Source organism: Bacteroides mediterraneensis, from assembly GCF_016900355.1.
Lineage (GTDB): Bacteria > Bacteroidota > Bacteroidia > Bacteroidales > Bacteroidaceae > Phocaeicola.
Genome location: NZ_JACJKA010000023.1, coordinates 1 through 57671 on the forward strand (window position 1 = coordinate 1; position 57671 = coordinate 57671).

The window sequence follows — 57671 nt, forward strand, 5'->3', positions numbered from 1 at the left end:
AAAACCCACTTGCGTGACCTGTTCGACAAGACTAATTTCAATGATGTCAAAGATCTAAATGATCCCCTGATTCCGGGGCTTTTTGATTAATTGTTTAACTCGTCCCATTTTAACGGGACACTAATGTCCTTCAATAATTATTTTTTTCAAAAATAAGCAATTAAATGCAAAACAAAATTCCCATAAATAATCTATCTCACTTTCCTATTTATCGGAATCCTCTTTTACAAGGCTTCAAGGCCACCGCATCAGTCTTTTCCAGGTATATAGCGAACCTTCTTTTCTATACAAAAGAAGAACTTTTAACAAGAACGCACAACACCGAAAACCGTGATTTCTTCAGTGGAAAACGTCCTTTTCTCCTTAATTTTCTTACGAATAAAGCTTAGGGAACCAATCTCAGCACGAACCAAGCATAATCAATCTGAAAACAACCAATTAACAAATAACAAAATTTTACTCTTACCTACTATTAATCATATCTGTTCTCAAAATATCAATGCAAATGAAAAAGTATTCTACTATAGAAAATCATAATCGACGAGAATAACCATCATCTTCTACTTCCCAGAAATGTCCTTCTTCATCTTGCCACTCTCCCGTAGTCGGATTACGTGACAAAAAAGTAGGACGCCCACTATTATCATAGATCACTCTATCCCCTCCTTCTGTCTCTTGCGATATTCCTGAGGCAGGAACTTGAGATAAATTCTGCGAAACTTTACGTGCAGAAGCATGATCTCCTCCATTTGCTACCGCACCTATTAATAATAATATCAAGAATCCTCCAATCAGAAGCCCAGCAGATTCCCAAACCATAGCTAGAAAACCACCACATGTCAATGAGAGTAACAAAGTTGGACGAAGTGCTTCCACGATTCCAAGTCGATTTTTCATTGCCACAATCAACCACAAAAGACCGATTCCTCCCAGAACAATAAACCATAATTTAAGACTCAGCATCAATGAAGCAATAGATAATCCCAGCACAAGCATCAATGGATACCCTAACAAACTCCACAAACATCCGGAAAACACTTCAGACATAAGCCCACGAAAAGCTGCGAATTGAAATCCTAATACACCTATCAGTAAAGCAAAGCCTAATATAGCATAAAGCCAGCCAACTTCACCAGGATCTCCAAACCAAACCATAGAAGAGTGACCAGGAGCCATACACCCCGCCACAAACAACAATTCAGAAACTCCCATCAACACTAACAACACACCACTTAATGGAGTACGAGCCAGCAGCAGCAACAATATACCTAATCCCAAAATTACGAAAGGCATTTTTTTATACAAAAACAGATACACCTGAGAATCAAACAAGTTATCATTGATACCTGGAATTATACACTCACCCGAAGGAGTACAGGCTACAAGATAACGAGCACTAACATATCCTTTCTGGCCATCATATTTTATTTCAGCCCAACCGTCCACACATGATTGTACCTCTAACAAGTCTCCTTTCTTTACTGAGCCTATTTTTGGGGCCTGAGATGACGGAGCTTCACGTACGACTAAACTCGTATTTACATCCACTTTATATAATCCAGTATCAATTTCTTGAGAATATGACAACGAAAACAAGCACAATGCTATTATCATCACACATATTTTTGCAAAAGATGAAGAATATATAATCGATTTCATACCCTTTATATTAAAATTTATTATACCAATATTGCCTCTATAACTGTGTACAATTCTAACAATATGATTATTCTATAATTTCAACTATTAGTTTCACAATATTAATTCACAGAAAATTCTTCAAAATTCATCAACTACGGAATAATTCTTACCTTCCATAATAAACATTCCAGGATCTTTCTGGTAATAAATTACATAAGGATCTATTTTTGACATCTCCTCCACGTTCAACTCCATAATATATCCAGATTGGAAATAAGTAAATATTAATGCATTTCCTTCCTTTCTTCCTAAATAATTTTCAACTAAAGCAGGTAAGAAGCTACCGTCTTTTAACGGACGCATAGTCGTCTTAAGCATCATCACTTGATTGCCTTTTTTACTAAATTCAATAGAAACCGGTCCATTAGAATAGCTTTTGGACAACGCATCTTCTGGTATATCATTCTCTTTAAGATAAAAACCATATTCCGGAGAAATATACCCTACACGCCTGTCTAATTCAGAGAGCTCCACTTTAAACCAGCCTTGTTCTTTTCCTAAAAACTTGAAACTCTGACCACGATCAGCTTTTAACAACGGAGTACCTGACACTGGAACAGCACGCACATTGACCTTGTCACCTCCCCTGATACATACAAAACCAAACTTATCCTGATGATTAAATACAAGTGGTGCAAAACCTGAAATCTTTAAAGAAATCTTTTTAGAAATAGGGTCACACTCCAACAAAGCCTTACTTTTCCCATTATAAGTTTCAACTATGACATTCGCCACATTATTTTGTATAGAAATGACATCCACAACAGGAAACTCCTCCGAAGTATCTCCACAGAAATCACTATACATTCCATAATTTCCACTTACAGGAATGTCATACAAACTTAACTCCAACTCATAATAACAATCCCCCTTCCAATATCCCCATTTACCAACAAAAGGCTTCACACTATCCCCACTGATAGAAGCATGCACATTCACAAAACTAATCCACAAAATAAATAAAAGAAACAATCTATTCATAAGCATTCTTATTATAAATAAACATAAATACGGCTAACAAATTTCCCTCTTATTATATCACACAATACAAAAAGCTATTCCATACAGCTACATCTCTACACAGTTTGAATTACTATCATTAAACTCAAAATGAAAGAACTCTACACACGATTCTATTGCTCCCCTTCAATAGCGCTTATATGAATTATTTTTATCAAAGATAATTAATTAAATACAATAAAATACTCCTAAAAATAGCCTATCTTCTATCCTTATTTATAAGAATGTACTTAAAAGAAGTATGGCGCAAAACAATTAAAGCATAATATTTTATCGATTTTAATTAGAAATCCAACAATAAAATTCTTATAAACAATCCATTATATCAAAGTAGGTAAATATGACAAATTTTTATTTTTTATAAAAGACAATCTATTTTCTAAATAGCAGATAGTAAGAAAAATATTTTTGCAAACTTTCTTTTCTACCTACATATTCTCTCAAACTTCCTCATAAATTCTCTGTTTCACACTGTGGGATACAAAAACCACAGTGTGGGATATATATTTCACAGTGTGGGATACAAATTCCAAAGTGTGAAACAGAGAAAATATCGGTAGAAAAGAAAGAATATGCCAGTAGAAATGAAAGAATACTCCCTGCCTCCTATACTTATCACGCTGAAGGCCATAAAAAAAGGTCTATGGACATCATGACAGTCCATAGACCTTTTATATGCTGAATATTAATTCTCAGAATTTACGGCTTACCATACGTTCACACGTTTCTCCGGAGCTACATACAACGGATCAGACGGTGTGATGTGGAAGGCATCGTACCAAGCCTGGATGTGCGGCAGCGCACCGTTCACACGCCATTTGCCCAAAGAGTGAGGGTCTGACTTGGTATATACACGAATCTGCTCGTCGCGGATGTTACCAGCCCACAAAGTAGCATAAGCCAAGAAGAAGCGCTGTTCCGGAGTGAAACCGTCCACTACACCAAGCGGTGCATCTTTCGTGGCATTTTGGAAAGCCAGGAAAGCTACGTTCAAACCTCCGTGGTCGGCCAGGTTCTCACCCAGTGTCAGTTCACCGTTTCCATGCAAGCCCGGCAATACTTCGATATTGTTGAAGAAGTCTACCATTACCTGTGCACGTTCTTTGAAGCGGTCAGCATCACCCGGAGCCCACCAGTCGGTCAGGTTACCGTTCTTGTCGAACTGGCGACCCTGGTCGTCGAATCCGTGTGTCATTTCATGACCGATTACCACACCGATGGCACCGTAGTTGGCAGCATCGTCAGCTTCCATGTTGAAGAACGGCGGCTGAAGAATGGCTGCCGGGAAGCAAATTTCATTGGTAGACGGGTTGTAGTATGCGTTCACTGTCTGCGGAGTCATCAACCATTCGTCCTTGTCGACCGGTTTGCCCAGACGGCTGTACATATCGTTGAAGTTCCATTCTGAAGCACGGCATACGTTAGCCCAGTAAGAGTCTTTCTTGATGTCCAGTTTGGAATAGTCTTTCCATTTGTCAGGATAACCTACTTTTACATGGAAAGCATCCAATTTTTCATGTGCTTTCACCTTAGTACTGTCGCTCATCCAGTCCTGTGCATCGATACGCTGGCCCAGTGCTACCTGCAGGTTCTTCACCAGTTTCACCATACGTTCCTTGGCTGCAGCCGGGAAGTATTTTTCCACGTACATTTCGCCTACCAGTTCACCCAACATACCGTCTACAGAACTTACGGCACGTTTCCAGCGCGGCTGGTTTACCTGACGACCAGACAATACCTTGCCATAGAAATCGAAGCGGGCAGCCACGAAATCATCGCTCAGACAAGAAGCGGCTGCATCGATCAAGTTGTATTCCAGGTAAGACACGTGTTTTGACAGCGGCAAAGTATTCATCAAACGAGCCACTTCCTGAATCGGTTCTACCTGTTCTACGTTCAGTTCAGCAGGAGCCTGAATGCCCAATCCCTTTACATACGCATCCCAGTCGATACCAGAGATGGTCTTCTTCAGTTCGTCGAACGACATCTTGTGGTAGTTGGCTTCCGGGTCACGAAGCTCTGTCGCACTGCGTGAAGCCTTGGCGATGGCGGTTTCGATTTCCATCACATCGGCTACCTTCTGTTGAGCTTCCGCTTCTGTGAAACCTGCCAGCTTGAACAGCTTGCCGATATACACCTTATATTGTTCACGGATATTCTGCGTAATGCTGTCGTTGTCCAGGTAATATTCCTTTTCACCCAGGTTGATGCCACCCTGTCCCATCTGGAAGATGTTGAGCGAACTGTTCTTCGGGTCAGCATATACATAGCTGCGGAAATAAGTACCCACACCGATATGTGCCATTTCGGTCATCATCGGAATAATTTCGCTCTTGTCTTTCAAAGCTGCAATCTTGCTAAGCATTGCTTTCACAGGTTCTGCTCCCTGCTTGTTCAAGGTCACGCTGTCCATGGCCATGTTGTACAAATCCCCGATCTTCTGTGCGGCTGAACCTGCCGGGTTGTTCTTCTGGGCAGCCAGTCCTTCAATCAGTTCACGCAACTGCTTCTGGCTGTTTTCGAACAACAGGTCGAATGTGCCATAACGAGAATATTCGGCAGTCAACGGATGTGCGTCGTTCCAACCGCCACATGCATAACGGAAAAAGTCGGTTCCGGCAGCCACAGTCGTATCCATGTTTGCCAGATCGATACCAGAAGTGCTTTTAGCCTCCTTCTGTCCGGCGCAGCTGGTCAGCATAGCAAATGCCAATGCAGCTACGGCTACATAATTCTTTTTGTTCATAAATGGTTGTTATTTTAATTAAGTCTCAAATTATTCTTTTTTCATGTCTTCCAGTTCCGACAAGAAGGCAGCCCACTCGTCTTCCGCGTCTGAAATCTGTTTCTTCAACTGCTGGTGCTGCTCATACAGTTTCATGTCGGAAGCTCCTTCCGGCGTAGCCATCTGCTGCTCCAGTTCCCCTACCTGGCCTTCCAGTTTTTCAATCTTTGCCTCACAGTCGGCCACCTGCTTTTCCAACTTACGGATTTTCTTGTTCAGCTCTTTCTGGGCCTCATACGAAAGTTTGTTGTCACTGTCCGGCGTTTCTTCTTTCTTTTCTGGAGTCACCTGCGGCGACTGTGACAGCTGAAGTTCGTTCAGGCTCTCCATCTTCTTCTTTTGCAGAAAATCGTAAATGCCACCGATATGTTCTTTCACCAGACCGCCGCCAAATTCATACACCTTGGTCACCAGTCCGTCGAGGAACTCACGGTCGTGTGATACGACGATGACGGTCCCGTCAAACTCCTTTATCGCTTCCTTTAGCACGTCTTTCGAACGCATGTCCAAGTGATTGGTCGGCTCATCCAGAATCAGGAAGTTCACCGGCTCCAACAGCAGTTTAATCATGGCCAGACGGCTGCGTTCCCCTCCCGACAACACTTTCACCTTCTTTTCGGAGGCTTCTCCTCCAAACATGAAGGCACCCAAGATATCGCGTATCTTCAAACGGATATCTCCTTTCGCCACCCGGTCGATGGTATCGAACACCGTCAGGTTCTCGTCGAGCAGCTGGGCCTGGTTCTGGGCAAAATACCCAATCTGCACATTGTGTCCGATGGTCAGCTTGCCCTCGAAAGGAATCTCATCCATGATACACTTTACTAAAGTAGACTTACCTTCGCCATTCTTTCCCACAAACGCCACCTTTTCCCCGCGGTGGATGGTCAGGTTCACATCGTGGAACACCACATGGTCGCCGTATGCTTTCTTCACATTCTCGCAAATCACCGGATAATTACCGGAACGGATGGAAGGAGGGAACTTCAAGCGAAGGGTGGAATTGTCTTCTTCGTCAATCTCAATGGGCACGATTTTTTCCAACTGCTTGATGCGGCTCTGTACCTGTACGGCCTTGGTAGCCTTGTAACGGAAGCGTTCAATGAAATCTTCCGTATCTTTTATTTCTTTCTGCTGGTTTTCGTACGCACGCAACTGCTGTTCGCGGCGTTCCTTACGCAGCACGACAAATTCATCGTAGGGTACTTTGTAATCGTATATCCGTCCGCAGGAAATTTCAATCGTACGGTTCGTCACGTTGTTAATGAAGGCACGGTCATGGCTCACCAGCACTACGGCTCCCGAACTTGCTTTCAAAAAATTCTCCAGCCACTGGATACTCTCGATGTCCAGGTGGTTGGTCGGCTCGTCGAGCAAGAGCACATCCGGACGGCGCAACAAAAGTTTCGCCAGCTCGATACGCATACGCCATCCCCCACTGAACTCAGATGTCGGCCGGTCAAAATCGCTCCGGTTGAATCCCAATCCCGTCAGCGTACGCTCAATCTCTGCATGGTAGTTGGTACCTCCCATCATCAGGAAACGTTCGTTCTCGTGGGTAAAGCGCTCTATCAGTTCGTGATAACTCTCCGAATCATAATCCGTACGGTCGGCCAGCTCCTGGTTCATCTTTTCCAGCTTCTCCTGCATCTCGAAAATATGCTCAAAAGCCATCTCGGCTTCCGCCATCACCGTACGTGTATCGCTTAAAATCATCACCTGCGGCAAATACCCGATGGTAATGCCTCGCTGCACGGCCACCACCCCTTCCGTAGGCTGCTGCAATCCCGCCAGGATTTTCAGCATGGTGGATTTTCCGGCACCGTTTTTCCCGACCAGCGCGATGCGGTCTTTCTTATTTATAACAAACGATACATCTTCAAACAAGGGAGTCGTTCCAAACTCCACCTTCAATCCTTCTATTGAAATCATGCGAATCTATTCTTCTACATTACAAAGTGACGGCAAAGTTACAACTTTCCGCGCACAGCAATGACAGACTTGCTGTTAATTTTTCAAAGCGTCGGACGTTCCTTCTGCTTTCCGCTGTAGATACAACTGGTAGGAATTGACCACATTGTGCCATACACTGTAGAATCCGGCAGCTACTGCCGTCACCGGAGTGAAGAAAGTATAACCCATCCAGATGGCAAATACGGTGTTTTTCTGCCCCAAAGCCTGTCCGGAGCTGATGGAGTCGCCATACTGACGCCCGGCCTTCTTTCCAAAATAGAATTGCGCCGCACAGCATACCAGTGAAATGACGCCCAATCCGGCCTGATACCAGAAAGACACGTCGCTGTGTACTATACTCTTCACCGTCACGCCGATGGCCAGGGTCAGGGCTACGGCCCACAAGTAGAAAGACAGTTCATGATACTGCGCCACCTTGGCATGTACCTTCGGCAGAAGTACCCGCAACAGAATAGCCGCCAAAAACGGACAAAGCAACAACGGGAAGACCTTTCCTAAAATCAGGGTAAACGAACTACCAAAATTCAGTTCCGGATGCGGATGAACCAGCGGAAGCATCAACGGTACCAAAATGGCGGTCAGAATATTGATCAGAATGGTATAGGTGGTCAGATGGGCCGCATCTCCTCCCAATTTACGGGTGACTACCGCGGCCGCCGTAGCCGTAGGACAAATCAGACAAATCATCGCTCCTTCCACTAAAATGCGGGCCGGGAAATCTGGGAATATCACCAGCAGCAAGCCCAAAACCACAAAACTGATTCCCTGAATCAGCAGCAAACGCAAATGCCAGGCACACAGCTTCAAATCATGCAGACTGATTTTACAGAACGTGAGAAACAGCATCAGAAAAATCAATACCGGCTGCACAATGTCGATGGCACGGCTCACAAACGGTTTGGTCGGCACCAGAAAAGGGATATTGACATACACAAAATACAGAATGACTCCCATGACCATCGCAATGGGAAGCGTCCAGTTCTTACAAAAACGCAGAAAATTCATTTTTAATCCACTATGATGAAACAAATCGGGGGAAATAGAATAAAAAAGGATTTGCAAATCCGGCCATCGACAGGCTACGGTTTGCAAATCCTTTGTATGGTCTCATGCTCCTCCCTACGGGAAAAGCATATCTAAAGTCTCAATTATTTACAGTTACCAGTGCAACGAGGTTTGATCTGTTTGAAGAAATCGTTACCCTTGTTATCCACCAAGATAAATGCAGGGAAGTCTTCTACTTCAATCTTCCAGATAGCTTCCATACCCAGTTCCGGATATTCTACACATTCAATGCTCTTGATGTTGTTCTGAGCCAGAATAGCAGCCGGACCACCGATAGAACCCAGGTAAAAACCACCGTGCTTCTTGCAGGCATCTGTCACAGCCTGGCTACGGTTACCTTTAGCCAACATAATCATAGAACCACCATGACTCTGGAACAGGTCTACATACGGGTCCATACGTCCGGCAGTTGTCGGTCCCATAGAACCGCAAGCCATACCCTTAGGAGTCTTGGCCGGACCAGCGTAATAAATCGGATGATCCTTGATATACTGAGGCAAGTCTTCACCACGGTCCAGACGTTCTTTCAGTTTGGCATGAGCGATGTCACGACCTACGATGATGGTACCAGTCAATGACAGACGAGTAGCTACCGGATATTTGTCAAGGTCAGCCAAGATTTCTTTCATCGGACGGTTCAGGTCAATCTTCACTACATTGCCTTCACCAGCCTGACGCAATTCTTCCGGAATCAGTTCGCCCGGATTTGAATCCAGCTTTTCAATCCAGATACCGTCCTTGTTGATTTTACATTTGATGTTACGGTCAGCAGAACAAGATACGCCCAAACCTACCGGACAAGAAGCACCGTGACGCGGCAGACGGATGACGCGGATGTCGTGTGCATAGTATTTACCACCGAACTGTGCACCCAAACCAATGTTGTGAGCAGCTTCCAGCAGTTTCTGTTCCAAATCCAAATCGCGGAATGCACGACCGTATTCATTACCTGTAGTAGGCAGATTATCGTAATAATGAGTAGAAGCCAGTTTCACGGTCAACAGGTTCTTTTCAGCAGAAGTACCTCCAATCACAAATGCTACATGATAAGGAGGACAAGCAGCTGTACCCAGTGTCTTCATCTTTTCAACCAGGAACGGAACCAGTGTATCCGGGTTCAGGATGGCTTTTGTTTCCTGATACAAATAAGTCTTATTGGCAGAACCACCACCTTTTGTGACGCAAAGGAATTCATATTCCATTCCCTGAGTAGCTTCGATATCAATCTGTGCAGGCAGGTTGCAACGAGTGTTCACTTCGTCGTACATGGTCAACGGTGCATTCTGAGAATAACGCAGGTTGTTTTCTGTATAAGTTTTGTACACACCCAGAGACAAGGCCTCTTCATCGCAGTAGCCTGTCCATACCTGCTGTCCTTTTTCACCGTGGATAATGGCAGTACCCGTATCCTGGCAGAAAGGCAGTACGCCTTTGGCAGCCACTTCGGCATTGCGCAGGAAAGTAAGTGCTACAAACTTGTCGTTCTCGCTGGCTTCCGGATCGTGCAGAATCTTAGCCACCTTTTCGTTGTGTGAACGGCGCAGCATGAAAGAGACATCGTGGAAAGCCGCATTCGCCATTGCTGTAAGACCTTCCTTTTCAACCTTCAAGATAGGTTTTCCTTCAAACTCGCTTACTGACACATAGTCTTTTGTAAGCAAATAGTATTCAGTCGTATCTTTACCTTTCTCAAACATCGGCTGATACTTGAATTCTGGTGTTGCCATAATAATTGTATTTATTGTTAGTTATTGTGCAGCAAAGTTACAAAGTATTATTGAAATTTTTCCTTAATTCATCCAAAAAGTTATCGGCAATCCTTTTCACTCTTCCACAGCCCGAAGCAAATCTTCCTGCAATACATCTACGCCCGGAAAACCTACATAGCGCGCCTGTAATTTTCCGTCATGACTGATAATCAAATAGGCAGGAATGCCGGTCACCCCATACGAACTGCAAAGGTACTTCCATTGTGCGTCCGTCAGCCGATAATGTACACCGGTCATCTTAGAAAGTGCAGCCTTCCAGATACTTTCCGGAGAAGAAGGCCCCGTAAGGTAAATATAGACAATATCCTTGGAGGCCAGTGTTTTTTTCAGGGGAAGCATGACCTGCATGCTTTTCCGGCACGGACCGCACCAAGTCGCCCAAAAGTCTATCAAAATAGCTCTTCCTTTATGTGGCGCAATAATCCGGGGAAGAATATCGGCACCTGCCACCTGGGTATCCAGCGAAGCCACCACCGCCTCTTTGGTAGAGACCACTCGCGCAGCATTCAACTGGAGAGCCTGCGCCACCGTTTCTACATAAGTACGTATTTCTGGAAATTCCAATGTTCTCAAGATTTTCACGTCATCCGAAGTCAAAGAAGAAGCAGCCAGCAAACGTTCACACACCGGTTTCACTTTTTCACTATCAGCTTTCAATTTTCCGGCAATTTCCGGACGTTCCATCAAGTCTTTTTCCACAGCTTGATAAGCTTCCAAGGCTGATTTGTTCCCCACAGACAGCTCTCTGTTGATTGTTTCAGCCGCTCCATCAAACCAAGCTTTTTCTTTTTTCTCATAATGTCTGCCCAACAGATGCGAGCACGACATGCTCAAACGTGGCAAATGAATATAAACCGTAAGTTCTTCATCCGGCACTAGAAAAAGAGACAAAGTGGCCTCACCTAACTTCAAGGAGGTCAACACAGGCTGATACAATTCTGTTTCCAAATGGAAAGAACCATCCTGACGTATCTTTACGGGCAGCGTCCAAGGCTGAGGAAAAAACCCGTCCTCATATACCAGTTCGCCCAACAAGGCCATTTTCGAATCATATCCTAAAATATATCCATTCACGACCGCCTTTCCTTCCGACAATCCCGGCTCCGGCAGCTCATTCGAATCCATCGAAGTATCTGAAGTCAGAAAATTCGGCACATATATATAAGGTTCCTTCCGGCTCAACTGAATGCCAAAGATGTTCCAGCTCATTTCCGGTTCCACGAAATCCACCTCATGCACGTCGGACTGCAACGGGGCAAAAGAAAGGGTCACCTCCAATCTTCCGTCCTCACCAATTACCTCCGGTTCTGTCACTCCGTCAATAGATATTTTATCGGCCTCGCGCAAACGGGCCACTGCCCCATTCGCTCCTTTCAACATGGCCTGGGAGGAGATGACGAGCGGAGTGCCGGGCTTACCATACATCACGGCATCCACCTGCGTCTGTTCCTCGGTCAGAATCATCCGCTTAAACTCTATTTCAGAAGTGTTGGCCCATACGAATCCCGGATATTCCAGCACTTTTTTCCTTCCGGCCTGTGCCTGCAGAGACAGAAAACACAAGCACAGCAAACAAATCCATCCGCATATATTCTTCATACACAGACCCTCCTGTATTTTTACAACAAATCTTTCAGACGTTCTATCAATTCGTTCCCAAGGGCGGTTTTCACTTTAATGTGTTCAAGCACGGCCGTCACGAATGGATTGCTCTCAAACACGCCCCGCACTTCTTCAAAATCACGCACTTTTTCCTCACTACTTCCATCGGCTCCGAATCCGGTCATGGAAGTCAGTGAAAATTCTTTCTTGGCATCTTCGTATACCATCTTGTCGAGTCCAACCACTGCTTCCTGCCACTGGCGCACGATAGACACAATATCTGCTGCCGTCACTTTGTCGGCCTGCAAACCATAAAACTCCATCATTTTTTCATAAGCCCACGTCCACTCATAGGTGTAATAATGGGAGTGCATATCCGCAAAACGATTGTGTATCTCATCTACGGAAGTCAACCGTCCGCACTCTACATCCTCCATCAACCGTTCAATCTCGCTCTTCGGCGCAATCAATCCGGAGATATCTACCCACTCTCCTGTACCGACCGAAGTATCCGGCAACAACCGTTTCCGAATTTCTTCATCAGAAGTAAAATGGATATTTTCCAAGCGCTTAATCACGGAATTGCCTAAAAACTTGTGAATAGCTGTTTCGTAGAATTTGATTCCCTTATTCAAGGAAGAATTCTTGATTTTCGCGCTCTGGTAGGAATAGATTTCCGAAGTCTCTCCCGATACCCGTGCCAGCTCCTTCAGAATCCGGCGTCCGACCATCATCTTCTGAATGGTGTACGGACTCAGCAAGTTATAATTAATCTGGTCCAACCGGTTCGGGTCTTTCCGCTTGTCACGGCGAGGCCATTTCTGCGCATCGCGGATGGTTCCCACACTTCGCAGATTGACACCCGGCACCAGATACGTCGTATTTTTCTCTTCAATCAAATAAGAAAAAGGTAGATTGGAAGTGTCCGGATGCGTTACATGACGCCCCATCACCAATGAAAAGGCACCGATACGGGCCGGCCACAACACATAAGAATCAGAGGTGGTCTTGGCCCCCCGTTCCAGCGTTCCCTGATGAATCGGCCCCAGCTTGTACATGTGATTACTTTGGTTTGAACCCGAACCCGCATTCATGAACGAGAACATACCCGCAATCAATAAAGTTGACTTATGGTGTGTCACCGTGAAAGGTCCGGCAAAAATAGCACAAGCCTCTCCATTCTCTTCCTGACAGTTACTGAAAAACAACGAATCGGAAGCTGAATACGTGTGTCCCAAATGACAAGCCTGGCCCACAAAACAGCGGGTCAGCATGGTACCGTCTTCCACATGGGAGCCGCTTGAGATGATGAAATCATCACACACCACTCCGTAACCGATATGCACCGGCGCCGCTTCATTGCTGTTCACACTTCCGTTCTTCAGACGTCCGGCTCCTTCCACCTGACAATAATCGCCAATCCGTACATTCTTAATGTAACCCGCATTGACAATCGTGACATGATGTCCTATCGTGCCTGTTTCCGAAGCATGGACCTCTGCATAGGTCTCAATAATCTGCCGCATCTTCTCAATCAGTACCGGGCGATGACGGTAAAGCGCCATGATGTAAGCCTGATGGGCCGACAGGCGGTCGTGCATAATCACCTCCCGTCCCCCCGTTTCATTCAGGACCGAGACCTCCACTCCATTTCCGAAACGGCTCCGGCAATCGACCAGAATAATATCCACATTCTCGATAAAGGTATCCTGCCCAATCTCATAATTGGCAATATAATTCTTCACATTTTCAATGTAGCAGTTATCGCCTACGGTTACATTATGCAATGTAGCATAGTACAACCCTGAATGCTTGGTAATTCCACCCGCCAGTGTAAACTCTTTCTCAAAAAAACCCAGTCGGATCTTTCCGGAGAAACGGACATGATGGATATGGTCTGTATGAAAATCCTCGGCCACCTCTACACTTTCCCAATCGGAAGCCACACAATGCTGGGCTTCCAACCGGGCAATCTCTTCAGGGGTCAGGGAACGATAATGTCGTGTCATCTTTTCTCTTTTTGGCGGTTATTCTTCGTCGTAGGTCTGATACAGAAAATCATTGTAAGGATACTTCTGTACATGCAGCTCTCTTACCTTTTTATATAAAAGGTCACGGAACTGTTCGATGTTTGTTTTCTCACGAGCTGAGATGAAAATACAGTTATCATTCAACTTCGCCATCCAAGTATGCATCAGTTCCTCAAGGGTAATGTTCTCTTTGGTTTTCGGAGTCAAGTCGTCTTCCGCCTTTTCCACATAGGTATAGGCATCCACCTTATTAAATACAATCATGCTCGGCTTCCCACCTGCTCCCAAATCGGCAATGGTCTTTTCCACCACCTGAATCTGTTCTTCAAAATCCGGATGAGAAATATCAACCACGTGCACCAGTAAATCAGCTTCACGCACCTCGTCCAACGTCGACTTGAACGAATCGACCAGGTCGGTCGGCAATTTCCGGATAAACCCTACCGTATCGGACAACAGGAAAGGCAGATTCTCGATAATCACCTTACGCACCGTCGTATCAAGGGTCGCGAAAAGTTTGTTTTCCGCAAACACATCACTCTTGGCCAGCAGGTTCATCAGCGTAGATTTTCCCACGTTGGTATATCCCACCAGCGCCACACGAATCAATCGTCCGCGGTTCTTACGCTGCGTAGACTTCTGCGTATCAATCTCAGCCAAGCGCTGCTTCAGCAAGGCCATACGGTTCAAGATGATACGGCGGTCCATTTCCAGCTGCGTTTCACCCGGACCACGCAGACCCACGGAACCTTTACCACCTCCGGCTCCGGAACCACCTCCCTGACGTTCCAAGTGTGTCCACAAACGCTGCAACCGGGGAAGCATGTATTTGTATTGCGCCAGTTCCACCTGCGTTTTGGCATTGGCCGTCTGTGCCCGCATGGCAAAAATATCCAGGATTAATGAAGTACGGTCGAGTATCTTGACTTTCAGTTCATTCTCAATGTTACGGATTTGCTTCGCCGAGAGTTCGTCATCGAAAATCACCATTCCGATTTCAGTCTCCTCATTTTCATTCTGAACAGCCAAGTAATCTTTGATTTCCTGCAATTTACCCTTCCCTACATACGTCACAGAGTTGGGAGTGTCCAGCTTCTGGGTGAAGCGTTTTACCACCTCCGCCCCTGCCGTCTCCGCCAGGAAAGCCAGTTCGTCCAGGTATTCATTGGTCTTACGTTCATTCTGAGTCTGGGTTATCAAACCCACCAGCGCAGCTTTTTCGGTCTGCGCATCCGATATCACAAATTCCTTCATTCAGTGTAAATCTAATTCTATATGTCGCAAATATACAGAAAAAGAGCGCATCTCCTTTCAGATGCGCTCTTTTATTTTTACAAACCACAATCAACCGTAATTATTTACGCTGTACCGTAATTTCCGTGCGGGCCTCAACACCGGGAGACAAATGAGTGCCTTCTTTAAAGGTCAGTACTGCCGTATATTTCTTTTCCTTCCACTGGTCTGCCGGCAAGAAACTTACTTCCACATAGGCAGCCGGTTCTCCGTCTTTAAAGGTCACTTCCGGTGTCTGAAGCTTCAGCACACCTTCGGCAACCGCCTTCTCGTCAAGCATCACTTCCACCTTGGCCTCACCGTTTCTGCTGGAGCGATAAACCGGCACTTTTACCACACCGGCATTTCCGGCCTCCGCGTCCATCACTTGTTTGGCGTTTACAAAAGAAAAAGCCATTTCATGTGCTGTGTACACCGCTCCTTCGGCATCTTTGTTGCATGAAGCAGCCACACCCGATAATAAAACCGCAATTGCGAATATATAATTCTTCATCTCATTTCAATTAAAAGTTATCGTACAATAGGATTGTTATCCGAGCTGCTGATATGCTCGTTTCCGTCAATCTCCGACTGAGGCAAAGGGAATATGAAGAGCGGAGAAGCCACTCCCGTATTCTTTGTCTGCACTGTTTCCGAATGATTGGAACCTTCATACTTCCGGTCGTAACCCAAAGCCAGACGTTGCAAGTCGAAGATTCTTCCTGCTTCACCCCACAATTCCACACGGCGCTGCAACAAAATTTCTTCCATCAGCGTAGTGACAGGAGCATTTGTATTCGCATCATAAGTTTCCGAATCGGTTCGCTTTGCCAGAATAGCCTCATAATTTGTATCCCGAAGCGTTCCCAGCTGCTTGATAGTAGTCCGTGCCAAATCAAACTCCTTCAAATGACATTCCGCCTCGGCCTTAATCAATACCATTTCCTCCGCACGCATCAGCAGATAATCACCGGTCCAGATAGTATAATCGGCCATCTTAAATTTCAGCTGGCAATAACTTACCATAGAATTACCTTTCTCCTCCTTTTCCAGTTTTCCCCGGAACCATTTCATCTTACGCTCATCCGTATCCGACAACAGGTTATACAATCCGGAACTGATGCACTGGCGGGCCTTGGAGCCATACATACCTTTTGCATCCGCATCCATGTGAGAGAAGAATCCGGCATAACCCGAAGTCTGGTCTTTCGAAATCTCCAGTCCCCACATCACATCGTCTACCTTCACACTGTTGTTTCCACCCAAGGCATCTACCTTCACCAAAGAAAGTCCCGGTTTTGTCAGTGCTTCTTTCGCCGCTTCAGCCGCTTCCTTATACTTATGCTGTACCAAGAAAGCACGCGCCTGGAAACCTTTGGCTACATAATAATCAATGTGAGAGATGTGCGACTGTTTCAGTCCTTTTAAGCGACCGACTGCTTCAGCCAAATCCGAATTAATCCGGTCGTACACGCCCTGCACCGTACCACGAGGTTTCCCTTCCGTTCCGGCTACCGTCGGTTCCGTATAAAGAGGAACACCCGGAGCATTCTCATGCCCTGCATAAGTCTGCTGGTATAACTGAATCAGATAAAAATAGCAATAAGCCCGGAAGGCATACGCCTGGCCCATCAGACTATTCACCAGATCAGGATCTCCCTCCAGCTTTCCATCGTTTGCCAGAATATAATTCAGGTTACTGATTATCGTATAATAAAAATTCCATACGGAATAAGAACGTCCGGCTTTTCCGGCATAGTCTCCGTGCACGTTCAGGCGATAATCTTCATAGAACCATCCCTGTCCCTGTTCGTGCATCAAATGATCTTCTGCCATCAAATCGGCAAACAACTGGATGGCTGTCTGCCCACAGTTCTGTGTGCCCCAGCCCGAGCTCCATCCGGCAGTGTACAAAAAACGGTATGCTCCATTAATCGCGGCTTCCGCATGCTCCGCGTTCTCAAAAACCTGCGTTCCAGACACAGAGTTGGTAGGCTGAGTCTCCAATTCATCCGAGCAGGAAGCCAACAAACCGACTCCTGCGAACACCAGCCCGCATAAAAAATATTTATTGATTTTCATTGTTGTCTTTTTTCATTAGAATGTTACGTCAATACCAAATGATACAGTCCGAACCGGCACATAGCCAAAACTCGTACCACCGCTGAAATTATACTGAGGATTCATACCCTTCAGGCAGTTGAACAACACCACATTGTCTGCCGTAGCTGAAAGCCGCAAACGGTTCATGCCCCATTTCTGAATCAGTTTCTCCGGGAAAGTATAACCCAGGGAGATATTCTTGATGGCGAGGTAAGAAGCGTCAATCAAGTCGTTGTTGGTCGTAATATAACTCCTGCCAATCTCGATGCGGGGAATGTCGGTGATATCACCTGGCTGTTTCCAGGCACGTTCCAGGTGCTTGCTCTTAGCCTGTCCGACATAATTTCCATACAGCAAGGTTCTGTACACACTATCCAGCACCTTACCACCGATAGAATACGTACAGAGCACAGACAAATCGAAGTTCTTGTACCGGAATTCATTGTTGAAAGAACCATACAAGTCCGGAATACGACTGCCTTGGATTTCCTTGCAGTTGGTAGCCTTCGATGCATCATTCGAGATATACTTCTCGCCTCTTACTCCGTCTTTATCCGTATCCCACACCCAGTACAACTGTTCACCTGTAGCCGGATCCACTCCTGCTGCAGTAGCTGTATAGAACGAATTGATGGTTTCACCTTCACGGATGATATAACTTCCATTAATGATTTCCGGCTTATCCGCCAGCTGCAATACCTCGTTTTTCACGGTCGAGCCCATCAGTGTCAGTCGCCATCCGAAGTTTGGTTGCTGGAAAATATCTGTGGCGATGCTCACGTCAAGTCCGCGGTTGCGCATGCTACCGATATTTTTGTTGTATCCGTCAAACCCAAGCGAAGTAGCCATCGGGAAAGACATCAACATGTCTGAAGTCTTGCGCTGATACCATTCCACACTGAAGCTCACGCGGTCAAACAACCGGCCTTCCACACCCACATTCAGGTTGCCGTTCTTTTCCCACTTCAATCCCTTATTTTCCAAAGAAGACAAAGCGGCACCGTTCATCGTATTGTTCGGATAGCTCAGACTATAGAAAGACTGCCATGCATAATAGATGTCATCACCGTTTGAATCAAGCAAACGGTCATTTCCCTGCACACCGTAACTTACTTTCACCGACAGATTGTTCACCCATCTCACGTTTTTCATGAACTCTTCCTGCGAAATCCGCCAGTTCGCACCTACCGACCAGAAATTACCCCAGCGGCTGTCCTTGTAAAAACGAGACGACCCGTCAGTTCGGAAGCTGGCCGAGAAATAATATTTATCAGCATAATCATAAGACAGACGCGACAATACCGATTCCACTGAATAATTATGGCTATAAGAATCCGTATCGACTACCGTTGTGGCTGCCGCCAGTTCATACAATCCACCGAATGGGAAACCCGTTTTCTGACCCGACAAGTAAGAATAGGTATATTTATAAAATTCATGTCCCACCAATGCTGCAACATGGTGTTTGCCAAAGCGGCGGTCATAATTCAACAGCTGGTTCAGTGTGTAGCTGAAAGAGCGGGAAGCACTCTTGGTCAGACGTCCTTTCACGGAAGTCGCATTTCCGTTATAAGGATTGTAATAAGTCATGTTATCCCGATTAATCAAGTCGAAACCATAATTCACCGAAAACTTCAAACCCTGCAAAGGCCCCTCTTTCAGGTTGCCTAATTCCATATACATACGGGCACTCAAGTTGTCGCTCGTAGTAGAATATTTGTCATCATACAAAGTCGCAATGGTATTCCAGTCCGCATTGGCACCCGCCGGACGGTTTGATCCATAATCGAACACCGGATTGCCATTTTTATCTAACACCGTCTTTCCTTCCGCATCCTTCTCATACACAGGGAAAATAGGTGCCATCAGCTGAGCCGTGTACCACACATTGGAGTTACCCGATGAGTTTTCCACTGCCGTATTATTTTCATTGCGCGAATAGCTGGCATTCATCCCGGCCTTCAACCAGTTGGTCACATCCGAATCAATGTTCATACGACCGTTGTAACGAGAAAACTGGGTAGTCTTCAACAAACCTTTTTCATTCAGATATCCCAATGAAAACATATACTTGGTCTTTTCATTTCCACCAGAGAAAGAAGCATTATACTCCTGACGCAACGGGTTGTTCACCATCGCCTCGTTCATCCAATCTTCCGAATACTTCAGACGCGCGTCACTACGCACCTTGCCCGTAGCAGGATCAATCAGCTCCGTCACAGAATAATTGAACGGATTATACTGCTCATTTTGGCTGAAAATCGCAGTAGCCCCCGATTTCATGGCCTCCAGTGCCGCAACTCCCGCTGCCGCCGGCAAAAGACCATTATTATAAATCTGATTGTTTTTGTACGACTGGAAAACGGTCTCCAGATACCCCGCCTCATCCATTGTTTCATAACGAGGAATAGAACGGGAGGCCACACCCCAGTTAGCCTTCAGATTGACATTTACCTTGCCCGACTTTCCTTTCTTCGTTGTAATCATCACTACGCCGTTTGCTCCGCGTGAACCATACAACGCACCTGCCGAGGCATCTTTCAATACCGTCATCGACTCAATGTCATTCGGATTGATGGAAACCACGTCTCCATCATAAGGCACTCCGTCTACCACATACAAAGGACTCTGGGCCGAATTGATAGACCCATAACCACGAACCACGACCGAAACCCCCGAACCCGGCTGTCCGGAACCGGAAGTAGTCTGTACACCGGCCACCAATCCGTCTAAAGCCTTCGTGACATTAGCTACCGGTCTTGACGTGATTTTGTCAGCCTTGACCACCGATGCCGAACCCGTAAACGACTCCTTCTTGGCTGTACCATAAGCCACAACCATCACTTCATCCAGCTGCTTCGCATCGGATTTCAGCACTACATTTACCACCGATTTCACAGGCACTTCCTGGCTCTGCAAACCGATAAAAGAAACCACCAGAACTTTTGCCGAGGCCGGCACTCCAGTAATTGTAAAATTTCCATCGATATCGGTCACTGTCCCTACAGTCGTACCCTTTACCAATACCGATGCGCCCACTACCGGCAGTCCGTCTTCATCGGACGTCACATTACCGGTCACTTGAGAAATCTGGGCATTAGACAGACCAATCCCTATCAGGAGAAAGGTCACGAACCACGTGATTTTTTTCTTCATAAAATCTCTCTTTAGTTTAGTTAAGTTAAACAAGTATGTTTTCACAAACGGGCTGCTAAAATAATAAACTAAGGAGAATAAGTCAAACAGAGGGTATTCTTACACTTATTCCATAGGCAGGAAACAAAATAGCATTAAAAAGAGACAAATAAATGATTCTTAACTACTTGTATATACTTACCTATATTTATACAAAACGAATATAAATAGAATAAAATTGCATATATTTTGTATTATTAACAAGAAAATTCATATAAAAAGACCATATTTTGTCGAAATAAGACCAAAAAAGGAGGTATATCCATAAAATGAAGCAAGATGTAATCTTTTCTCTAATTACAATTTGTTTTTAGCTATTATTGCCAAACGATCTACTCAATATTTATTTTGCATGAAAAATACTGCCCCTTATAAATAGGATTACAAATGATAGACATTAGAATAATATAGAAAAACTTACCCAAGAATACGCCGAAACGTAAACCTGGGTAAATTTTATTGATTTAGTATCCGATATTTTGTTTTATAACTCCGTGTGAAGTATTGATTTCAGCTTGTGGAATAGGCAAAACAGTTCGATAATCTGTATATTCAACCTTTCCAACTTTAGGGTTGTTTACGGATTTCTTATTTCTCCACATATCCCATGCCATGTGTCCTTCACCATTTAATTCCAGACGGCGCTCGGTTAAAATATCATCTAATGTAACCGTGCTGACCTCCTCATATCCAGTAATACGATTTTTTCTTAAAGTATTAATATACTCAGCTGCACTAGCCCCATTGTCATTAATAGACTTTAATGCAGCCTCAGCCGCAATCAGGTAAACTTCAGACAAACGGATGACTTTAGGATTATTCACATAAATTTCTCCGTTATATCCAGGATATTTTTGTGTATAATATCCTGTATTATTACCATTATCAGTTTCTTCTGCGATTAATTGCTTGCGGATATCTCCTGCAGGCTGTGCATCCAACAATTGCTTGAAAGAGTCGCTTATGGCAGCCTCAGCATATCCTTCTGCATGAGTATAATATCCTAAAGAATTACGCTGTGCATTATATTGCGATGTTACAGCTATCTCGAATATATTTTCAGAAGGAGAGAATTGTTGAGCCCAGACACTCAAATAATCATTAATCGTATACAATGAATAAGGACTGTTTTCTATCACTTCCTTAGCATCTTGTAAAGCTAAAACATTATGGTCTGTTCCATCGGCTTTATCCATGTACAAATGCATTCTTGCACGCAAAGCCAAAGCTCCCCAATAATTGATATGTCCGTTTTTCTTACTCTTATCATTAGCCAATTTTTGCAAAGCCGTGTCAATGTCAGAGAATATGGTTTCATATGTTTTTGCCAATGAGGCTCTTTCTCCGATATAGTCTGCAGGGAATGTCTGCGTAGCCAAAGTAATACCTAGTTCATTATTTAAATCACTTACAGTAGATGGCAATTTAGCATATAAAAGTGCCAAATCAAAATGAAACAATGCCCGTAAAGCATAAAGCTCTCCAAGCTGTTGGTCCACCTCTTCTCCCGACAGACCAGCTTCTTCAGCTTGCTCCAATACTTTATTTACTCTGGCCAATGATTGATAGAATGCAAAATAAAATGTTTCAGGACTCAAACTGGTGGGAACAGCCAAATACCATGAAACATCGGTAGCCTGCCCGTTCTTTCCAATGCATTGATAGTCTTCACCTTTCATATCAGCATACAATGTGAAATCTCCAGAATAGATTCCACGAGATGAAGTCGCTGAGGTCCATGTTTGGCTGTCATATACTCCATTGACTGCATATACTAAATCATCATACGATGTAATAGCAGATGAAGATTCCCATGAATCTGCCGGCTCTTTTTCCAAAACGTCACAGGATGCCATGCCGGCAACCAATGTCAGTATTGCAATATATTTAAATTTCATAATCACTCTTTTTGCTTATAATTCAATATTAATTCCAAATACACAACTCTTTAATTGCGGAGTATCCACCTGACGATATCCGTTGATGGCTACATCAGGATCCACATCCTTTGTCTTTGCCCAAATTAACCAAGGATTGTTGGCTCTGAAATAGATTCTTAAACGTTGCATATATTTCTTAGAGATAGGAATATTATATCCTACTGTCAATTCGCGCAACCGGATATTGTCTGTTGATTTTATATGACGGCTGGAAAATCTATCAGCACGGTATGGATTACCGTAAATAGGCTTCGGATTCTCAACTACATCACCAGGTTTCTTCCAATAGTTACCTGCTACATCAGCCGAAGGAGTTGTACTTCCTAAACGATATCCGTCACTATGTAAGAAATAACCAGGATAGTCAAACATATCTCCGCCAAATTGATAAGTAATCAGGAACGAAAGATCGAAATCTTTGTATGTAAAACTATTGGTCAGACCACCCATTACGTCTGGAAGTGCTTTTCCCACAATACCCCATTGAGCTTTGCTATAGTCTGTAGTTGTCCCTTTTGAGTGATCATTAGGATCAATCCAAAACTCTCCTAATCCAGTCTCAGGATTTACGCCTTTCCATTCAGGAAGATAGAAAGTATACATTGATTCACCTTCCCGGTGTATATACATTTGGCCATCACCATATTGAATATCTGTTCCATTAGGCAACTTTTCAACAATAGCTTGTTGGTAAGTCAAGTTAAAGTTCGTAGTCCAAGTAAAGTCTTTTGTACGGATATTCTGTGAGTTGATTTCTATTTCAACACCATCATTCTTTAATTCTCCCAAGTTTTCCCAACGGCTGGCAAATCCTGTTACATAAGAGTTTGGAACCTGGAACAACAAGTCTGTTGTTTTCTTTAAATAATATTCCACTCCCAATGTTACACGGTCAAACATATTCCATTCAATACCTACGTTAAGGTTTTTTGAGCGTTCCCATGTCAACTTGTCATTCGGAAGCTGGTACCAATAGATAGCAGGATTGCTTCCATATCCAGATCCTGCATATAAATCTTTGTATCCATAATAGTCAGTTGGAAGATTACCATTCGTACCGAAAGAGGCTTTAATCTTAAAGTCTGTAAATAATGGCATATCTTCCAAGAATCCTTCTTTACTAAGTCTCCATGCACCAGAAACAGACCAAAAGTTAGCCCATCGGTTCTCTTTACTTAGGCGAGAAGAACCATCCCGTCGGAAACTTCCAGAAAGATAATATTTATCATCATAGTTATAATTTACGTTCCCAATATAAGAAAGCATACCTGCCCCGTAAGTAGAGCTGGAGGCAGCATCAGGTTGTCCGTTTACCAGTTCAGGAAGGTGATTTGAATAGTTCTTTGCCACTGTGACAATTTGAAGCAATTCTTGATTTTCAACTTCAAAACCAATCATGGCAGATAAGTTATGCTTCTCATTGAATGTGTCGGTATAGGTCAATGTATTTGAACTTGTCAATGTAGAGTTCTGGAAAGTATAACGAGATCCCATACCACCTACAGCTGCTCCATTTACACTATTCTTATCCCAATATTCAAAGTGTTTGTTGTCAATATAGTCGTAGCCAAATACGGATTTAAAGAAAAGTTTATTTAAGAAATGAAGTCCCAATTCTGCATTTGTCAAGCTACGGAACATTTTACTTTGAATCCATTCCAAAGAATTGGCATTATCTTTACTGCCCAACATGAGGTGTGGATTGGTAATTTGTCCAAAGCTTACATCTTCATTATATGAGCCATCTGCATTGTATACTGGAGCTGTAGGATCCAAAGCAAATAAGATACCTAACGGAGAACTTGTACCCAACCCTTGAGCCTGATCATTCTGGTCTCGAAAACCGTTTTGGGTGGTTGAAGCTACCATCTGCTTTATAGAGAAATCGGCCCAATCTGTAATTTTCTGATCGACATTCACACGACCTGAGATTCGTTGAAAATCACTACCTAATACAATACCATCACTCTTATTATAACCAAATCCTGCATAAAACCGGGTATTTTGATTACCTCCATTTAATGAAACCTGATGGTTCTGTGTTATAGCAGTACGATAGATTTCATCTTTCCAATTTGTGTTGGTCTTTCCTGAAGGATCTTTTACAAAAGCACTAAGGTCATTATTCTGGTCAATCAGGGTATAAGCTTCTTCTTTGGAAGCTACTCCTTCATATTCCATATAATAGTTTGCTATAGATTCACGAGCATAATCGATGTAATCTGTACCACTCATCATATTGTATTGGTCAACAGCCATTTTGTTCCATCCAACCTCACCATTATATGAAACTCGGGTTTTACCTTCTTTTCCACTTTTTGTGGTAATGATGACTACCCCATTTGCAGCTCGAGAACCATACAATGAAGCCGCTGCTGCATCTTTCAATACGGTCATTGACTCAATGTCTTCAGGGTTCAATGTACTTAAAATACTCTGTGACTTTCCATAGTAATTCATGTCTTCATCTGATTTCATGACAACTCCATCGATTACATAGAGAGGAGAAGTAGATCCATTGATTGAACCAACTCCACGGATGTTGACCTTTCCAACAGATCCCGGATCACCTGTAGCAGAAGCTACTCGTACACCAGCCATTTTACCAGAGAAGGCCTTATCTAAAGATTCTTTTGATCCTGAAGTAATCTGATCTGCTTTTATTGATGTTGCAGATCCGGTAAATGAAGATTTTTTGGCCGTACCGTAAGCTACGACCATCACTTCATCGAGTTGCTCAGAATCAGACTTTAAAACTACTTTTACCATCGGAGCAATCTTCACTTCCTGTGACTGCATTCCGATGAAGGAAATGACCAAAGTTCCCGCCGAACTAAAATTTCATACAAATAACTGATAAACAAGTAATTAACAATCCGCCTGTATTGCATATAAACAATCCAGAGCCTATGTGAACGTGCGAGTTATATAGCTTTTCTACCTCTTTTTTACTAATCAAGTCAAAATCCAAGGGTATTAATTTATAACCTATTCCTCATATTTTACGTTTCGCACGTGGAAAACGTATGTTTCTCAGTGCGGAAACGTACGTTTCCTTATAGGAAAACATACGTTTCTGCATCGGGATACATAAAATGTAACAAGACGCTATTCTATTATAGTCTTTGCCTTTTCACATTTACCTATTTCCTTGATAAAATAGCTATATACCTTATTATATAGTTAGAATTTACATTTCTTCAGGTCCTTGATGATCGTACCCGAAAAGATTTCGCTGTAACCTTGAGTAGTTTTCACACTTTGATGACCTAACAGCTTCTGAACTGTAGTTATCTGTGCACCATTATATATCAGAAGCGTTGCATTGGTGTGCCGGGCAGTATGAAATGAGAAATGCTTGTCTATTTTTGCCATCAGTCCTATTTTCTTCAAATCTTTGTTGACGGATGAATTCGATTTCAGATGAAAGAAGTGATTTAAATCATGCTTATGTTCTTGCAAGAGAACAAGGGCTTTTCCTTGGAATAACAAATACAATGGAATGCTGACTTCTGTATCCGTCTTCACCGTTTTAAACATCAGCCATTTTTTACCTTTTACTTTTACAATATTTCTTTCATTAAGATGTATAAAATCTGAGTATCGCACTCCCGTATAACAGCAAAATAAAAAGGCTTTCAGACTATGAGCCAACGACTCGGATAAAAGAGAAAGGTCAAGTTGCTCTAATTTTCGGATTTCTTCAGGTAGCAGAAAGGTATGTTTGCTTTGAGTGGTTTTTATCTGGTAATTCTTAAAAGGATAATTTTCTGCCATCATATACCCTCTTTTAATGGCTTCGTTGATAAATGTTCTTAATTGTCTCAAGTGTTTGGCGATGGTGTTGGTTTCATACATTCTTTGCCTCATGAAATTCTCAAATTCCTGGAGAAATGAATAAGTAATATCCGAAAATTCAACATAGGGATGAAAATTCTTCAGTAAATCTAATGTGGTCAACAGGTTCTTTTTGGTTGTTTCTTTACGGGCTGATTGTTCTACCCAATTTCTACCAAAGTGGAAAAATGTGACTTTTTCTTCATGAGATTGTGCCCGAAAATTTCTGAAAACTGATGGATTAACGGGAATACCACGTTTCCAACATTTCAATTCCTCCCATTGTAACTCCAACATAAATTCTTCCAGCATGCGATTCAATTCTTCCGCCTGTGGATGACGTATAATCCGACTACGGCAGCTATCCCATTGCCACGGATTTACATATATCCCTGACGAAATGTAAATCTTTTTACGATTTTGATATACTTCCACTTGAATGAGGGCTTTACCAAGTTTGTTTAACTTTTTTTTGCGATTGTACACTAAACGAAAACGGATTTTGTTCATACTATATGACTTTTAAAAGAATATGCAGATAATATGCGTTTTGGTAGAAGTTTATCACATATATGCACCCCATTTTGTTTAAATTAAAAGAAAGAAATTGACACTAAATAAAGATTGAGAGATCATTACGACTAAAAAAATGTAAAGACAAAAAAGCTTATCAAATACTTCAGAAAAACGTATTTTTGTATAAAAACATCCTCGGATAAGTGTTAAAAAGCAACCTTTTGCTATACTTTTATTGAAAAAGGTATAAATATTTAAAATTATATTACTACTTTTGCACCCGTTAGAGTGAATGAATTTTTATTAATGTAAAGTTAAACTTTAAGAGAGATTTTTTATGAAAAGAAAATTGATGCTGTTAATGACCTGCCTGATGATAGGTATCGGTCTGGTAAACGCTCAAATCTCGAAGGTAACTGGTAATGTTACTTCTGAAGAAGATGGTTTACCTGTAGTGGGCGCATCAGTATTGGTAAAGGGTACCACTGTAGGTACTGTTACCGACATTGATGGTAATTTTACGTTGACTAACGTACCAAGTTCGGCGGGAACTTTGGTTATTTCCTTCATCGGAATGCAGACGCAGGAAGTGAAAATCCAACCGAATGTAAAGGTTACATTAAAATCTGATGCTGAGGTACTTGATGAAGTAGTAGTGACCGGATATGGTGTACAACGCAAAGCATCATTTACAGGTGCAGCTTCTATCGTTGGTGAAGACGCTATTGCAAAAAAGAATGATGCAAACTTTGTAAAAGTGCTGGAAGGAACGGTGCCAGGAGTGCAGATGAATAACTCTACCAGTATGCCTGGTGTATGGGGGTCTGTATATATACGTGGACGTGCTTCTTTAAACTCTGGTACACAGCCTCTTTACGTAATAGATGGAATGCCTGTCAACTCTGATACTGATGCAATGAGTTCAAAAGACAATAACATGGTTGATCCTATGTCATCAATCAATCCGGCTGATATCGAAAGTATTACTGTGTTAAAAGATGCTGCTGCTACAGCCATTTATGGTTCACGTGCTGCAAACGGTGTAATCGTAGTCACAACAAAGAAAGGTTCAGAAGGTAAATTCAATTTGAACTTGGATGTTAAACAAGGTTTCGTGTCCATGGGAAACAACAACATGGATTTTGCTAATGCAGAAGAAACCATGAAATTATTCACCGATGGTTTAACAGCATACCAAGGAGGTAACTGGCAAGACAATTATGATTACCTGGCTGACAACTATTTCGGCTGGGACCGCAAGACTAGTACAGACTGGATGGATGCCATCACCCGTAAAGGATATTATCAGGATTACAACCTCAGCGCACAAGGAAGAAGCGGAAATACTGGTTATTATGTTAGCTTGGGTTATTTGAACACTGACGGTCTGATTATCGGATCAGATATGGAACGATTCTCAGGGCGTATGAATCTTGATTCAAAATTTAAATGGGCCACAATCGGTGTAAATACATCTTATAGCTATTCTACCCAAAATGGATTCTCATTGTCTACAGGTGGTTCTATGTCAAGCCCATTAACTGCTGCAATTTCCAGCCAGACTCCAATGGATCCTGTATATGACTCTGAAGGGAACTACAACAATATAAATATGTATAACCCTGTTGCGTTGATGGATGAAGATACTGGTGAGCTGAATGAAAATAAAATGCAGACCATCAACTTAAATCCATATCTGCAAGTTGATTTCGGATTAGGTATTTATGCCAAGACAACTTTAGGTGTCAATCTAACAGATTTACGCCAATATCAGTATTGGAGTGCACTCTACAATCCACAAGCCATGGATTATAACGGATTGGGACAACAATATAATTCCCGTAACACGGTAATTACATGGAATAATGTATTAGGGTGGAATCATAAATTCGCAGACAAGCATGACATCAATGTGATGCTGGGACAAGAAATGCAAAAGAAATCATACTTCTATGAATATTATGCTAAGTCTGATTTCCCATTTGCCGATTCCGGTATGCGTGATTTGACTACAGCCGGAACAGAACAAGGAAGTGAATACTATAAAAAAGAGGCTCGTTTAGCTTCTTACTTTATGGATGCGCACTATTCATATGCTGACAAATATTATCTCTCTGGTTCATACCGCCGGGATGGTTCTTCTGTTTTCGGTAGTGATACCCGTTGGGGTAACTTCTGGTCAGTAGGAGGTAAATGGCGTATTTCAGGCGAAGACTTCTTAAGTGGGAACAACGTATTTACCAACGCCACATTACGTGCATCTTATGGTACTGTCGGAAACCAAGATATAGACTGGTATGCAGCGCGTGGATTCTATGGTGCAGGTTATAACTATAATCAAATGCCGGGTATGATTCCTGTAAGCATTTCCAACCAGGAACTGACATGGGAAGTTTCTAAAAAATTCGATGTAGGATTTGATTTTTCATTGTGGCATCGCTTGCACTTCACTTTTGATTTTTATAATGAAATTACCTCTGATGCTTTATTCCAAGTACCTTTGTCTATGACTACAGGCATGTCCGAAACCTATAAGAACATCGGTAAAATCCGCAACCATGGTATTGAATTTTCTGTGAATGCGAATATTCTCCAAACTAAAGATTGGTCATGGAGTGCTTATGCTAACTTGACTTGGAATGAGAATGAGGTGGTAAAATTATCTACCGATGACCCGATAGAATACGATTTCCAGATTATTGAAGAAGGCCGTCCTTATACACAGTTCAAGATGAAGGAATATGCTGGTGTAGACCGTGAAACAGGAAAGCCATTATGGTATCTGAATGAAACGGGAAACGAAACTACCAGTGATTATAATGCAGCAGCCAAACGATATGTAGGGGATGCTGACCCGAATGTATTGGGTGGTTTCGGAACCAATCTGAGATGGAAAGACATTGATTTCGGATTGTCATTCAATTATCGTCTTGGGGGAAAAGTATTTGATTCCGGAGCTGCCTTCACCGGATTCGGAATGGCATTCAGAACTCCTTTGAAAGACGTTGCACTCAACTCATGGACAGAAGAAAACAAGGATGCCAAATATCCTCAATACATCTATAAAGATCCATATAAGGCAACAGCCACTTCATCACGTTTCTTATACAATGGAGACTATCTACGTATTAGTAACTTGACACTTGGATATACTCTTCCAAAAAAATGGACAGAAAAAGTTCTGATACAAAGACTCCGTGCATACATTTCTGTAGACAACCTTTACACATTCACCGCTAGTGATTTCGTAGGTTACAATCCAGAAACATCCGCAAACGGTGTTATAGCATGGCAATATCCTGCTACTCGTACATTTATTGGAGGTATCCAACTTACTTTCTAACTTAAAAGAAACTGTATAATATGAAGAAACATATATTAAACGCATTTATGCTGATAGCTCTGGGAGCTGGCATGACAAGTTGCGGTGATAATTTTCTTGAAACCGATTACTATTCAGGAATCGATACGGAAAGTGCATTGACATCGGTTTCAAAAATTTCAACTGCACTGAATGGAACTTATTATAACCTGTACTATTATAGCTTTGCTGGTAATTATGCCATCAGTATAGGAGATATCCCGACAGATATCAGCTACTGGAATGGTAAAACCGGACATTTTGACGATATCTATACGTTTACCGTTGTAGATACAGATACTTATTTAAAATCCATATGGGAATATGGATATAAAGTTGCTGATAACGCAGCCCGTATAATAGAGGCTGTTCCAGCTATATATGAAAATGCGACACCGGAAGAAAAGGCGGAACTTGACTTATATATGGCTGAAGCATATTCATTACGTGGTTATGCCCAGCTGATGTTGACAAATATATTCTGCCATCAAATAAAAGTAAATGGCATAGACTTTTCATCAGAACCTGGTATCGTGGTAATTAATACACCTATACCTGCGTTCGAGAAGGTGACACGCTCTACTGTAGGACAAAGTTATGAAGCAATATTGTCAGACTTTAACAATGCCATCAAACACTTCGATGCAGCCGGTGGTGACAGAGGTCAGTTACAGTATTTTGGTAAAGCTTCTGTATATGGATTGTTAGCACGTACTAACTTGTATATGGAAAATTGGGATGCAGCTATACAAGATGCACAAAAAGCACTTGATGAAGCCAATATTTCAACACTAACATACGGCAATGCAAACTATAAAGCTCTGTATAATAGTGAAACATCCAATACTGAAAGTATGTTTGCCTTAGCCATTACAGCCAGTCAGAACTGGTCGGCTAACTCCTGTGGTACGTTATGGAGCACTTATAACTACAGTCCGAGCCCGAAACTTCAAGCTTTATATGGTGAGAACGATTGCCGTACAAGCATTTTTGAATGGGATGGCGAATCTACTCCGGAAGTACCTGTATTCAAAGGAGGTAAATTCTCTCATTTCTCTTCAGGTAACCCTGCCTATGCGACAAATTATATCGTAAATGCTCCTGAAATGTTCCTCATCAAGGCAGAAGCCAATCTGCACAGTTCAAATGGAACAATCAATGATGCACAAAATGCATTGTTGACTGTAGCAAAACGTAATGCAGATATTACATCTGTTAATGATTTGCCTTCTACGAAGGAAGAATTGATGTCTTTCATCAAAGATGAACGTGCACGTGAGTTGTTCCAAGAAGGATTACGTCTATATGACCTTCGCCGTTGGGATGAAATGGCTGAAGTAGATGCGACACAAGCTCCGAAAGTTTCATTTACCTATACAAATTATAAAATTTCTAATTTGGTATATCCAATTCCAAATGCAGAAATTAATACAGGGTATGGTGTAACACAGAATGAAAATTGGGCATCAACTTTGCCGCAAAAAAATTAACAGATACTATATCAGTTAATTTGCATATTTAACAGAATAAAACCATCCTGGCTATAAAATCAGTCGGGATGGTTTTTCTTTAATAATCACCATACATCCTTTTCAGCATCTTATTGTGTAATTGTTTATCATAAAGGGACTTTATATTATTTAACTTATTACGTCTGACTAACCAAAAGAGATTTGTACATAAAATCTGAATACAATAATCTTTTCATGATCTCCGGTTTACACACGATACTTGTGAAACAACTCAGTTTGTGGCATTTTCCACAATCCATTTTTGGATATTCCGAGTCTTATTACTGAAATTCACGCCTATTTTATAGACCTTTCTTCCATCAGTTTGAAAAGGAACTGCGTAATGTTTGTCGTTTATCTGTTTCAATGCTTCTTCAGCGGAACCTTCCAGTTTAAATTCCATCAAATAAATAAAACGGTTCGTTTTTATTACCAGGTCAATGCGGCCTTCTGAGGTATGATATTCCGCCTCCGTGTAGAAGCCAAGCAATTTGAATATGATGAAAAGTACATTCTGATAATGTAACTCCAAATCGCGTACCATTTCGTAGGGAGTATCTGCAAAAAAACTTTGCAGCCGTGAAAAGAAAGCATCTATTTCTCCTTTTTCTACTTCCTCAATAAAGCTCATGATTTGAAATGCCGATTCTGCGGGTTGCACATGAGCATAATAAGGCAACAAATAACTGATAAAACCTTCTTCTACTTCTTGGTTGGGAAATCCCAAGGTATACACATTAAAACGAGGATTATAGGATTTAATGGTCAGATATCCGCTTTGATATAGGACTGGGATAGGGTTGTTCGTCAAGGAGTCTACTCCATTCAGTAAATCAGCTGTAACCACTTCATTTGAAAGGCGGACTAAATTGCATTTGTTTTGTTTAAGCAATTGGGCCAGATAAGTTGGGGTTCCTGTTTCAAACCAATAATTGCCAAACTTCATTTTAGCAAATGTGTTCAAAAGACTAAACGGATTGTACAATCCCACGGAATCTTCAGTGAAATGATAGCCGTCATAATGTTCCTTTAAAGATTGACAGACCTGTTCATAACTCATATTGGCATGAACAGATAATTCATGCAAGTCTGTTTCCAGCCAAGCATGAATCTCATTTTCCGTAATTCCACAAAGTTCGGCATATCGTTTGTCAAAGGATATATCCATCAAATTATTCAAATCGCTGAATATGCTTACCTTACTAAACTTGGTAACACCTGTCAATAATGCGAACTGAATATATTGGTCCTTGCTTTTCAACGCTCCATAAAAGGCCTTTAATGTGTCACGATAGTTGTCTTGCAGTTCGCTGTTTCCTATAGCCTGGAGCATAGGTTTGTCATATTCGTCTACTAAAATCACGACGTTTCTTCCGGTCTTTTCAGCTGCCCGCTGGATGATTCCTTGAAAACGCAAAGATAAGGACACTTCGCTTGGCTCTGTTCCATAGACTTTTTCCCATTTTGTTAAGATATCATTCAAAATATCGTCAAGGCTTTTAAGTGTGTCATATTTTTGCGCATTCAGGTCAATATGTAGAATGGGATAAGAGAGCCAATCTTTTTCCATTTGACAAATATACAATCCTTGAAACAATTCTTTTCGTCCTGAATAATAAGCCTCCAATGTAGAAATCAATAAGCTTTTCCCAAATCGTCTTGGCCGGCTGAAGAAATAATACTTTCCGGTCGAGACCAAACGGTAAATAAGTTCTGTCTTATCTATATACAGATAGCCTCCTTTACGAAGGCTTTCAAAGCTTTGTATACCTACAGGATATTTTCTCATTTTGCTAAAGTGTTTGTTTACAAAGTTAGTTTTTTATCTTATAACTCATTTAAAATTAAGAAATATAAGTTGTAATGCAATCGGAATTTTTAATGAAAAAGAGTAGAGTTTTGGTAGAAAAATGATGTTAAAAGTTCCTCTATGTGTCTTTGAAACTCATGAGAATAAATTTTTCTCCAAAATATACTTATCTGATTACTAATTGATTATAGTATTTTTTAGTTCCGCGGGAACTTTGGTCATTTCTTTCATCGGAATGCAGACGCAGGAAGTGAAAATCCAACCTCGTGTGAAAGTAGTGTTAAGATCTGATGCAGAGCAACTTGACGAAGTGATGGTCGTAGCTTACGGTACGGCAAAGAAATCATCTTTCACGGGTTCTGCTGCAACTATTAGCGGAGATAAAATCGAGTCACGTCCTATTACCAACGTAACCAAAGCCTTGGAAGGACAAAGTACAGGTGTGCTGACCACTTCAGGTTCTGGACAGCCTGGTGAAGCTGCTTCTATCGTCATCCGTGGTTATGGTTCAATCAACGCATCACAAGATCCGTTGTATGTAGTCGATGGTATTCCTTATAATGGAACATTATCTTCTATCAACCCGTCGGATATTGAGTCTATGACCGTGTTGAAGGACGCATCTGCCGGTGCCCTTTATGGTGCCCGTGGTGCAAACGGTGTAGTCATGATTACCACCAAACAAGGTAAAGAAGGTAAAACAAATGTTTCATGGCGTTCTACCGCAGGTTGGTCTTCTCGTGCTATTCCTGAATACGACATGGTAAATCAAAAAGAATTTGTTCAGCTGACTTATGAAGCATTGCGTAATGGTTATGTATTTACCAATAGTTATAGCTGGGCTGATGCTGAAGCTGCCGCTCGCAATTCTTTGAGCACTAATTTAGGTGGAGAATTATATAATCCGTTTAAAAATTATACATGGAATCAGATTATTGATCCGACCACAGGTCAAGTTCGTGCAGATGCTCAGGCTGCTTGGAATGAAAACTGGATGGACGCTATCCTCCACAATAACGCTTTCCGCCACGAACATCAGTTGCAGTTAAGTGGTGGTACAGAAAAAACTAAATACATGTTCTCTTTGGGCTACCTGAACGAAGACGGTATTTTGACGGGTACAAACTTCCAGCGCTACAGCGGACGTGCCAACATTAATTCAGAGGTGACTGAATGGTTTAAAGGTAACATGAACGTATCATTGACACATTCATTGATGAACTATAGCCAGTATGACGGTTCTTCTACTTCAAATGTATGGTATTCTGCTCAATTTATTTCTCCGTTGTTTCCGATGTATGTAAAAGATATGGAGGGTAATAACGTATTGGATGAAAACGGCAATCCTCAGTTGGACTACGGTGAACAAGGACGTCCGGGTAGTTATAACGACTACAACCCGCTGGGTAATCTGGTAGATGATAAGTCATACGTAAAGAACGATGTAGCCAGCTTGCGTACAGGCTTTACATTGGGCTCTGACAGTGACAACTTCGGCGTATTCAAAGGTTTGAAACTGGCTGCAAACTTTGGTATGGATTATCGTACAGCAAACCAGATGAACTATATGAATATGTATCATGGTAACCAAGCCGCTGCCGGTGGTTTGCTCTACAAGTACAATACTCGTATGCAGAGCTACACATTCAACCAGATCTTGACTTGGGACCGTTCCTTCGGTTTACATAGTTTCAATGTAATGGCTGGTCATGAATTCTATGCATACCAGTACGAATACTTGAATGCTGCTAAATCTAACCTGGTAGATGGCATCTTGGAACTTCGTCCAGGTACTACCATCACCTCTGCTGATTCATATACTGATAAATATCGTATTGAATCTTGGTTTGGTCGTTTCAACTATAGCTTCGATGAAAAATATTATTTCGACGCATCTATCCGTAGAGATGGTTCTTCCCGTTTCCACAAAAATCATCGTTGGGGTACATTCTGGTCTGTAGGTGGTAACTGGCGAATTTCTAAAGAAGCATTCATGGAAGACGTGAAATGGGTAGACAACTTGTCTGTAAAATTGAGCTATGGACAGCAAGGTAATGATAATATCTTAAAGAGCGATGGAGTTACTACAAATTACTATGTATGGCAAAGCTTATACGATCTGGGTTGGCCTAATGGTAACAATATCGGTGGTATGGTATCTTCTTTGGAAAACCAGGAAGTTTCTTGGGAAAAGAATGGAAATATAAATGTCGGTGTGGAAGCTTCGTTATTCAACCATCGTTTGAGCATCAATGCAGAATATTATAATAAGAAGACAACTGATATGTTGTTAAGCTATCCGATGGCTACTTCAACCGGTTTCAACGGTTACAACGCCAACGTAGGTGATATGCGTAACAGCGGTTTTGAATTTGAAGTAAGAGGAACTGTGATTAAAACATCAGACTGGAACTGGGATATTACCTGGATGGGATCAACTGTCAAGAACAAAGTATTAAAACTGACAAACGAAAGTCCTGAAATCATCAATGGTATCTACAGTATCAAAGAAGGAATGCCTATCAACACTTTCTATATGGCTAAGTCGGCTGGTGTAGACCCCGCTACAGGTGCACAGCTCTACTGGGCATACGACAAAGATGACAACGGAAACATCACTAACGAATACATCACAAGTGATTACAACAAGGCTAACGAAAGCAAATATTATTTGGGAAGCCGTATTCCGGATTTGTACGGTAGTATTGGTACAAACCTCACCTGGAAAAACCTGGATTTGTCTGTCTTGACAACTTACTCATTGGGAGGTAAGATTTATGATGGTTTGTATCGTGGCAGCATGGAAAACATGTACTACAACAACAACTGGAATGAACATGCTTTGCGCCGTTGGCAGAAACCAGGTGACATCACAGATGTACCTCGTATGGAAGTGGGTGGTACTTATGCCACAAATGACCGTTGGCTGATTGACGCTTCTTATTTTGCCATCAAAAACATTACCTTAGGATACACTCTTCCAAAGGCATGGATGGTAAAGGCTAAATTGAGTTCTATCCGTATTTTTGCTTCTGTTGACAACCTGGCGTTGTTTACTCATCTGAAAGGTATGGATCCACAGTATAACTTCAGTGGTTCGACAGACTATTCATACAGCCCGAACAAGACTTGGTCTTTCGGATTTGAAGTTAATTTCTAATTATTTCCTGAATTAATATATAAATAAGAATATGAAGAAAATTTTGAAATATACCTTTGTCGGTCTCATGGGGTGTTCCGTATTGACTTCTTGTTTGGATTCAGCCTTGGATACAGCACCGACAGACTCCATGTCAGGTACTACTTTGTTGAGCAACGCAAACTCAGCGTTGATTCCGTTGAATGGTATTTACCGTTCAATGTATACTTCCTGGTCACCGACAGACAATACCCATCAAAGTTTTGGTATCAATTCATACACAATTATGGCTGATGTGATGGGGGAAGACATGATTATGGATGATATGGGTAGTGGATGGTACTGGTACGATTGCCTCTATAACGTAAAAAGCAGATATACTAGTTCAGCATGGCGTTCTTATGATATGTGGAACTGCTACTATACATGGATCAGTAACGCCAATTACATTCTGGCCGCACAGGAAACAATGAGCGGTACAACTGAGGATGTGAATTATGTAATTGGTCAGGCATACGCTATCCGTGCTTATTCTTACTTTATGCTGGCACAGAACTTTGCCCGTACTTACAAAGGACATGAAGAAGATCCTTGCTGCCCGATTTATACAGAACCCACTGTAGCCGGCACAGCAGGTCAGCCTCGTTCCACAGTACAGAAAGTGTATGAATTAATTACTTCTGACATTCAGACCGCAATTAACAAGTTGACGGATGCACCTGCGCAGAAGTACAAAACCCATATTGATTTAAGCGTGGCATATGGTATCCAGGCTCGTATAGCTTTGACAATGGAGGACTGGAATCTGGCTAAAACAGCGGCTCACAATGCAATTGAAGCCAGCGGATGCACAGTATTGCCTGTGAGTGACTTTTTAGGTTTGAACGATGTGACTGCAGCAAATGTGATGTGGGGAGCCCCCATCCAGAACGACCAAACAGGTATGTATGCATCCTTCTTTAGCCACATGGATGCAGTGGATGAATTGGATGTCAGCCAGAAGCCGTATGGTAACAGTGCTAGAAAACAAATTAACAAAGATTTGTATGATAACATTATGTTGCCAACCGATACACGTAAACAATGGTGGGATCCAACTAATGAAGAAAGCGAACGTGGTGCTGACGCAGGTTATCAGCAGGAAAAATTCAAATTCTCAGATTATTCCACTTGGCTGGGTGATTATATATGGATGCGTGTAGAGGAAATGTATCTTACAGCCGCCGAAGCTGAATGTATGTTAGGTGATGAAACGGCTGCCAAGAATGATTTGTATGCTGTAATGAGCAAACGTGTAGACGGTTATACGACCAGCAAGACCGGAACAGCCTTGGGTGCGACAAGTAGTCAGCGTACAGGATCTTTACGTGAAGAGATTATCGACCAGCGTCGTATCGAGTTGTGGGGTGAATACGGACGTATCTGGGATTTGCGTCGTTTGCATCAAGGATTCCGCCGTACGGCCACACAAGGCTGGCCTGATGCGGCACTTTTAAATAACCGTCCGACTGACGATTCGGAATGTTACATGTGGGTACTGACAATTCCTCAAAGCGAATTTGATGGTAACGTCAATATGGACTTGTCGAAAGACCAGAACCCAACAGGCGATTACAAATAATCAATTTAATCATGAACTTTAATAAAGATACGATATGAAATATGTAAATAAAATATCTGTTCTTCTATCGCTGTTGGTAGTGGTACTATTCAGTGCCTGTAATGCCGACCAGGAAGGACCGCTTTATACAGAAGGTAAAGGCTTATCGTTTGTATCTTCTACACTGAATCCGTTGGTCGTTTCTCCTTCATCTCCCACATTTACAGTAGATATCCTTCGTGGAACTACAGAGGGAGAACTTGAAGGAAATGTTCAATTATATGCTTATACTGGTTCAGGAGAAACGGAACAGGAATTTCCTGGATGTACAGTTACAGGGTACCACTTTGCTGATGGTGAAAATAAAACAACTATAACAGTAGATGTAACTCCATTGGCAATTGGACAGGCCATTACTGTAGAATTACAATTTGATAGTGAAAATGTAGCCGTAGGTGGTAACAATGTAACAGAAGTCACCGTAAGCAAAGATTATACATGGAACAATCTGGGAAAAGCTACATTCTATGATAATCAGTTCTTCTATTGGTATAATGAAGGCAATGGAGTGAAAGTGGATATGTATCAGGCAGCTGAACAACCGAATCGATACAAATTAGCTAGTCCGTATGCAGAATTTAATGCTGCTTCTTGGCCTGCTTCTGAATTGGAAGGATTTACAAAGAGTACAATGGATGGTGATTTTACATTCATAGTTCAGGAAGATGGCACTATCGTATATAACTCTTACCGCATTGGTATGACTTATACTGGTTATGGAGCTATCACTTTGGAACACCCGACTAGTTTCGGTGCTTCTGCCAGCTATAACCGTCAAATTGATGAAAAGACCTTCCAGCTTGCACCTATGTATTATATGGAAGAAAGTGGTGCAGGATTTAATTGTATGGCATATGATGACATCATCATAATTAAACTGGGTGGCGAATAATCATTGCAATAAATAGTATAAAAGAGGCTGAATTTAAAATTCAGCCTCTTTTTTTATAAATTTTATTATTAGATAACCAAGTACTTTTTCTTTATTGCATATTCTCATCAATAAAAAAACCGAGACCACAGTTCCCTGCAGTCCCGGCCTGTCTATAATAATTTTCTCAATGAGGATTATCAGAACAATTTAGAAGGATACTCACCTGCATCCACCAAAGCCTGAATCTTGTCCACTACGCTCTGACGGTCGGCAGCGTAAGTCACACCGAACCACTTGGAAGTAGTATCCAGCACTTTTACAGTAGCAGTTCCTTCATTAATCAGCTTGTTGACCATCAACGGAATGAAGTATTCACATTTCAGGTTGCCGATATTTTCTTTCAGGAATTCTACGAAATAGTCTTCAGAATACTTGAAATAATCAGGAGTGAATCCCCACATGTTCATTGAAACAGGAGTATTGTCTTCAATACCTACCCATTCACCCTTTTCATCTTTATAAGAAACGACTCCGTTTACACGCATGATTTCCGTACGTTCTACTACGGTAGTCAGATGGGCATTCTCATCGGTAGAGCAGATACCACGAGCTACAGAACCACTATCAGACAATGTATTTCCCACGCGGAAACCAACCATACAGTAATCGTTCTTAGCACCTTCAGGAAGCTCTGACAGATACTTACCGATTACAGCAAAACTGTCACGGCCATAGAAGTCATCTGCATTGATTACCGCAAACGGTTCTTTGATTACATCCTTACCCATCAATACCGCATGATTTGTTCCCCATGGTTTTGCACGGCCTTCCGGACAAGTAAAACCTTCCGGCAGGTTATTTAAATCCTGAAATACAACCTCTACAGGGATATGATTTTCGTATTTGCTTACAATCTTTTCACGGAAATCCTTTTCAAAATCACGACGGATTACGAATACCAATTTCCCGAAACCGCCACGAATTGCATCAAAAATTGAATAATCCATGATTGTTTCCCCATTAGGACCCAGTCCGTCAAGTTGCTTTAAGCCACCGTAACGACTTCCCATACCGGCAGCCAATACAAATAATGTTGGTTTCATAAGTAGTATATAAATTTTAGTAACTGCACAAAGGTAAATAAATAATGTGATTTCAACTCACAGTTCATAAACAAAATGTACCATTATTTGGTTCTTTTTCGTATATTCGCAATATCTAACGGCTCAATAGTGTATGAAAAAATATATAAAATGGGGAGGAATTGCTTTAGCAAGTCCATTCATCCTTTTCATTATATTATGCATATTGATTTACATCCCCCCTGTCCAGAACTTTATTGTGGACAAGGCCACCGCGTATGCCTCTGAGGCTACGGGAATGCAAATTCATATACAACGCATTTCTCTGTCATTTCCATTAAATCTGGTCGTACATGAAACCACCGTAAAAGACCAGAAAGATACCCTGCTGGACGTAGAAGAACTGACGGTGAAAATCCAGCTGCTGCCTTTGTTGAAAAAACAGATAGAAGTGGATGGAGTGGGCCTGAAAAATGCCTCAGTCAACACTGCGAGCCTGATTGAGGGAATGTCGCTCAAAGGAAAGCTGGGCAATCTGTTCTTGAAATCGCATGGCGTAGACCTGACTCCCGAAACGGCTGTACTCAATGAACTGACCCTCAAGGATGCAGACCTGAAAATGTGCCTGGCCGATACAACCGCACAGGACACGACCCAAAGTGCTCCCACCTACTGGAAATTCAAACTGGAGAAAATAGACCTTGACAATGTCAGTTTCCAGATGGACATGCCACTCGATACCATGAATTTCGGCATCAGAATCCAAAGTGCATCTTTGCGTAACGGCTTTGTCGATTTACATAAGGAGGCGTATTCTGCCAATACCTTCAAGTTACTGGACAGCCAGCTATTTTACAACTCCGGGAACTCGACTCCGCTGGCCAAAGGGATAGATCCATCGCACATTGCTCTTTCGAAAGTAAATCTGCAACTGGACTCACTTTATTACCAAGGAAACAATATCCGTGCCCTACTGCATCAGTTCGAACTGAAAGAACGCTCCGGGCTGGAAATCACTTCATCGGAAGGAGAATTGCGTGCCGATGAGAAAACCATCAAGATTCCTGATTTCCAGATCAAGACAGCCAACTCGTTCATTGCATTCAATGCCACGGTTGACTGGTCGGTCACGGAACAGAATCAGGACGGGCTACTGCAAGCACGGCTGATGGCTGAAATCGGGAAAGCGGACTTGTTCAAGCTCATCCCCGATATGCCGAAAGAATTTATCCAATCGTTTCCTGCAGCGCCGCTGCAAATACGTTTCGACGTGGATGGTAACCTGAACCAGTTGAACTTAAATACTTGCCAGGTAAAAATTCCCGACTGTTTCCGTATGGAAGCAGACGGTACTCTCCGGCATGTGCTCGACAGTATATCCCGACAGGGGGTCATCAACTTGAATTCTGATTTTTACCGGATGAACTTCCTGCAAAGCCTGACAGGAGATTTCCTTATTCCTTCCGGCACGCAACTTCGAGGAAAAGCACAAATGAAAGGAAATGACCTGCAAGCAACAACCAAACTGAGTCACGAAGAAGGATATGCAGAACTGGACGGCAAGTATAACCTTCTGACAGAGGCTTATCAGGCTGATTTAAACATAGAACAGCTCAATCTGCATAGTTTTATGCCGATGGATTCTCTATTCCAGCTTACGGCACAGGCACATGTAAAAGGAGAAGGATATGACTTTTTCTCTCCGCATACGCGGTTAAAAGCAGACGCAGCACTTTCGCATCTGCAAATTGGTTCACGCGCGCTTTCAGGTGTGCAACTGCAGGCAAGCTTGAAGAATTCACAGGCCAACATGACAATGAACATAAGAGACAATGCCATGCAAATCTCTTCTCAACTGGATGCTACCTTGCATCCGTCACGGATCAAAGCTGATGCACTGATTCAGATAGCCGACCTGGATTTGTATGGAATGGGACTGGTACAAACTCCTTTCAAGACTGCAAGCAACATTGATATTCATCTGAATACCAACCTAAAGAAGAGTCATGGAATACGTATGTCGGTCAAGGACATCCAACTGATTACGGAGAAAAAGACATACAAGACCAAAGATTTACATTTGGGCTTTACCACCGCACGCGATTCCATCCATAGCTTTGTCAATGCGGGCGATTTGACCTTCCTGTTCCGCAGCAAGGGAGGAATTGACGAACTGGGTAACCAGATTACAAAGCTGACGCAAACATTGGACAAGCAATGGAAAGAAAGACACATTGACCAGACCGTTCTACGCGAATTGCTGCCCAATGCACAGTTACGCATCTTTGCCGGAAAAGACAATCCGGTCTCCAACACGCTGGCCATCCGGAAAATCAATTTTGACCGGCTGAATGTAAATATTCAGACCTCGCCGGAAAACGGACTGAATGCAGCCATGAATCTCTATGGACTAAGCACCGACAGCCTTGCGTTTGATACCATCTATTTCAATGCGTCACAACAAGCTGAGAAAATATTACTCAGCAGTGGCATTATCGCCAACGATAAGCCTTTTCAGGAAGCATTCGACATCATGCTCAACGGAGACGTGGAAGCAGATAAACTCAACGCGACCATAGAATACCTGAACGGTAAGAAAGAATGTGGAGTCAATATCGGCATGACCGCCGGATTGCAGAAAAAAGGTATCAGCTTGCACATCAACCCATTTGACCCTACATTGGTGTATCGAAAGTTCACGGTAAACCCTGACAACTATATTTACTTGAGGGACGACGGACGTATCATGGCCAACCTCTCCATCCATGATGACATGCGTACAGGCATCAGTCTATACTCCACTCCTGACTCTACTGCCCAACAGGATCTGACGCTTTCATTGAATCAAATCAACATTGGAGAATTTAAAAGGGTAGTCCCTTACATGCCAGACATTTCCGGTGTCATCAATGCCGAAGCGCATTATGTACAAACTGACGGCACAGATATGATTTCACTGGAAAACAGCATCGACCAGTTAACTTACAACGGTATTGAGCTGGGCAACTGGGCTTTGAGTGCGGTTTACCTGCCCAAAGAAAGCGGAGAACAAAGTATCAATGGCTTTATCACTCGAAACAATCAGGAGATTGCCAGCATAGACGGTTCCTATTTCCCAGCGGCCAGTGAGGAGGAGAATGACCGGATTAACGCAGACATGTCGCTACACCATTTCCCGTTGGAAATTGCCAATTCTTTCATTCCCGACCAAATGGCTATTTTAAGCGGTGACGTGGACGGAAACATGAAAGTTTCGGGTAGCAGCGCCAGTCCTCTCATGAACGGACAAATCAACTTGGACAGTGTGAATATCTATGTTCCACAGGCTTCTTTGAACTTGCGGTTTGACGACAGACCGGTAGAAATAAAAGACAGCAAACTGACCTTCGACCGGTTCAAGATATTTACCAAAGGAAAAACTCCGTTTACCATCGATGGCAGTGTAGATATGGCAGACCTCAGCCAAATGAAAATGGACTTGAAAATGGATGCTAACAACTTTGAATTGCTGAATGCCAAACAGACCAAACGCTCGCTGGTATTCGGAAAGCTATATGTAGACTTCCACTCTACGCTCAAAGGCACTCCGGACAACATGACCATACGTGGAAACATGAACATCTTAGGTAACAGTGACTTTACATACATCTTGCAGGATTCTCCGCTGACCGTGGAGGACAAATTAGGAGAAACGGTCACCTTCATCAACTTCAGTGATACGACTACTGTGGACCGGAGAATATTACCAGCCCTGACACTGGGAGGTATCGATATGCTGATGACCTTGCATATCGATGAAGCCGTACAATGCCGTGTCAACTTGGATGAAAAAGGCAGCAACTATATGTATTTTGAGGGAGGAGGCGACTTATCCTTACAATACACTCCTGCTGGAAGTATCATTTTAAGTGGAAAATATTCACTGTTGAGTGGAGAAATGAAATACCAGTTGCCAATTATCCAGTTGAAGACCTTCCACATACAAAGTGGAAGTTACATACAATGGAGTGGAAATGCCATGAATCCGCAACTGAACATCAAGGCTACCGAAAGAGTACGCTCGTCTGTGGCACAGGAAGGACAGGCTTCACGTATGGTCAATTTCGATGTAGGAGTAAACATCACCAACACCTTGGAGGATTTAGGCTTCTCCTTTATTATAGATGCACCAGAAGACGGAAGCATGCAGAATGAACTGGCTTCCATGTCGGCCGAAGACAAGAATAAAGTAGCAGTAACCATGTTGGTAACCGGTATGTACCTGACAGAAGGAGGTACTTTAGGCGGTGGAGGAGGAAGCAGCGTGATGAACTCGTTCCTGCAAGACCAGATTTCAAAGGTAGCCGGAAGTGCCCTCAAGACCATCGACGTGAACTTCGGTATAGAAACCAACAACGGAGAACAAACCGGACAATCGAGCACGGACTACAACTTCCAGTTCGCCAAACGATTCTGGAACAATCGTATCCGGGTGGTCATTGGCGGAAAGGTCTCCACCGGAAACAACGTGCAGCAGGATGAGTCCTTTATCGACAATATTTCACTGGAATACCGTCTGGATAATAGCGGTACGCGCTACGTAAAACTGTTCCACGACAAGAATTATGAAAGTATCCTCGATGGAGAAGTAACCGAAACAGGCGTAGGTATCGTATTACGCAAGAAAGTAAGCAAAGTAGGTGAGTTGTTTATTTTCAGAAAAAAAGAAAAAGCACCCGTTGAAGCTGTAAAAAAAGAGGAAGATGAAAATGAAGATGAAAATAAAGATAAATAGCCGTTTCCTGACAGGACTTCTGTGGCTTGTTATGATGGCTGCATGCTCTACCACCAAGCATCTCCCAGAGGATGAGCTGCTTTACATCGGTACTCCCACACCTCAGATTGTAGGATACAACCCAGAGGATGAAGGAGAAGCAACCCTGGAAGAAGTACAGGGAGCTCTGAACGTGGCACCGAACAATTCGTTTTTCGGCAGCCCCAATCTTCGTATTCCTTTTCCTTTTGGATTGTGGGTATATAACCGCTTTGAACGCTATGAAAAAGGTATCGGAAAATGGATTTTCAAGAAACTGGCAGCCGACCCTATCTATGTGTCGACGGTCAATCCGGAAACCCGTACCAAAGTGGCCAGCAACTTGCTGCGCGAGAACGGTTTCTTCCAAGGAAACGTAACGGTAAAAGTAGATACGGCCAAAAATCCTAAGAAGGCCAAACTACTGTATACCATTTATACGGGACAACGTTACAAACTGGATTCCATAAGTTACGTGGGCTTCTCTGGTAAAGCGGATACGCTGATTCAAGAATCCTATGAAAAACGCCTACTCAAAAGGGAGGATGAGTTTTCCGTCAGCAAACTGGACGAAGAAAGAAACCGGCTGGTGGAACTGTTCCGCAACAACGGATATTACTATTATCGTTCCGATTTTATTACATTCCTGGCCGACACACTGATCCGCCCGGGATATGTCAACTTAAAAATCGTACAGAAGCAGAATATTCCGGAAGACGGATTGCGCACATACTACATCGGGAATACGAAAATCAACTTGATTGGATACAATGGGGAACAACCGGAGGATTCTCTGAACTTCCACAACTTTACCATTCATTATGCCGGGGAAAAACCAGGCATACGGTATGGAGTGCTTCGCCGTCGTTTCCTCTATCGTAGCGGAGAAACGTACTCACAAGTACGACAGAACTATACGCAACAGGCTCTGTCCAGACTGGGTGTGTTCAAATTCAATGACTTTAAATACACTCCCCGCCCCGGAACAGATACGCTGGATATTGACGTCAATGCCATGTTCGACCTGCCTTATGACAGTGAACTGGAACTGAACGTTACCACCAAAAGCACCAAACAGACGGGACCGGGTGCAAAATTCAACCTTTCAAAGAAAAATTTTAAAAGAATGGGGGCTTCATTGAGCCTGGAACTGTCCGGATCTTATGAATGGCAAACCAGCTCTACAGTGGATGGTGAAAGTTCCGTAATGAATTCATACGAATTAGGAGCGGCGCTGTCATTGAATTTTCCCCGACTGATTCTCCCGTGGGTACGAAACCGGGTAGACCCGTTCCGCTTCCCGTCGGAAACTAATTTCAAGATTTATGCCGAACAATTGAATCGCGCCCGTTATTTCAAGATGTTATCATTCGGAGGAACCGTGTCCTACAGTTTCCAACCCAAACGTAGCATCAAGCATACGGTCACACCGCTGCATCTGGCCTTCAACACCTTGCAGAACCGTACAGCCCGCTTTGACTCTATTGCCAATGCCAACCCGATGCTGTTCCATAGTTTGGACGACCAGTTCATTCCTTCGCTGACTTACACCGTAACCTACGACAACAGTTACCGGAAAAAGAAAAACCAAGTATGGTGGGAAAACTCACTGACCTCGGCCGGTAACGTAACTTCCATGATTTATGCCGCCTTCGGACAAAAGTTCAGCACCAAAGAAAAGAAACTGTTGGGAACTCCGTTCGCACAGTTCCTAAAATACTCTTCCGAAGTTCGCTTCCTGCACAACATCAGCGAAAAGCAGCAACTGGCTGCCCGACTCATGGGAGGAGTCATCTGGGCCTACGGAAACAAGACCATCGCCCCCTATAGCGAGCAGTTCTATGTGGGAGGTGCCAACAGTATCCGTGCTTTTACAGTCCGTTCTATCGGTCCCGGAAGATTCCATCCTACGAACACGGCCAGCTATTCTTACGTGGATGAAACCGGTGACATCAAACTGGAAGCCAATCTGGAATACCGTTTTCGTATCCTGTCGAATTTCATGGGAGGCAACCTGAACGGCGCCACTTTTCTAGATGCCGGCAACGTATGGCTGATGCGAAAAGACGAGGCCCGCCCGGGAGCAGAATTCAGTCTGGATAATTTCTTCGACAGCATTGCACTCGGAACAGGTGTTGGACTACGCTACGACCTCTCCTTCCTCATCCTGCGTCTGGACTTCGGAATCGCTCTTCACGTTCCTTATGAAACTGGTAAAAAGGGATACTACAATATTCCCCGATTCAAGGACGGAATGGGTATTCACTTTGCCATAGGATACCCATTCTAACCTCCGGCAACCGGATTGACAAGAAAATTTAATGCATTTACAGACTATGGTATCAAAATAATTGCCTACCTTTGCAGCGTTTTTTGAAGGTATTAAGGTTTGTGGAATGAATAAGTGGAAGACTTTTGCTTTTTTATCAATAATCACTCTTATGACATTATTCATAGGAGGCAGCCTTTATACGCTCCATCCAGACTTTCTACAAGAAGCAAATGCAGTAAAAGAACAGACAGAAAACTGTATCCATCCCCATCCTGACTATACGACTTCAAAGGCAGTGGACTACTTGATTTCCAACGGGAAAACAGATATTCCACATAATTTTTTGTGCGTACAGGCCCAAAAGGAGTTTGACGGGAAATTTTTCCTGACCGCCTGCTGGATTAAAGAAAATTTCATGCGCAGGCCCCCTCTTTATTTACATACATCCTACCCTAGACATTCTAAACACCCTTATACGCATTTAAATCGAATCTACTATTTATATACCCTCGAAAAAATCCTGATTTAATACTATTTAAGATTCTTTACTGTTTCAGATACCCCATTGGAACAAACAGAGGTTTGACGTATCGGAAACAGCCACACCTATTTATGTATCATCAAAAATTCTTAGATATATGTTTTTTACATTTATTATTGTAGTTATTCTGACAGCCGTCGTCCTTGTCGCTGCAGCTATGGCCATTGCGAAGCTACTTGCTCCGAGGTCATTCAACCCCCAGAAGGGAGAGCCGTACGAGTGTGGTATCCCTACCCGCGGACAATCATGGGTACAGTTCAGAGCCGGTTACTACCTGTTCGCCATCCTGTTCCTGATGTTCGACATCGAAACGGTATTTCTTTTTCCGTGGGCAGTAGTGGCAAGTCAGGTAGGAGTATATGCACTGGTCAGTGTAGGATTCTTCTTGGTTGTCTTAATCTTAGGCCTGGCATACGCCTGGCGGAAAGGAGCGCTTGAATGGAAGTAAAAAAAGCAACCTCCATCCGTTCTATGAAGTACGAAGACTTCAAGAACAATGATTATTTGGAGGAGATGGTACGTCGTTTGAACATGGACGGCGCAGGTATCATTTTAGGCACAGTAGACGAACTGATCAACTGGGGAAGAAGCAACTCTCTGTGGAGCCTTACTTTCGGAACCAGCTGTTGCGCCATTGAATTCATGGCACTTGGAGCAGCCCGCTATGACATGGCCCGCTTCGGATTTGAGGTAACCCGTAACTCCCCGCGTCAGGCAGACATGATCATGGTACTGGGAACCATCACCTACAAAATGGCTCCGGTATTGAAGCGTCTGTACGACCAGATGGCCGAACCGAAATACGTGGTGGCAGTAGGCGGATGTACCATTTCCGGTGGTCCGTTCATCAAATCCTATCATGTAGTAAACGGCATTGACAAAATCATCCCTGTCGACGTATATATTCCGGGATGTCCTCCACGGCCGGAAGCCTTCTTCTATGGAATGATGCAACTCCAGCGTAAAATCAAAGTGGAACGTTTCTTAGGAGGCGTAAACCGCAAAGAAAAAGAGGAATCAACCAAGTAAAAAAGAAAATGCAAATGGAAATTGAAAAAATAAAAAGCATTACTCCTGAAGCGGAAATCAGTCAGGCCGGCGAAACGGTGGTCAAGATACCGGCAGACAAGCTGCATGCCACAGCCCAGGCCTTGCATGACGACAAAGAGGAGCCCATGGATTTCTTGCGTGACATCGTAGGAATGGACTGGGGGGAAGAAGGGCTTGGAGCACTCTACCTTTTGGAATCTACCCGCACAGGAGCCAGAATCATCCTCAAATCAGTAACAGCCGACCGGGAAAAAGCATTTTTACCGACTGTCAGTGATTTGTGGAAAACAGCCCTCATCAAAGAACGTGAAGTGTACGACTTTTTCGGCATCGTCTTCCTGAACCATCCGGATATGCGCCGCATCTTCCTGCGTGAAGACTGGAAAGGGTATCCGATGCGCAAGGATTATGACATGAACTCCAATCCGCTGCAGATGGACAACGAAGAGAATGCCGACCTTACTGACGAATACTTCCTCCGCCCGGACGGTACACTTGAGGGACGCAAAAACGTAGTGTTTGGAGAAGATGACTTCGTGGTGAACATCGGTCCGCAGCATCCGTCCACACACGGGGTGTTGCGTATGCGTACTTCTCTCGACGGGGAGAACATCCGCAAGATCGACCCGATTTTGGGCTACATCCACCGAGGCATCGAGAAGATGAACGAGAGCCTGACGTATCCGCAGACACTGGCGCTGACCGACCGTCTGGACTACCTGAGCGCGCACCAGAACCGTCACGCCCTGTGCATGTGCATCGAAAAGGCGGCGGGCATCGAGGTGCCGGAGCGTGCCCAGTACATCCGCACCATCATGGACGAGCTGCAACGTCTCGACTCGCACCTGCTGTTCTACTCCTGCCTGGTGATGGATATGGGCGGACTGACGCCGTTTTTCTACGGGTTCCGCGAGCGTGAGATGATTCTGGACATCTTTGAGGAGACTACCGGCGGCCGTCTGATTCAGAACTACAACATGATTGGGGGTGTGCAGGCGGACATCCATCCCACTTTCCAGCAGAAGGTGAAGGAATTCATCAAGCACCTGCGCAGCGTGATCCAGGACTATCACGACATCTTCACGACCAATGTCATCGCCGACACCCGTCTGAAGGGCGTGGGAATCCTCTCGAAGGAGGATGCCATCTCGCTGGGCTGCACGGGAGGCACCGGACGTGCTTCGGGATGGGCCAACGACGTGCGCAAGCATCATCCGTATGCGTTGTATAACAAGGTGGACTTCAAGGAAATCACTTATACGGAAGGCGACTCCTTCGCCCGCTACATGGTGCGTATGGACGAAATCATGGAATCCTGCCACATCATCGAACAGTTGATTGACAACATTCCGGAAGGTGAATTCCGCGCAAAGACCAAACCGATTATCAAGCTGCCGGAAGGCGTGTTCACCTCGTCGGTGGAAACCAGCCGTGGGGAATTCGACGTGGTGCTCGAGAGTCACGGCGACAAGGTGCCTTACCGTCTGCACTACCGCTCCACGGGTCTGCCGCTGGTACACGCCATGGATACCATCTGCCGCGGTACCAAGATTGCCGACCTGATTGCCATCGGCGGTACGCTCGACTTTGTCATCCCCGACATCGACCGGTAAGATTCCGGCTGAAAGGTGGACAACCCTCACTGTAAAACTGAAAAATTGAAAGAAATATGTTTTTAGATTATTATAACTTCAGCCCGCTGCTCATGCAGATTCATGCCTTTCTGTGCAGTCTGATGCCCGAGTGGCTGGCACTTACATTGGAAGGCCTCGTGGTCGGCGTGTTCATTCTCGTCATGTACGCCGTACTGGCCATCATCCTTATCTATATGGAGCGTAAAGTCTGTGCGGCTTTCCAGTGCCGTATCGGTCCGAACCGTGTAGGAGGAAAGGGAGGACTGTTGCAGGTTCCAGCCGACGTGTTGAAAATCCTGACCAAGGAAATCATCAGCCTGAAGAACTCCGACCATTTTCTGTACAACCTGGCTCCGTTCCTCGTCATCTTGGCTTCTATCCTTACCTTCTCCTGCTTGCCGTGGAACAAAGGAGGGGAAATCCTGCACATGAACATCGGTATCTTCTTCGTGCTGGCAGCTTCTTCCATCGGCGTGCTGGGTATCCTGCTGGCCGGATGGAGTAGTAACAGCAAATATACGCTGATTGGTGCTGTACGAAGTGGTGCCATGATTATCAGTTATGAACTTTCCATCGGCCTCAGCGTATTGACCATGGTGGTCATGAGCGGTGCCATGGACATCCAGACCATTGTAGAGGGTCAAGCCAACGGATGGAACATTTTCAAGGGACACATTCCAGCCATCATGGCGTTCATCATTTACCTGATTGCAGGTAATGCGGAGGCCAACCGTGGCCCGTTCGACTTGGCAGAAGCAGAACAGGAACTGACAGCCGGATACCATACAGAATATTCCGGTATGCACTTCGGGTTCTTCTATCTAGCCGAATACCTGAACTTGTTCATTACAGCCGGTATCGCCACCACCCTGTTCCTGGGCGGATGGATGCCTTTGCACATTGCCGGTCTCGACGGGTTGAACCTGGTGATGGACTACATCCCCGGATTTGTTTGGTTTATGGGAAAAACCTTCCTCATCGTCTTCCTGCTGATGTGGATTCGCTGGACTTTCCCGCGCCTGCGTATCGACCAGGTACTGACACTGGAATGGAAATACTTGATGCCGCTTTCACTGGTGGTTTTGTTACTGATGACCGTATGCAAAGTATGCGGCCTGACATTTTGATTAATTTTTTTTGAATATGAATGCATTGGAAGAATATTTGAAAGGATACGTCAGCGGAGTAAAGAGTCTGCTGGTAGGTATGCGCACCTCCATGAAGGTGTTCTGCCAGAAGAAAGTGACCGAACAGTATCCGGAAAACCGCCATACCACTCTCCATATTCCGGAACGCCACAGAGCCATGCTCGAAATGCCGGTCGATGAAAACGGCAACAACCGTTGCATCGCCTGCGGCCTGTGCCAGATGAACTGTCCGAACGGCACCATCCGCCTGACCACGGAAATGCGCGAGACGGAAGACGGCAAGAAGAAAAAAGTACTGGTGAAATACGAGTACAACCTGGGATCATGCATGTTCTGCATGCTGTGCGTCAATGCCTGCCCGCACGATGCCATCCGGTTCACGAATGACTTTGAGAATGCGGTGTTCCAGAAAGAAAAACTCGTAATGACACTCAACAAGAAATAAATAAAACGAAACGGATATGAGTCTATCACTTCAAGAAATCGTATTTTACATCGTAGGTGCCTGTATCATTGTCAGCTCCATCTTGGCTGTCACTACAGGAAGACTGCTGCGTGCGGCCACTTACCTGCTGTTCGTGCTCTTCGGCACAGGCGCCATCTACGGAATCCTGGGCTACACCTTCCTGAGCGCAGTCCAGCTGATGGTGTACGCCGGAGGTATCGTGGTGTTGTATGTGTTCTCTATCTTGCTGACCCAGTCGGACAAGAATATGAAATACCGGCAGAACCGGGCCAAACTCATCAGCGTGCTGATTACCACCGTGGTGGGAGCCGTGCTGGTGCTCTTCCTGGTCATGACCAACGGCTTTGCCCTGAACCTGATTCCACAGGGAGTGGAACTTCCGGTCGACCAGATCGGACACGCGTTGATTGGTACCGACAAGTACCAGTTCGTCCTGCCGTTTGAGGCCGTCAGCGTATTGTTGTTAGCTTGTATGATTGGTGCGATATTGATTGCACGCAAAGAAAAATAATACAGTAAGATTATGGAAATAGAAATTCATGTAGTTCACTACCTCGTCATCAGCACCGTCATGCTTTTCTGCGGCATCTATGGTTTCTTTACCCGCAAGAACCTGCTGGCACTGCTGATTTCAGTAGAATTGATGCTCAATGCGACCAACATCAATTTCGCGGTATTCAACCGTTATCTTTTCCCCGGGCAACTGGAGGGGCATTTCTTCAGCCTGTTCGGAATAGCCATCGCTGCAGCCGAAACCGCCGTGGCCATTGCCATCATTATTAATGTGTATCGCAACCTGAAACAGGTGCTTACCGATGATATAACCGATTTGAAAGGATAACTTTCTTATACATTATTAAATTGCTTATGGATTATACAATTCTGATACTTGCCCTCCCGATGCTGAGCTTCCTGCTTCTGGCACTGGCCGGCATGAAAATGCCTCATCGTGTAGCGGGCGCCATCGGCACACTTTCACTGGGAGTGGTAGCCGTACTGAGCTATCTGACGGCATTCAGCTATTTCACGGCTCCACGTACTGCGGAAGGCCTCTACCCCACGCTGACTCCGTGGAACATTGAATGGCTGCCGTTCACCTCATCGCTTCATATTGACATGGGTATCCTGCTGGACCCGATTTCCGTCATGATGCTGGTGGTCATCTCCACCGTTTCCCTGATGGTACACATTTATTCTTTCGGTTACATGAAAGGAGAGGTGGGCTTCCAGCGGTATTACGCCTTCCTGTCATTGTTTACTTTCTCCATGCTGGGACTGGTGGTTGCCACCAACATCTTCCAGATGTACGTGTTCTGGGAGCTGGTGGGTGTGTCTTCCTACCTGCTCATCGGTTTCTACTACACCAAACCGGAAGCTATTGCCGCCAGCAAGAAAGCGTTTATCGTGACCCGTTTTGCCGATTTGGGCTTCCTGATCGGTATCCTGATTTACGGATATTACATGCAGACCTTCACCTTCAATCCCGGTACGGAACGTCTGATGCAGGCTGGAATGGTACTGCCGCTGGCCCTGGGACTGATGTTCGTGGGTGGTGCCGGTAAGAGTGCCATGTTCCCGTTGCACATCTGGTTGCCGGATGCCATGGAAGGTCCGACTCCGGTATCTGCCCTGATTCATGCCGCCACCATGGTGGTAGCCGGTGTATACCTGGTAGCCCGCATGTTCCCGTTGTTCATCGGTTATGCACCTCACACCCTGCACATCGTGGCTTGGGTAGGTGCTTTCACCGCCTTCTATGCCGCCAGCGTAGCCTGTGCGCAGAGTGACATCAAGCGTGTACTCGCCTTCTCCACCATCTCACAGATTGGTTTCATGATGGTAGCACTGAGTGTCTGCACTGCTATCGACCCACACGAAGGCGGTCTGGGTTACATGGCCGGCATGTTCCACCTGTTCACTCACGCCATGTTCAAGGCCTTGCTTTTCCTGGGTGCCGGATGCATCATCCATGCCGTACACAGCAACGAAATGGAAACCATGGGCGGCCTGCACAAATACATGCCGATTACCCACATCACCTTCCTGATTGCCTGCCTGGCCATCGCCGGTATTCCTCCGTTCTCCGGATTCTTCTCCAAGGACGAGATTCTGACGGCCTGCTTCCAGTACAGCCCGGTCATCGGATGGATTATGACGATTATCGCCGGAATGACCGCTTTCTATATGTTCCGTCTGTACTACTGCATCTTCTGGGGCAAGGAAAACAAGGAACTGCATGCACATCATGTACCGCATGAAAGTCCGCTGGCCATGACTTTCCCGCTGATGTTCCTGGCACTGGTTACCATCGTAGCCGGATTCATTCCTTTCGGACACTTCGTTTCTTCCAATGGACATGCCTACGACATTCACCTCGACTGGGGAGTAGCCGGCACCAGCATCGTCATTGCCGTCATCGCCATCGCCCTGGCCACTTGGATGTATGCCCGCGAAAAACAGCCTGTACCCGAGATGCTGGCACAGCGCTTCAGTACCCTGCACCGTGCAGCCTACAAGCGCTTCTACATGGATGAGATCTGGTTGTTCGTTACCAAGAAAATCATCTTCCGCTGCGTATCCACTCCGCTGGCATGGTTCGACCGCCACGTCATCGACCAGTTCATGAATTTCATGGCATGGAGCACCAACGCCGCTGGAGAAACCGTACAGCCGATACAGAATGGTAAAATCCAGACGTACACTCATTATTTCCTGGCAGGTATTATTGTACTGACAATCATCTTGCTGCTGAACTAACAAAGAAGAATCTATAACGTATGAATATATTAAGTCTTTTCGTATTGATACCTCTGCTGATGCTGCTGGGACTGTGGATTGCCCGCAACGTCAATCAGGTCAGAGGAGTGATGGTGGCTGGCTCGTCCATCCTGCTGGTGCTTGCCGCCTACCTCACGGTGTCTTATATCGGACAGCGCCATGCCGGAGCCACGACTGAGATGCTTTTCATGGACAGCATCACGTGGTATGCCCCGCTTCACATCTGCTACTCGGTGGGAGTAGACGGTATCTCGGTGGTCATGCTGCTGCTGAGTTCCATCATCGTATTTACCGGTACATTTGCCTCCTGGAAACTGAAGCCGCTCACCAAGGAATACTTCTTGTGGTTCACCCTGCTGAGCACCGGTGTATTCGGTTTCTTCATCTCTACCGACCTGTTCACCATGTTCATGTTCTATGAAGTAGCCTTGATTCCGATGTACCTGCTGATTGGTGTATGGGGAAGCGGCCGCAAGGAATATGCCGCCATGAAACTGACCCTGATGCTGATGGGTGGTTCCGCCTTCCTGTTGATTGGTATCTTAGGCATCTACTACGGAGCCGGTGCCGAGACGATGAACATCCTGGAAATCGTGCAGCACAAGATACCGACCGAGATGCAGCGCATCTTCTTCCCGATGGTCTTCTTAGGATTTGGTGTACTGGGCGCCCTCTTCCCCTTCCATACATGGAGCCCCGACGGTCATGCTTCTGCCCCGACGGCCGTAAGTATGCTGCACGCCGGTGTATTGATGAAACTGGGAGGTTACGGATGCTTCCGTATCGCCATGTACCTGATGCCGACCGGAGCTGCCATTTGGGGTGACTTCTTCCTGGTGCTGACGACCATCTCTGTCGTATACGGTGCCTTCAGTGCCGTGGTACAGACCGACTTGAAATACATCAACGCCTACTCTTCCGTAAGCCACTGCGGACTGGTGTTGTTTGCCTTACTGATGATGACCCGCGTCAGTGCGACGGGTGCCATCCTGCAGATGCTGAGCCACGGATTGATGACCGCCCTGTTCTTCGCCCTCATCGGTATGATTTACGGACGTACCCACACCCGTGACATCCGTCAGTTGAGCGGACTGATGAAAATCATGCCGTTCCTGTCTGTCGGCTATGTCATTGCCGGTCTGGCCAACTTGGGTCTGCCGGGCCTGAGCGGATTCATTGCCGAAATGACCGTCTTCGTCGGTTCTTTCCAGAATCCGGACTTGTTCCACCGCACCTGCACCGTCATCGCTACGATGAGTATTGTGATTACGGCAGTGTATATCCTGCGCGTGGTCGGAAAAATCCTGTATGGCACCTGCCATAACCCGGAACACCTGAAACTGACCGATGCCACCTGGGACGAACGTCTGGCTGTAATCTGCCTGATTGTGGCCGTAGCCGGACTGGGACTTGCTCCTTACTGGGTGAGCAACGTCATCAGCGGAAGCGTAGAACCTATTATCAGCCAACTTATCCGATAACAAATAAAAAGAAATTATATGAGCGAATTATTTACTATGCAGGCTGAAATAAGCCTGGTCGCTATCATCCTCCTCATGCTGCTGGCCGACTTGATTATGAAGACGCCCAGCCACAAGCCACTCCAGTACATGGCTTGCGTGCTGATGGTCGTACAACTGGCTCTGAACATTATTCCGACCAGCGGAGAAGCATTCGGAGGTATGTATCATGCCACTCAAATGGCATCTGTCGTAAAAACCATCCTGACCGCCGGTACCCTGCTCGTATTCCTGCAGTCGGGCGAGTGGTTGTCACGCGAAGACACGCGCCACAAAGCCGGTGAATTCTACATGCTGACCCTGAGTACGCTGCTGGGAATGTACTTCATGGTGAGCGCCGGAAGCTTTATTCTGTTCTATGTAGGACTGGAACTGGCCAGCATCCCGATGGCTTGTCTGGTAGCTTTCGACAAGTTCCGTCATCACAGTGCCGAAGCCGGAGCGAAGTTCATCCTGAACTCCATGTTCTCTTCTGCCCTGATGCTGTACGGTATCTCTATGGTATACGGTACGACTGGAACCACTTACTTCGCCGACGTGACGGCTGCACTGACCGGCACACCGCTCCAGATTATGGCCATGGTGTTCTTCTTTGCCGGACTGGGATTCAAGCTGAGCTTAGTTCCGTTCCACATGTGGACACCCGATACTTATCAGGGAGCACCGACCAATGTGTCGGCTTACCTGTCTGTCATCTCTAAAGGTGCAGCTGCCTTCGCTTTGATGAGCATCCTGGTGAAAGTATTCGGACAGATGGCAGCCAACTGGAGCTTGTTGCTGAGCATCGTCATCGTACTGACCATTACCATTGCCAATATCTTTGCCATCCTGCAGGAAGACCTGAAACGATTCATGGCCTACAGTAGTATCTCACAGGCCGGCTACATCATGCTGGCCGTACTGGGAGGAAATGAACAGGGAATGGCTTCACTGGTGTACTACCTCGTGGTGTACATCGCTGCCAACCTGGCTGTATTCGGTGTAATCAGTGTTATTGAACAACATACCGGAGGTAAAGTGGACCGCAGTGCATACAACGGACTCTACAAGACCAACCCGCGCCTGACCTTCCTCATGACGCTGGCCTTGTTCTCTTTGGCCGGAATCCCGCCGTTTGCCGGATTCTTCTCCAAGTTCTTCGTATTTGCCTCTGCCTTCCACAGTGGCCACTGGCTGGTAGTATTCCTGGCATTGGTGAACACCATCATTTCCCTCTACTACTAC

The 57671-nt window shown here is 44.2% G+C and carries 35 protein-coding genes (1 of these 35 running past the window's edge); 18 read left to right on the plus strand and 17 right to left on the minus strand.

Translation table 11 applies throughout. From position 1 onward, the window contains the following. Positions 1-531: 531 nt before the first annotated feature. From H6A28_RS11720 to H6A28_RS11790, 15 genes are all read right to left on the minus strand, one after another. Positions 532-1659: an SH3 domain-containing protein gene (locus tag H6A28_RS11720; protein WP_204480483.1), complete on the minus strand. Its 1128-nt coding sequence runs from the start codon at positions 1657-1659 to the stop codon at positions 532-534. Between the two features lie 120 nt (positions 1660-1779). After that, complete coding sequence (locus H6A28_RS11725; RefSeq protein ID WP_204480485.1) at positions 1780-2682, minus strand: hypothetical protein; 903 nt, start codon at positions 2680-2682, stop codon at positions 1780-1782. 745 nt (positions 2683-3427) lie between these two features. Continuing rightward, positions 3428-5467, minus strand: a complete 2040-nt coding sequence (locus H6A28_RS11730) for a M13 family metallopeptidase (RefSeq protein WP_204475458.1) — start codon at positions 5465-5467, stop codon at positions 3428-3430. 30 nt (positions 5468-5497) lie between these two features. Then, positions 5498-7438, minus strand: coding sequence for a ribosomal protection-like ABC-F family protein (gene abc-f, locus H6A28_RS11735; RefSeq protein ID WP_204475459.1), 1941 nt, complete (start codon positions 7436-7438; stop codon positions 5498-5500). 75 nt (positions 7439-7513) lie between these two features. Continuing rightward, the gene (locus H6A28_RS11740) at positions 7514-8485 is read right to left on the minus strand and encodes a bile acid:sodium symporter family protein (protein WP_204480487.1); all 972 of its coding nucleotides are present in this window, start codon (positions 8483-8485) and stop codon (positions 7514-7516) included. 143 nt (positions 8486-8628) lie between these two features. After that, the gene (locus H6A28_RS11745) at positions 8629-10272 is read right to left on the minus strand and encodes a fumarate hydratase (RefSeq protein ID WP_204480488.1); all 1644 of its coding nucleotides are present in this window, start codon (positions 10270-10272) and stop codon (positions 8629-8631) included. 96 nt (positions 10273-10368) lie between these two features. Next, on the minus strand, positions 10369-11913 hold the full coding sequence (locus H6A28_RS11750; RefSeq protein ID WP_204480490.1) for a TlpA family protein disulfide reductase: 1545 nt from the start codon (positions 11911-11913) through the stop codon (positions 10369-10371). 20 nt (positions 11914-11933) lie between these two features. After that, positions 11934-13925, minus strand: coding sequence for a DUF4954 family protein (locus tag H6A28_RS11755; protein WP_204480492.1), 1992 nt, complete (start codon positions 13923-13925; stop codon positions 11934-11936). Positions 13926-13943: 18 nt separating this feature from the next. Beyond that, positions 13944-15200, minus strand: coding sequence for a GTPase HflX (hflX, locus tag H6A28_RS11760; RefSeq protein ID WP_204475464.1), 1257 nt, complete (start codon positions 15198-15200; stop codon positions 13944-13946). Between the two features lie 100 nt (positions 15201-15300). Beyond that, positions 15301-15732 carry a hypothetical protein gene (locus H6A28_RS11765; RefSeq protein ID WP_204480493.1) on the minus strand — a complete coding sequence of 144 codons (432 nt, stop codon included), beginning with the start codon at positions 15730-15732 and terminating at the stop codon, positions 15301-15303. 17 nt (positions 15733-15749) lie between these two features. Continuing rightward, positions 15750-17300, minus strand: a complete 1551-nt coding sequence (locus H6A28_RS11770) for a RagB/SusD family nutrient uptake outer membrane protein (protein ID WP_204480502.1) — start codon at positions 17298-17300, stop codon at positions 15750-15752. Positions 17301-17315: 15 nt separating this feature from the next. Then, positions 17316-20477 carry a SusC/RagA family TonB-linked outer membrane protein gene (locus H6A28_RS11775; protein WP_204480503.1) on the minus strand — a complete coding sequence of 1054 codons (3162 nt, stop codon included), beginning with the start codon at positions 20475-20477 and terminating at the stop codon, positions 17316-17318. Positions 20478-20980: 503 nt separating this feature from the next. Continuing rightward, positions 20981-22414, minus strand: coding sequence for a RagB/SusD family nutrient uptake outer membrane protein (locus H6A28_RS11780; protein WP_204480505.1), 1434 nt, complete (start codon positions 22412-22414; stop codon positions 20981-20983). A gap of 15 nt (positions 22415-22429) precedes the next feature. Continuing rightward, entirely contained in the window at positions 22430-25276 is a 2847-nt protein-coding gene (locus H6A28_RS11785) for a SusC/RagA family TonB-linked outer membrane protein (protein WP_204480507.1), read from the minus strand. 363 nt (positions 25277-25639) lie between these two features. Continuing rightward, a complete protein-coding gene (locus H6A28_RS11790; RefSeq protein ID WP_204473770.1) occupies positions 25640-26803 on the minus strand; it encodes a site-specific integrase in 1164 nt (387 codons plus the stop codon). 343 nt (positions 26804-27146) lie between these two features. Here H6A28_RS11790 and H6A28_RS11795 point away from each other — a divergent pair, with 343 nt between their 5' ends. Together H6A28_RS11795 and H6A28_RS11800 are read left to right on the plus strand one after the other, a co-directional pair. Further along, a complete protein-coding gene (locus H6A28_RS11795; protein ID WP_204480508.1) occupies positions 27147-30152 on the plus strand; it encodes a SusC/RagA family TonB-linked outer membrane protein in 3006 nt (1001 codons plus the stop codon). A gap of 20 nt (positions 30153-30172) precedes the next feature. Continuing rightward, on the plus strand, positions 30173-31660 hold the full coding sequence (locus H6A28_RS11800; protein WP_204480515.1) for a RagB/SusD family nutrient uptake outer membrane protein: 1488 nt from the start codon (positions 30173-30175) through the stop codon (positions 31658-31660). A 253-nt stretch (positions 31661-31913) separates the two neighbouring features. Here H6A28_RS11800 and H6A28_RS11805 read toward each other — a convergent pair whose 3' ends face one another. Further along, complete coding sequence (locus H6A28_RS11805) at positions 31914-33470, minus strand: ATP-binding protein (protein WP_204480516.1); 1557 nt, start codon at positions 33468-33470, stop codon at positions 31914-31916. 235 nt (positions 33471-33705) lie between these two features. Here H6A28_RS11805 and H6A28_RS11810 point away from each other — a divergent pair, with 235 nt between their 5' ends. The 3 genes from H6A28_RS11810 to H6A28_RS11820 are packed head-to-tail and all read left to right on the plus strand — an operon-like array spanning position 33706 to position 39182. Continuing rightward, complete coding sequence (locus H6A28_RS11810; protein WP_204480540.1) at positions 33706-36651, plus strand: SusC/RagA family TonB-linked outer membrane protein; 2946 nt, start codon at positions 33706-33708, stop codon at positions 36649-36651. A gap of 31 nt (positions 36652-36682) precedes the next feature. Next, entirely contained in the window at positions 36683-38251 is a 1569-nt protein-coding gene (locus tag H6A28_RS11815; RefSeq protein WP_204480518.1) for a RagB/SusD family nutrient uptake outer membrane protein, read from the plus strand. 34 nt (positions 38252-38285) lie between these two features. Then, positions 38286-39182, plus strand: coding sequence for a hypothetical protein (locus H6A28_RS11820; protein WP_204473767.1), 897 nt, complete (start codon positions 38286-38288; stop codon positions 39180-39182). A 179-nt stretch (positions 39183-39361) separates the two neighbouring features. On the opposite strand, the gene H6A28_RS11825 is transcribed toward H6A28_RS11820, so the two are convergent. Next, positions 39362-40267: a nucleotidyltransferase gene (locus tag H6A28_RS11825; protein ID WP_204480520.1), complete on the minus strand. Its 906-nt coding sequence runs from the start codon at positions 40265-40267 to the stop codon at positions 39362-39364. A gap of 133 nt (positions 40268-40400) precedes the next feature. On the opposite strand from H6A28_RS11825, the gene H6A28_RS11830 reads away from it, so the two are divergent. The 13 genes from H6A28_RS11830 to H6A28_RS11890 all read left to right on the plus strand — a co-directional run. Beyond that, on the plus strand, positions 40401-45020 hold the full coding sequence (locus H6A28_RS11830) for a translocation/assembly module TamB domain-containing protein (RefSeq protein WP_204480526.1): 4620 nt from the start codon (positions 40401-40403) through the stop codon (positions 45018-45020). After that, positions 44989-47328, plus strand: coding sequence for a BamA/TamA family outer membrane protein (locus tag H6A28_RS11835; protein WP_430641277.1), 2340 nt, complete (start codon positions 44989-44991; stop codon positions 47326-47328). Before H6A28_RS11830 ends, H6A28_RS11835 begins: the two co-directional genes overlap by 32 nt. A gap of 106 nt (positions 47329-47434) precedes the next feature. Then, entirely contained in the window at positions 47435-47839 is a 405-nt protein-coding gene (locus H6A28_RS11840; protein ID WP_204480528.1) for a hypothetical protein, read from the plus strand. 109 nt (positions 47840-47948) lie between these two features. Further along, positions 47949-48299: an NADH-quinone oxidoreductase subunit A gene (locus H6A28_RS11845; protein ID WP_072543522.1), complete on the plus strand. Its 351-nt coding sequence runs from the start codon at positions 47949-47951 to the stop codon at positions 48297-48299. Next, positions 48290-48880 (plus strand): NADH-quinone oxidoreductase subunit B, encoded by a 591-nt coding sequence (locus tag H6A28_RS11850; RefSeq protein WP_072543523.1) that lies wholly within the window; start codon positions 48290-48292, stop codon positions 48878-48880. Before H6A28_RS11845 ends, H6A28_RS11850 begins: the two co-directional genes overlap by 10 nt. Before the next feature lie 14 nt (positions 48881-48894). Continuing rightward, positions 48895-50514 carry an NADH-quinone oxidoreductase subunit C gene (locus H6A28_RS11855; RefSeq protein ID WP_239465349.1) on the plus strand — a complete coding sequence of 540 codons (1620 nt, stop codon included), beginning with the start codon at positions 48895-48897 and terminating at the stop codon, positions 50512-50514. Positions 50515-50570: 56 nt separating this feature from the next. Then, positions 50571-51662 carry an NADH-quinone oxidoreductase subunit NuoH gene (gene nuoH / locus H6A28_RS11860; RefSeq protein WP_204480530.1) on the plus strand — a complete coding sequence of 364 codons (1092 nt, stop codon included), beginning with the start codon at positions 50571-50573 and terminating at the stop codon, positions 51660-51662. A 16-nt stretch (positions 51663-51678) separates the two neighbouring features. After that, positions 51679-52128 (plus strand): NuoI/complex I 23 kDa subunit family protein, encoded by a 450-nt coding sequence (locus tag H6A28_RS11865; protein ID WP_204480531.1) that lies wholly within the window; start codon positions 51679-51681, stop codon positions 52126-52128. Positions 52129-52144: 16 nt separating this feature from the next. Next, entirely contained in the window at positions 52145-52660 is a 516-nt protein-coding gene (locus H6A28_RS11870) for an NADH-quinone oxidoreductase subunit J family protein (RefSeq protein ID WP_204480533.1), read from the plus strand. 12 nt (positions 52661-52672) lie between these two features. Further along, a complete protein-coding gene (gene nuoK / locus H6A28_RS11875) occupies positions 52673-52990 on the plus strand; it encodes an NADH-quinone oxidoreductase subunit NuoK (RefSeq protein ID WP_007557857.1) in 318 nt (105 codons plus the stop codon). Positions 52991-53016: 26 nt separating this feature from the next. Next, the gene (gene nuoL, locus H6A28_RS11880; protein WP_204480535.1) at positions 53017-54906 is read left to right on the plus strand and encodes an NADH-quinone oxidoreductase subunit L; all 1890 of its coding nucleotides are present in this window, start codon (positions 53017-53019) and stop codon (positions 54904-54906) included. A gap of 20 nt (positions 54907-54926) precedes the next feature. Then, on the plus strand, positions 54927-56408 hold the full coding sequence (locus tag H6A28_RS11885) for a complex I subunit 4 family protein (RefSeq protein ID WP_204480537.1): 1482 nt from the start codon (positions 54927-54929) through the stop codon (positions 56406-56408). An 18-nt stretch (positions 56409-56426) separates the two neighbouring features. Then, a protein-coding gene (locus H6A28_RS11890) for an NADH-quinone oxidoreductase subunit N (protein WP_204480538.1) crosses the window boundary here: on the plus strand, positions 56427-57671 show its 5' portion. 174 nt of this gene lie beyond the right edge of the window; the window shows 1245 of its 1419 coding nt (coding positions 1-1245); the start codon lies at positions 56427-56429; the stop codon falls past the right edge of the window.

What these genes read in the sequence shown, in the direction of transcription:
- H6A28_RS11720 (WP_204480483.1), bottom strand. Translation starts at nt 1,659, where the DNA reads ATGAAATCGATTATATATTCTTCATCTTTTGCAAAAATATGTGTGATG.
- H6A28_RS11725 (WP_204480485.1), bottom strand. Translation starts at nt 2,682, where the DNA reads ATGAATAGATTGTTTCTTTTATTTATTTTGTGGATTAGTTTTGTGAAT.
- H6A28_RS11730 (WP_204475458.1), bottom strand. Translation starts at nt 5,467, where the DNA reads ATGAACAAAAAGAATTATGTAGCCGTAGCTGCATTGGCATTTGCTATG.
- abc-f (WP_204475459.1), bottom strand. Translation starts at nt 7,438, where the DNA reads ATGATTTCAATAGAAGGATTGAAGGTGGAGTTTGGAACGACTCCCTTG.
- H6A28_RS11740 (WP_204480487.1), bottom strand. Translation starts at nt 8,485, where the DNA reads ATGAATTTTCTGCGTTTTTGTAAGAACTGGACGCTTCCCATTGCGATG.
- H6A28_RS11745 (WP_204480488.1), bottom strand. Translation starts at nt 10,272, where the DNA reads ATGGCAACACCAGAATTCAAGTATCAGCCGATGTTTGAGAAAGGTAAA.
- H6A28_RS11750 (WP_204480490.1), bottom strand. Translation starts at nt 11,913, where the DNA reads ATGAAGAATATATGCGGATGGATTTGTTTGCTGTGCTTGTGTTTTCTG.
- H6A28_RS11755 (WP_204480492.1), bottom strand. Translation starts at nt 13,925, where the DNA reads ATGACACGACATTATCGTTCCCTGACCCCTGAAGAGATTGCCCGGTTG.
- hflX (WP_204475464.1), bottom strand. Translation starts at nt 15,200, where the DNA reads ATGAAGGAATTTGTGATATCGGATGCGCAGACCGAAAAAGCTGCGCTG.
- H6A28_RS11765 (WP_204480493.1), bottom strand. Translation starts at nt 15,732, where the DNA reads ATGAAGAATTATATATTCGCAATTGCGGTTTTATTATCGGGTGTGGCT.
- H6A28_RS11770 (WP_204480502.1), bottom strand. Translation starts at nt 17,300, where the DNA reads ATGAAAATCAATAAATATTTTTTATGCGGGCTGGTGTTCGCAGGAGTC.
- H6A28_RS11775 (WP_204480503.1), bottom strand. Translation starts at nt 20,477, where the DNA reads ATGAAGAAAAAAATCACGTGGTTCGTGACCTTTCTCCTGATAGGGATT.
- H6A28_RS11780 (WP_204480505.1), bottom strand. Translation starts at nt 22,414, where the DNA reads ATGAAATTTAAATATATTGCAATACTGACATTGGTTGCCGGCATGGCA.
- H6A28_RS11790 (WP_204473770.1), bottom strand. Translation starts at nt 26,803, where the DNA reads ATGAACAAAATCCGTTTTCGTTTAGTGTACAATCGCAAAAAAAAGTTA.
- H6A28_RS11795 (WP_204480508.1), top strand. Translation starts at nt 27,147, where the DNA reads ATGAAAAGAAAATTGATGCTGTTAATGACCTGCCTGATGATAGGTATC.
- H6A28_RS11800 (WP_204480515.1), top strand. Translation starts at nt 30,173, where the DNA reads ATGAAGAAACATATATTAAACGCATTTATGCTGATAGCTCTGGGAGCT.
- H6A28_RS11805 (WP_204480516.1), bottom strand. Translation starts at nt 33,470, where the DNA reads ATGAGAAAATATCCTGTAGGTATACAAAGCTTTGAAAGCCTTCGTAAA.
- H6A28_RS11815 (WP_204480518.1), top strand. Translation starts at nt 36,683, where the DNA reads ATGAAGAAAATTTTGAAATATACCTTTGTCGGTCTCATGGGGTGTTCC.
- H6A28_RS11820 (WP_204473767.1), top strand. Translation starts at nt 38,286, where the DNA reads ATGAAATATGTAAATAAAATATCTGTTCTTCTATCGCTGTTGGTAGTG.
- H6A28_RS11825 (WP_204480520.1), bottom strand. Translation starts at nt 40,267, where the DNA reads ATGAAACCAACATTATTTGTATTGGCTGCCGGTATGGGAAGTCGTTAC.
- H6A28_RS11830 (WP_204480526.1), top strand. Translation starts at nt 40,401, where the DNA reads ATGAAAAAATATATAAAATGGGGAGGAATTGCTTTAGCAAGTCCATTC.
- H6A28_RS11835 (WP_430641277.1), top strand. Translation starts at nt 44,989, where the DNA reads ATGAAAATGAAGATGAAAATAAAGATAAATAGCCGTTTCCTGACAGGA.
- H6A28_RS11840 (WP_204480528.1), top strand. Translation starts at nt 47,435, where the DNA reads ATGAATAAGTGGAAGACTTTTGCTTTTTTATCAATAATCACTCTTATG.
- H6A28_RS11845 (WP_072543522.1), top strand. Translation starts at nt 47,949, where the DNA reads ATGTTTTTTACATTTATTATTGTAGTTATTCTGACAGCCGTCGTCCTT.
- H6A28_RS11850 (WP_072543523.1), top strand. Translation starts at nt 48,290, where the DNA reads ATGGAAGTAAAAAAAGCAACCTCCATCCGTTCTATGAAGTACGAAGAC.
- H6A28_RS11855 (WP_239465349.1), top strand. Translation starts at nt 48,895, where the DNA reads ATGGAAATTGAAAAAATAAAAAGCATTACTCCTGAAGCGGAAATCAGT.
- nuoH (WP_204480530.1), top strand. Translation starts at nt 50,571, where the DNA reads ATGTTTTTAGATTATTATAACTTCAGCCCGCTGCTCATGCAGATTCAT.
- H6A28_RS11865 (WP_204480531.1), top strand. Translation starts at nt 51,679, where the DNA reads ATGAATGCATTGGAAGAATATTTGAAAGGATACGTCAGCGGAGTAAAG.
- H6A28_RS11870 (WP_204480533.1), top strand. Translation starts at nt 52,145, where the DNA reads ATGAGTCTATCACTTCAAGAAATCGTATTTTACATCGTAGGTGCCTGT.
- nuoK (WP_007557857.1), top strand. Translation starts at nt 52,673, where the DNA reads ATGGAAATAGAAATTCATGTAGTTCACTACCTCGTCATCAGCACCGTC.
- nuoL (WP_204480535.1), top strand. Translation starts at nt 53,017, where the DNA reads ATGGATTATACAATTCTGATACTTGCCCTCCCGATGCTGAGCTTCCTG.
- H6A28_RS11885 (WP_204480537.1), top strand. Translation starts at nt 54,927, where the DNA reads ATGAATATATTAAGTCTTTTCGTATTGATACCTCTGCTGATGCTGCTG.